Consider the following 57,671-nt stretch of genomic DNA (forward strand, 5'->3'; position numbering starts at 1 on the left):
GCATCTCCTTGCGCGCCCACATTCCACTCCGCCTTAAATCAAGTATAAATACACAGTCTTTCAAGACAGCTATTCAACATTGGTGGTCACCGCTATGGACAATGTGAACCACCTAAACGAACTCTCAATACAGTCCCAGCTTAGCACCCTTGAAAAACTGGTCGCGGACGCGGAACAATCTACCGACGCAAGACGCGATTTCGAAGCTCAGCCTCGTGCCGTATTCCAGAAATATGGAATTACAGACCTCCAAATCAAAGCGGGAAATCGAAAAGTCTCTGTACGAACTGGTGGAGTCAACCGAAAAGGAGGCGCGTGTCCCCGTTGCACGCGCAGTATATCGTCGTATCCAGCTCCCACCGTCCAAGGCACTTGGACGGTGGGAGCTCCGCATCCCGGGAAAGGAAAAGCGCGGCCCATCCGGCCCGCGCCCGCGCCCTCCTCCCATTTCACCCCGCGACGTAAACCGTCCGGCCCGTCTCGCAGTCGATGGTCTCGGCGTCCCCGAAACCGACCCGGACGGCCGCCCATCCGCCGGCGACCGCCAACGCGTCGGCCTCGGACCTCGCGGCGGCGATGAGGCGCCCGAGCTCGGCCGAGCGCGCCGGCGCGGTCCCAACCTCGAACGCGCCGCCGTCGCCGCCCGACTCGTACTCGACGACGACCGTCGAGCCGAGAGCCTCCTCGAGGGTCTCGCTCAGGCCGCCCATGCCGTCGAGGGCGTGCCCGGCGACCGTGGCCAGCGGGTAGCGGGCCATCCCGGACGCCGCCGAGCGGACGGCCATGCGGAGCAAGCCGGCGGCCTCGAGCGCCTCGATGAGCGCCGCGGGGACCGCGGCGTCGATGGCGATGTTGCCGTGCCCGCGGCACCACTCGGCCGCCGACGGCACGTTCGCCGTGAGCACGCCCCACCCGGCCATGTAGCCCTCGGAACGCGGGTCCGTGGCGTCGAGGAGGAGGACGGCCAGGCCGCCGCCCACGTACTCATCGGCCACGAGGGCGAGGCGGACCGCCTCGCCCATGGAGTCGAACTCGACCGTGACCATGTGTCTACCTCCTCCTGACGGCGCTGAGCGGCTTCGGGGAGAAGTGCTCGTCGCGCTCGACGGCGGCGAACCCCATCTGGCGGTTCAGCTCGGCCATCTCCTTGATGCTGAAGTAGCCGAGCTCGTCGTCGTAGCCCTCGACGAGGCCGAATGCCTCGTCCGTGCCGTCGAACTCAAGCAGCCACCAATCCCATCCGTTCACGCACGAGAAGTAGTGGGCGTAGACCGTGGGGTCCTCAGCTCCATCCTGTTCATAGAGCCTCGGCACCGTCTTGGCGATTTCCTCGGTCATCAGCTGCTGCATGTCTTCCTCCGTTCCGGGCACCCTGCCCTCAACATCTCGCCCCTGCGGGCAAAGCCGAATGGCGACGCCGCGCGTCGTCGTCGGCTTTGCTCCCTGCAAAGCCGCACCGGAGCGAAGGCGGGTCAAGGGAGGTCCATGACGACCTCCACCAACCGGAGCGGAGCGGAGGTTTGTGCGGGGTCTCATGGGCCCCCTTGAAGCGGCGTAGCGGAGGTGCCACCCGGCCGCGAAGCCGTGGCCGATTCACGGCGGACGCCGGCAGCCCACGCCCAGCATCGATACCATCTGAACCGCTATTCACTTTTCGAGAGGAGCCATATGGAACTCGAGGATATCGTCTACGAGCTCGCCTGCCTTCATGAGTCGATGCTCTTTTGCTGCGAGGACCGGTCCGGCAAGGAGGACCCGGTCTTCGCGCATTACTGCATGGCGCTGGGGAGGATTGTCAGGGACCTCGAAGAGGCCGAGCGGCGCATCCGGACCGAAACGGCCGGCGCCGAATCCCGTCAATAGAAAACGCCCCGGCATTACTGCCGGGGCGTTTTCTAGAGCTCGATCTCCGCAATTATTTTTTTCATCTCGAGGGCCCAACCGAGCTGTTCCTCGATGTACCCCGGCCATGCGTCCTGGTGGCCCTTGATGGGGTGGCCCGCCTTGTAGAAGCGCAGCCCCGATGCCTTTTTCGCATCGAAGGTCACCGCCGTCAGCCCGAGGTGATCCTCGAAGACCCCGCTGTTGGCGATGGCGCGGTGTCCGATCTCCTTGTCGTCGTCCACGTACAGCTCGATGCCCGTGCGGCCCTTGTGCGTATCAATGAGCAGGGCGAGATGGTATGCCGAGACCCCCAGTCGCAGCGTCGACCAATGGTCCTTGCTGGGCTTCTGCGGGCTGAACTCCTTGAGGAACTCCGGATGGCCGTCCGCCACCTCGCGGTAGGCCGTCCAGTACGCCAGCTTGACCTTTTCGGTCTCGCTGAGCCCCTCGGAGAGTTTCACGGTCTTGGTCCACTCGTTCGGCTGCTCGACCACGCCGAAGCGCGGGGCGGGCAGGGAGTCCCCGATCTTCCAGAGCTCGACCTCGACCAGGAAGAACCCGAAGTCGCTGTCGGTGTGCTGGTTGAGCCACTCGATGGCCTGGCGGTGCTCGTCGCGGGCGTGCGCCACGACCCAGATGACGACCTCGGCGCCCTTGCCGGCGGCATACGTGATCACCTTGCCGAGATGGTCGTGGTTGGTGTCCTCGAGCTGGTTCTCGATGATCACCTTGCGGCCCGTACCGGACTCCTGCGCATAGATGTCCACGTTGAACGAACCGACCGAGGACTCCGTCTCTATGAGCTCGAGCTCGATTCCGACCGCCATCCCGAGGGTTGCGAGGTTCTGCTCCTCGGCCAGCCACTTGGTGAAGTCGTGGGCCTCATGCGGCCACACCTCGCGCAAGGGGACCTTCTTGATGGTGTCCAGGTTATAGGTCTTCATCCGTCACCCTTCCAGTCGTTAAGTCGACACCGCTGCAGGGTTTCTATATGCGCCGAACATCATGGCACCCAACCCCTAGACGCGTCAATGCGTGGACATATCAACGAGAACGTGCCATCCGGTCAAATCTTTACGACCGGATGGCACGTTTGATTCCTCCAATTACGATGTTAATCTGCAAATGTGCAAGTTGAAGGCGAAAAATTCAGGTCGACCTCTCCGACCGGCCCGTTGCGGTGCTTGGCCACGATCACCCTTCGCTTGCCCCAATCGGGACGTTCCGGGCGGCTTGCCTCTCCCTCTGTGGCAGACGCATCAAGCAGGAGGACTACATCAGCGTCCTGCTCGATAGATCCGGAATCCCTAAGATCCGACATCATCGGGCGCCTATCCGGGCGCTGCTCGGACTGTCGTGAAAGCTGGGCAAGCGCTATCACGGGCACGTGCAGTTCACGAGCCATCAATTTGAGCGCGCGCGATAGCTCCGATACCTCTTCGTATCTGCCTGCCCCTTTCACCGACGATTGAAGAAGCTGGAGATAGTCAACAATGATGACCTCAGGCGCCTTCCCGTCAATCACCTTTCGTCGACATTGGGCCTGCATCCTGGAGACAGTCATTCCAGGCTCATCGTTCAATATAATGGGAAAACCAACCAAGCGATCACGCGCTTCCGCTATCAATTGTTCTTGGAGGCCGGCATACGATCCGGAGGAAAGCGTACTTGAAGAGATACTCGACTCCAGGGAAAACAGCCGGTACGTTATCTCCTCGCTTGACATTTCCTCTGAATAAATTGCAACGCGTCTGCCCTGTTTTGCAAATTCTGCTCCGCAAAACACCGCAAACGCCGTTTTACCCACAGAAGGTCTTGCGCCGACCACGACCAGCTGCCCAGGCTTGATTCCATCGGGAAAAAGCCCATCAAGCGCCCCGATCCCGAAATATATGCAATCTGGGTCCTTCGTGCCGGCATGCTTGGCGCCCATATCCATATAGACCTGCTCGGTGACTTCCGCGAGACTGTGGGAACCGTTAGGAATAGCCCTCGTTGTCACTTCCCCCAATATCGCCTCCGCCCGATCCGCCAGCTCCTCTTCGCTGGAGCCCTCGCTAACGGCAAGGTCCCTGATTCGCTGCGCAGCAGCAGTCAAGCTCCGCCTCAACGAATGCCGTTTGAGGATTTTGACGTAATGCGGGTAGTTCACATAGCTAAGATAATCTCCAGAGACCTGAAGCACATAGGAGTCCCCGCCCGCTTTTGCTAGATTTCCGGTCGACCCAAGTCTGTCAATCACTGCAACAAGGTCGGTCGGCATGCCGGCATCGGCGAGTTGCTTGATAGCGGTAAACATGATTTGGTTGCGCGAAATATAGAAGTCGCCCGCCTCGAGAACGGCACCCAGCTCCGCCGCCACCTCAGTGCTGCCCATCATGGCGGACAAAATCGAACTCTCGGCGGCCTTGTCGTAAATCTCGTTGTCTTTCATCCTAATTCCTCCTATGGTGCAATTGTTCATAGATATCCAGCGCCTCCGCTTCAGTCATCGACGGAGGCCCCAACGGCTCCTCAAAACCGGCAGCGGAGACGTGACACCAGCTTCCGCAACTATTACGGTAGACCCCGGCTCGGCTAATAACGGGCCCCGGGGCGTGAACGAGCCACCGCGAGATTTCTTTACTTGTCAGGAAGGCATGTGGGTACAGATATGGATTCCGTCCCCTTGAGACGTTATCGTCCACTTGGCGCTTCACCGCATCAGCAATTTCGGCGGCATCCCATCCCTGAATCCGAAGGCTGTCGTATTCCCGGCGAGTTTCCTTTTCTTTGGCTCCCGGGCCTTTTTCGAACAGCTTCAGAAAAGAAAGGTAGTGAGCATCCTCGGTCTCGCTGCTATTAGTTTTATTAGTTGAATTAGAGGGTGTAGTAATTGCCCGCGTTTCCACACCAGTTGAGGCGCCTTCTCCACTAGCTAACTCGTTTTCTACACCAGTTCGGCAATAATCAACCGGTGTAGAAACCCCTTGTTTTCCTCCACCAGTCCGACCTGTCACGAGATCCAATTCGCCAGACCGAGGCCAAATATACTCATAGCAGGAAGCCTGTTGTTTGCTTTTTCCAATTTGCAGTTTGCGTAACAATGGTTCGACGCCTTCCTTCTTCAGGCTCAGATACTCACCGGTCAAAGTCAAATAGTTGAGGTATTTGATGGCGGTCTTTCGGGTGATGCCGAGCGCTTTTTCGAGCTGTGAAATTGAGAGCGACGCATATTGCGCGCCATTGTCCAGCCTACTGCCCACCACAGCGCCTTTAGCTAGGGCGATTACCGCCTTGTGCAACCCCTCCATCGTTCGCCGGTTTTTGCAATTTGCCTGAATCCAGCAAATCGCATACATCATCCAGCCGACCAGGTCATCGGTCATCAAAGGGGTATGGCACGAGCGAGAGTAGAGGATCTCGGTTTCGTCTATTTCCACGAACCGACCGGTAGGCATGAGTACAGCTATTCGTCGATGGGGACGCCGGCGAGCTTGGCGACAGCCTCCTGGCTGAACAACCAGACATGACCGACCTTCTTGCCTTGCAGGATGCCCTTGCGCGCGAGCTCAAGCACGCTACGTTCCGACAGGCCGAGCCAAGCAGCAGCCTCGCGCGTATGGAAAGGCCGCGCGTAGACAGCGGGACGATTCAAAGCGTTCATCTGTACCTCCGTAAAAAAACTCTGACTACGCTGTCTAGTTTACGACGTTAGCTTTATTTGCTTGTTTATTCCGTTTTCCATCATAAGAGACACATAATTGCTTATTATTTCCCGACTGCGCTGTTATACTAATTTCGTTAGCTTTATCAGGAGGACTATATGGGCAGCCATCATATCTTTATCGCAAAGGACAAGAAGCTGGGGATGCATGTCCTTATCAGGATTCAGGCGGTCGATGAGCTGGGAAGTGCCTATCCCCCGATTAACCCCGACACTTTCAATGAGCTCCTGATGGCAAGGGATGCGAAATCATTAGTCCTGGCAGCCCGCAATCTCGGGCCCATGTACATTTCGGAAGATGATCTCGCCAATCGCACCTATCTGCCCAGTCGACTTCAGCAAGGCATCGAACGTGGAATAGATCTCGTTCCGTCCAATTTAGACGGCCTGCTCTCGGAGTGCTTTTTCGATCCATATGCCAATCCCGCCGAAGTTGACGGCATGGGCTATAAAGAGGTCGGCCGAACAGCGAAGAAGGCCGCTCGCGAGCTTATCGATGAGTTCGATTTCGTCAATGCTGGGAACCTCTCCTATCTGGATTCTCAGTTCCGTGCCGTCATCGAACCGCTGCATGACTGGATTTTTGCCAGAAACCTGCTTTCGATAGTCCTTCGCATCGGCGGGTTATATAGAACTGGAGCGGACCCCAAAACAATTCTGGAGACCGCTAGGTTCCGCAAGGTTGAGCCGGCAAGCCTGAAAGAGCGTTTTAACATGGGCTCTGCCACCTGCTATGCGATACCCATAGCGTTCAATCCGTTTTACCGAACCGGAAACCTGCTGGTTAACGATGTGACCTTTGATGCTCAAAAAATCTGGCCCCTCTACAACAGCCTCACTGACATCAAGAAGTCATTTACACAGGCGGTCATTGATCACCATCTAAAAGGCGACGGGAATGAGTTCGTCAAGTTTCTCACGTCGGTCGAGGCAGCACAGGCCGACGGTAGATTCGACAACAGAAAGAACCATCCGGAGGAAAACAAGTGGTGGTATCTGGTTGTCAGCTCAAACATAGACGGCAAATCCATAGATGATCAGATGCAGATAGCGAACCGGATGCTTCAGGCGGTAGACGGAAGGCTCTTCCAGCCCCGCATCGCATATTCGGGCGTGAAGATGGCCGAAATCGCCCCGGAGCAGAAACCACGTAACATGTTGGAAGCCATGTGGTTACTCGTCAGGAACCATCCCGACCATTACCTCTTGACGTGCAAACGCTGCATGCGAACTGTGCTGTCTGGAACCCAAGGGGGCGAGCGCTCATTCTGCAGCAATTCTTGTCGCGCGACCTGGAGCAAAGAACACCCGTCCAGATAGGAGGGCTGTTCACAGAAAAAAGCCGGAACCTGGCTGGACCAGGCTCCGGCTTTCTGTTTATTCCCATCAAAGACCATGCAGGTAAGAATAAGGCCTATTCCGTTCCCTGGATCACGGTCAGCAAATCCTCGTAGCTGTGCACCACGTCATAACGCACGTCCTCGTCCGAGAACTCGTTGAAGAGCTTGCGGGCGCAGGCAATCTTGCCGCGCTCGATGTCGCGCAGTGTGAGGCTGTCCATGCTGCCCTTGGTCTCCGCGACGAAGAACACGTGGCGCACGCTCCCCTTCTCAAACGCGATGGCCCAGTCGGGCGCATAGTTGCCCACCGGCGTCGGGATCTTAAAGGACCTCGGCAGCTTGGCGTAGACCGCGACCTTGCCCTCAGCGGAGTCGAGGTCTCGTGCGAAGTCGCGCTCGCCCTCGGAATCCCAGAACACGTAGTCCTGGATGCAGCGGCTCGTCTCCAGCGCCCGGCCGACGTTCTCAGGCATGCGCTCGGCAAAGATGGTTGAATCGTACCGCTCGTCGAGCTTATGGTACGTGATGTGGTCCACCACCATCGTCGCCTTCTCTGCCAGAATGCAACGGGAGACCTTGGCGATGAACTCCTCGGGGTTATCGCGGAACATGCGGAACTTGACGGGGGCTATGCTCTTGAGGGTCGACGCCGCGCTCCTGCGCGTGATGCGTGCCGCGGTAGCGACTTCGCCCAGCAGGTCGCACGTCACGCCCGAGGCGTCCTCGCCCACCTCGTAGTCGCGCCTCGTGGCATCACCGAATGACTCGCCGCGCTCAAGGTTCTCCCGCGTCTGGGTCGAGCGCTGCGCGGCGGTCGTCATGACATAAGATGCCTTGGTCACAAACAGTTCGCGGTTAATTCGGTCGATTGCCTTAGCCCGCAGCTCAACGTCGTCAAAATCAACGGTGTAGGAGTGCTTAGAGTTGGTCCTGTTCCAAAGTTCTTGGAACTCGGCGCGCGCGAAGTTGGCGTTGAGCGGGTTTTCGCGAACCTTGGGCTCGTTGCCGTTGCGAATGTAGTCGTCGAGCGCATGCTCGTCGTAGACGCTCTTCACCAGCGCTTCGATATCCTTGCGATAGGCATAGAGATGCTCGGGCAGGTCGTCGTCGGTAACGGACGTGAGGCCCGATTCCTTGAACTTCTGTGCAGGCACGCCCTCGCGATCGATGAGACTGTGCTGCACGAGCGCGAAATAGACATCGTGTGCATCTTCCTGCCTGAGCGCATAGGTCTTTTCCTCGTCCGCCTGGACGACAAAGCCCTTGAGGAACTCCTCCGTGACCGCCTTGGGACGCTCGCGAAGTGCGCTCTTCGTGTCCTCCTGCAGCGCCTTCGTGAAATCGCTGTAGCTCTCGCTGGCGATGACGGTGAGCGTGTTGACGCGCTGCACCTCCTGCTCGCCCAGTGCCTCCAGGTCCTGGCGCTCGCCGTCCCGGTTCACGCACAGGCGCAGGCCGCGGCCCACCTCCTGGCGCTTGCCGGTCTCAGAATCGGAGTGCTTGAGAGTGCAGATCTGGAACACGTTGGGGTTATCCCAGCCCTCGCGCAGGGCAGAGTGGCTAAAGATGAAGCGAGTGGGCTCGTCGAACGACAGCAGGCGCTCCTTGTCCTTGAGGATGAGGTCGTAGGCACCCTCGTCATCGGACTCATCGCTGCCGCGCTTGAGCTTAGAGTTAACCGAATGCCCTTTCTTGTCGATGGAGAAGTATCCCTTGTGCGTTGCATGGACGTCGATGCCGCGCAACCACTCAAGATAGCGGCGACGCACCTCACCGAGACCCGCATCGAGCGAGGCGTCGAGGTTCTGCTGCCCACGGCTGTACTCGTCGATGGCGCGTGCGTACTCCTCCTCAAAGATTCGGCCGTACTCGCCCAGGTCTTCCCCGCCGTCGTCATCATAGATGCGGTACTTGGCGACCTCGTCGATAAAGAAGAGCGACAGACACTTGATGCCGCGCGCGAACAGCGCCTCCTCCTTCTCCAGATGGCTTTTGATGGTCTCGCGCTCCCGCCCTACCTGTTCCACGCACGATAGCTTTCAAGAAGCTAAGCGACATCGCCAAACTCCTTTGAAATTAGATAGTCGATTAAATCCTGTTTATCCAGTCGCCAAATGCCGTCATAGTTAACGCCACCGGCGGCGTGAATTATCGCCATTGCCTTCGTCTTACCGACAAATAAAAGGCTCTCGACGTCTTTACGGTTGAGATATACCTTCGGTTCGGCTTCAAGCTTTTTGTACCATGCCTTCCTTTTGATCCACTTCTTTTGACCTTCAGTTAAATCGTCCATTAGCGCCTCTTTCGGCCGTAATTGTTTTATCAAGTTCATTGTAGCATCTTCGATGTTATTCTAACTACGTCGTTTAGCTTAACCCATTAGCTACATATTACTTGAAAGGACTATTAATGCTCGACCCACTTATTCCCACGCCCGCGAGTCCCGTTCAGCCTCTTAGCCGATGGACGCTCCCAAGAGTCAAGAAAGCCACCGTAGAAATCGACGGAATCGAATGCGACGCCTTCATCTGCAAAGCAAACGGATATGCCTACGGCCTTCCTGACGGTTTTTCCACCGGAGCAATGATGAATCTAAATCTCTCAGATAATCGGGCAATCGCCGATTTTGTTGAACGCTACGGACTGCCCGTTTCGCCCTATGCCAACCAGGCTAGCCATGTCGAACAGCGTTTTAAGCAAAACGATTCCTATTCGACGGATCCAGTGGGAGATGGCCTCAACCTTTGGCGAGACGGGTTTTACGATTCGAAGCGAAGCCAACAGATCTCCGAAGAACTTGGGCCTTCGCCTTTCAATCATTTCAAAGACAAACGCTGCTCCGCAGGTACTGAAATCGCAAATCTCATCAAAGGAATCCGTCCGAGCAATTCGCAAATCATTCTTGTAAATGACATCCGGACTACATTGGCCTTCATGCAACTCTCCGCGCTTCTTCTATGTTCTAAGTCGGCATTTGGAAGCGCCGCATATGATGTGGTACTGAGTTACTTAGGCTCTTGTCCATCAAGAACAATCATCACCAACGTTTTCAAAACGCTTTTGTACGCGACGCAACTACAGATCAAGCCCCAAGACGGTCGCAGCTCCGAGATTGTCGCGGAAGCAAATCGAATCTGGATTGGAAATCAACTTGAGGACCTTGAGAAAACCCTCGCCCTTTTCATTGACCTTGCGATCAACCCAAATGAAGAACCCAAAAGGTTGATCAGTAGTCCAATACTCCGCAGGCTCCTAGTCGAAAGACCCAATGAGGCCGAGGCAATCCCCGGCAGTCTAACGCGCGCCTTTGCACTCCAGCTTGAGAAGGAACTCGAAAGCAATCAAGGTTGGTTCAAGTGCAGCGTCTGTGGACGACCGTACAAAAACAAGCAACAACTCATGCATGCCATCATAAATCAGGAAGCTGCAGAGAAAGAGCGCTGCAAGGCCAGAAGGACAACCCGCAAGCCAAACTCATTCTGCTGTAGGGCCCACGAAGAGTCCATGAGGCGTAAAAGAATCCCTAATCGGACGACAAACTCCGAGATGGGCCCAAACTCAAGCGAATCGATTTAACGCAAACTCGAATCGCGTGAAGGCATTGTGAACTTTATTTTTAATTAGAGATGCCAAGACAGCTTTTATTGCACATGTCGTTGCGCAGCCCGTTGCACACGGCGGCAATAAAAAAGAAAGCAGGCCAGAGAAAAATAGACTCTGACCTGCTTTTTCTTTCATGGAGCCAGTGACAGGAATCGAACCCGCAACCCACTGATTACAAATCAGTTGCGCTACCGTTGCGCCACACTGGCACACTTGGCGCTTTCGCGCGAAGCCAGTTAAGAATAAAGGAATTGCGGACGAGGCGCAACAGACCCTTCGCCCGACCACATCTCAAAACTATTCGCCAGAACGAATAGTTTTATCCGTTCGCCAAAACCAAAAACTATTCGTTTTGGCGACGGCAACCCACAGTCCATTGATTACAAATCAACGGGCTGACCAATTGGGAAACGGGTCTCTATGGATAATCCCCTACCGACCACGCAGGGCCTTGAGCTTGGCCAGGGCATCGGGGCTCAGGCGACTGCCCAGAGTCATCTTGATCTGCGGAGCTTCCTCTGCCTCGTGAACGTCGTTATCGATCTGTTTGATCTCGTCCACCAGCATACGGCTCGAGATGCGCGTTACGCCCTTGCCCATGACGACGGCCTGGATCGTGCCGTCGCTCGATACCACGGAGCACGCGCGGCCTTCCTCGCGTGCCTCGATGCAGAGCTTTTGCACCACAGTATCGGCAGAGACGCCCGTCGGCGAGAACTCGATGCGCACGCCGCGGGCCGGCAGGTTGGGGCGCTCGTTGGAGATATTGCCCGCGCCGTCGAACACGATCACGGCCTCGTAGCGGCCCTGGGCAAAGGCGGCGACGTCGTTGATGAGAGCGGTGCGCGCCATATCGTGAACGTCGCTGGAATACGGATCGTCGGAATGGTCGTACACGAGCTTTTCGTAGCGCGGCGTGCAGTGGATCACGTTGTAACCGTCAACCACCAGCAGCTCGGGCTTGTTGGAGTGCACCGTCGAGACTGGATCGGCGATAGCCTGTGCAAACGCATTGCCGCCCACGCCATAGGTCGCGGCCGAAACAATCGGCTTGGCCGAGCCTTCGCCAAAGCGCTTGGCCTTGGACTTGGCGCGGTTCTTCTTGGACATGCGCTACTCCTCCCCCATGAGCTCGCCGGCGTTGCGGCGCAGCCACTCAAAGCACAGCGCGGTGGTCGCCTGGGCCACATTGAGACTCTCGGTCATGCCGCGCTGGGGAAGCTTGGTCAAAAAGTCGCATTTCTCGAGCACCAGACGCGAGATGCCGTCGCCCTCGGAACCCATGACGAGCGCAACGCGGCCCTCGAAAGGGGCGTCCCAGCAACTGCCTTCGGCATGCTCGGAAGCGCCGCCCACCCAAAAGCCGGCGGCCTTGAGGTCATCGAGCGCTCGGGCAATGTTGGGAACCTGCGCGATGGGCAGGTGCATGACGGCACCAGCAGAGGTTTTGTAGCTGCCCACGGTCACACCGGCGGCGCGCTTGTTTGCAATGATGACGCCCGCCGCGCCCACGACCTCGGCGGAGCGCACGATCGCACCAAAGTTGCCATCGTCGGTCACATGGTCGAGCACGACGACGAGCGCCGGTCCGTCACCCGCGCGATCGAGGATATCGGCGACATCAGCATAGGGGAAATTACCCACCTCGAGCGCAATGCCCTGGTGAGCGCCATGGCTCGACAGCGCATCGAGCTGCGCGCGCGGCACATACTTAATGCGGACACCCGCGGCGTTGAGGTCATCGACCAGGCGCGACAAGGCGGCATCGCGCTCCCCGCCCTCGGCGATGAGCGCGCACTTGATGGGAAAACCAGTGCGCAGCGCCTCGGCGGCAGCACGACGACCTTCGATAAACTCGCCCTTGGGGACCTGAATGTTGTCGCGGTTGCGATCTCGCTGCGAACGCGCAGCCTGGGCTTGGGAGCGCTCGCGCTGGCCCTTGGGAGCGGCAGCGCGGTCGTTGCGACGAATCGGACGCGAACCAGAAACGGCCTGCTTGCCTCCGCGCGATGCACGCTTGCGATTGTCGGCCATAAAACGGCCTCCTTAAAACGATTATCAATAGAACAAACGAAACGACCGCCCGAGGTGCGGCAGATTGCCTTGAAAGAGGAGGGCATAGACCTTGAGGTCATGCCCGACGATTGAAAGGCAAGGTGCCGTGGCTCGGGCGGTCGGGTGCTTGGGAAACCCGCGGGGATTAGAGAGATTTGATACGGGTGCCGGCGGCGGTATCCTCGATCGTCAGCCCGAGGTCCTTGAGCTGGTCGCGGATGGCGTCGGCCAGATCCCAGTTCTTGGCAGCGCGGGCCTCGGCGCGGGCCTCGAGAATCTTGGCAGCGGCCTCGTCCACGTCGTCGCCCGTGTAGGCAACCAGGCCGGCGGCTACGCCCAGCAGGCCCAGCGGCAACTCGACCTTTGGCTCGGGGAGCTCAACGCCAAACGTATCGAGCAGCTCGACCAGCGTATCGGCGGCGGCAAGCGCGGCGGCCTTGTCGGCAGCGTCGCCCGCCTGCTCCAGGTACTGGTTGCACTCGGTCACAAAGCCAAAGACGGCACCCATGGCACCGGCGGTGTTAAAGTCGTCGTCCATGCACTCCTTAAAGGTGGCACGGGTCTCGGCGGCCTTGGCGGCAAACGCCTCGGATGCTGCCTCATCGGCATCGGCCGTCGCATGGTTCGCGGCCCAGCGCAGGTTCTCGACCGTACCGGCGATACGCGTGAGCGAGTTCTCGGCACCCTCCAAGCGCTCCCAAGAAAAGTCGAGCGGCGAGCGATAGCTCGTCTGCAGCATCAGCAGGCGCAGGGCGGCAGCGGAATGCTGCTCGAGCACCTCGGCCAGCGTAAAGAAGTTGCCGAGCGACTTGGACATTTTCTCGCCGTCTACCAGCAGCATGCCCGTGTGCATCCAGGTGTTGGAGAAGCCCTGGTGCCAGGCGCAGGTGGCCTGGGCGCACTCGTTCTCGTGATGCGGGAAGGCAAGGTCGGAGCCGCCGCCGTGGATGTCGATCGGGGTGCCCAGGTAGCGATGCACCATGGCGGCGCACTCGGTGTGCCAACCGGGACGGCCCTCGCCCCAGGGGCTCGGCCAGCTGGGCTCGCCGGGCTTGGCAGCCTTCCACAGGGCAAAGTCGAGCGGGTCGTTCTTGTCCTCGTTCTCCTCGATGCGCGCGCCAACCATAAGGTCGTCGATGTTGCGGCCCGAGACCTGACCATAGTTGGAATCGCTGCGCACGGCAAAGTACACGTCGCCGTTATCGGCGGCGTAGGCGTGGCCCTGCTCGATGAGTGTCTTGATCATGGCGATCATGGGGCCGATCTCTTTGGTGGCGCGGGGGCGCACATCGGGATCGAGCACGTTGGCGGCACGCATGACGCCGATGAACTTGTCGGAGAACTCCGTCGCGACCTCGGCAGCCGTACGGCCCTGCTCGTTGGCGCGCTTGATGATCTTGTCGTCGACATCGGTGAGGTTCTGGGCGAACGTGACCTCGTAGCCGCTTGCGATGAGCCAGCGACGAATCACGTCAAAGCTGATGAACGTGCGGGCATTGCCGATGTGGATGTTGTCGTAGACCGTGGGGCCGCACACGTACATGCGGACCTTGCCGGACTCGATGGGCTGGAACTCTTCCTTTTTATGGGTAGCGCTGTTGTAGATACGCATTCGTTACTCCTTAACGGTTTTCTGTAGCAGGCAGACGGCCCAGGCACCGATTCCCTCGCCCTGGCCTTCCCAACCGAGCTTTTCGGTCGTAGTGGCGGCGACGCCCACGTTTTCGACGTCAACGCCCAGGGCATGGGCAAGGTTGGCGCGCATGGCATCGCGGTGCGGAGTGATCTTGGGTTGCTGACAGGCAATGGTGCAATCGGCATCGACAAACTCAAAGCCCAGCTCGCGCGCATAGTCCATCACGCGAGCGAGCAGCACCATCGAATCGGCACCCTCGTAGGCGGGATCGGTGTCGGGAAATAGCCTGCCGATGTCTCCCCCGCGGCAGGCGCCCAGAATGGCGTCGGCCAAGGCATGCGCGAGCACATCGGCATCCGAGTGGCCCAGCAGGCCGCGCTCGTAGGGAATGTCGACCCCGCCGATGATACATCGACGCCCCTCCACCAAACGGTGGACGTCGTAGCCGTGGCCAATGCGCAGGTTACTGAACATGGGGAAGGTCCTCTCCCTCGGCCATGCGGCCAAGCAGAATCGCGGTTACGGGACGCAGGTCCTCGGGCACCGTCACCTTAAGGTTATCGCGCGGGCTCTGGACACAGCGGACGCGGGCGCCCATGCGCTCGACCAGCGAAGAATCGTCGGTCCCGATAAAGCCCTCGGTGATAGCTGCGGTGTGGGCGCGCTTCATGGCGTCGACGCTAAAGATCTGCGGCGTCTGCGCGGCCCAGTAGAGCTCGCGCGGCGGCGTCTCGACGATATTGTCGCCGTCGACGATCTTGAGCGTGTCGATCGCGGGCTGGCCGCACACGACGCCGTCGAGCGAGCGGTCGCCCACAAGCACGTCGATCGCATGATCGATGGCCTCGGTCGTGATGAGCGGACGGGCGCCGTCGTGGATGGCGACATATTCGAAACCCGCCGGTACCGCATGCACGCCGGCACGGGTGGAGTCCTGGCGGGTATCGCCGGCATCGGCAAAACTGATGGGCGTGTCATAGTCAAACGGGTCGATGGCCAGGCGGCGCATCTCGGCACGGCGCTCGGCAGGGCACACCACCACGATGTGGCCGACCTTGTCGCTACGATCGAACGCGCGGATGGACCAGCTCATGAGCGGACGACCCGCCACGTTAACGAGCTGCTTGCCGCCGGGATTTCCAAAGCGCTGGCCGCTGCCGCCGGCAACGACCACGGCGCATACGGGCGCCATTATGCGTTCCCCTGTTTGGTGCCCTTCATGCGGTACAGCGAGTCCGCAAGAATGGCAGGGTTGTTGACGCCAAAGTCGCCCAGGCGCTCCGGATCCTCGCTGATGTCGTCCATGAGCTCCTGCAGCGAGCCATACTCGTCGACGATCTTCTCGGCCACGCCGTCACGCACGACGGACACGCGCGAAAGCGTGCGCAGGCCCAGCGGCGTCATGACGGAGTCCTCGTCCAGGTCGTCGTAACCCAGAACCGCCGCCACATGCTGTGGGTCGGACAGGTCCTTAGGCGTCATGCGAGCGAGCTCGGCGCGAATCTTCTCGGCATTAGCCTCGGAAGAATCACTTGCGTAGTCGCGAATCATCAGGTCATACTCGGTATCCATGCTGGAGCCGGCGAGCTGCTCGAGCTGCATCTGCACGAGCTTGCCCTGGTTGCCCAGCTTGACGATGCAATCCTTAAGCTCGGTCTTTGCCTGCTGCATGATCTCGAAGCTCGAGAAAATACCGGTAATGTCGGCGAGCGTAACGTAGTCGTCGAGCTCGAGGGCCGTCAGACGCAGCAGGGAGCGGTCGAGCGACTGACGGGTAGTCTGGAGCGTGGCGACGAGCTGATTGACCGAGCTCATGATGGTGGTGACGGGCTGGATCTCGTAGCTCTTGCCGTGAACGTACACGTTGACGACGGCACGACGGGCCGAAACCGAGATCACGATGGCGTCGGTGAGCACCGACATGCGAGCGGCAGTACGGTGACGCATGCCCGTCTCGCTCGTGGCAAGCGAGGGATCGGGATTGAGGTGGAAGTTGGCGCGCAGGATCTGGGTGAGGTCGCCGTCGATAACGATGGCGCCGTCCATCTTGGAGAGCTCGAACAGACGGTTCGAGGTGAACGAAATGTTGAGCGGGAAGCCGTCGTTACCGGCAGCGAGCACGTTTTCGGTGTCGCCGACGCAGATAAGGGCGCCCAGGTGACCGGCGATGATCATGTCGAGGGCGGTACGGATCGGCTGACCAGGTGCCGTCAGGCGGATGGCCTGTTCCATACGCTTTTGCAGCTCGTTCTTATCCAAGGCATCGCTCCCATCGTATACGCTCCATAAACGCTAAATAGTTTCTCACGGTTTGTCCCCGCAGCAGCCACGAAATCCGATGCTTACAGAATGAGCGAACACCGCTTAGGTAGCTCATTTGGGACGGGGCTCCTTTGACTGCTCATGTGGTAGCATCGGGTCTCATATAAATGAGGGAGTAGTCGCGTAATCGGGCTCGCCCGCAGAGAGGGAGCCAGACTATGGGACTCGCAGAGCTCGTGTTGCTCGCCGTTGGCCTTTCGATGGACGCTTTTGCTGTTTCCATCTGCAAGGGTCTCGGCATGAAGAAGATCAACCTTAAAGTCGCCGTGGTGCTCGGTCTGTTCTTTGGCGGCTTTCAGGCCGGCATGCCCGTAATCGGATGGGCGCTCGGCAGTCAATTCATGGACATCATCGGACCCATCGACCATTGGATCGCCTTTATCCTATTGGCCTTTATCGGCGGCAAAATGCTGTGGGAAGCCTTTACCGAAGACGAGGATGAGGGCGACGGCAAGGATGCTGAAAAAATTGACCTGGCAGAATATCTGATTCTTGCCATTGCCACCTCGATTGACGCCCTAGCCGTAGGTATCTCGTTTGCGGCGCTCTCGGTTGACATCGTTCCCGCTGTATCGCTTATCGGCGTCACAACGTTTATCTTCTCCGTCGCCGGCGTAGCGATCGGCCATACCTTTGGCGCGCGTTACGAAAAACCCGCCACCATCGTGGGTGGCGTCGTACTCGTCCTCATCGGGCTTAAGATCTTACTTGAGCATCTGGGGATCCTCACGATATAAAAAACGCCTCTCATAAGCCAACGTCAATGTAGGGGTCTCATGCAGAGTTTTGCATAATGCCTATTCGTGCAGACTTTTGCATGTCATACTAATATGCAAAAGTCTGCACGTTAGGAGATCGCCGTGGATACCCTTCCCATCACCACACCGCGCCAAGCTGGCATCTACGTGCGCCAGGCACGCGAGGCACAGGGAATCACCCGTGCGGCGCTCGCTAAAAAAGCCGGTGTTTCGGAGCGCCTGCTCGCATCGCTCGAGCTAGGAGATGCCACCGGCATTCGACTCGACAAGCTATTGGCAATCTTCAATGCTCTCGGACTGGCGCTCGCCGCTCAAGGGGATATAGGCGAAACGAAAAATGAGCAATCAGCCAACGTTCCGCGTGCCGATTTGCAACCTCACAGTACCCCCAGACGCCATCGCGCTCAACGTCCCTCTCATAGCTACCGTTGCTGCGCCGCCATTCCGGTTCTTGCAGACGCCCCCTTTACGTCTGAACTCTACGACAAAGCCTTCGCAGATTTCGCCATGTCCAATCTCGGAGTCTCGATTGCCGCAAACGCATCTGTCCAACCAAAGCCTGACGGGAAATAGCCAATGGCCAGAACATCACTTCGGACCATTATTTGCGGCGTACCTGCGGGAACGCTCACGCAAGATGAGAACGGTCTTATCAGCTTTACCTACGATCATGACTATGACGGGCCAGCCCTATCGACCAACATACCCGTATCGAATCGCACATACGGACAACAGGTCATGAATCCGTACCTGTTTGGCCTTCTACCCGACAGCGAGGATCAGCGAAAAGCGATTGCTGCCGAATTCGACGTTAGACCCAACAATGCCGTTGCGCTACTCAGCCATATCGGACTTGACTGTCCGGGTGGAGTGCAGTTTTGTGCCGAAGAAGACGTCAACGCCGTCCTGCATCGCACCAGCGAATACCGCCCTATAGGCGATCACGAGATTGCGCTGCGTCTCAAGTCGATCAGAGATGACCGCGATGCATCGTGGATGGGTCTAGATGAAAGTTGGTCACTTGGAGGCAACCAGGGCAAGTTCGCACTCGCACTCATAGACGGTCGCTGGTGCGAATGTGTGGGCTCCTCGCCCACGACGCATATTTTCAAAAATGGCGTTATCGGATTTAAACTCGAGGCTCTCAATGAGTTTGTCTGCATGAAAAGCGCCCAGCGCGCCGGTATCGCAACGGCAAACGTCGAATATCGTATGTTTGAGGACGAACCTGCCCTCATTGTTGAGCGCTATGACCGCATGAAAGTCGAAGACGGAACGATCAGGCGTCTACATCAAGAAGACCTCTGCCAGGCACTTGGGGTGATGCCCGCCCAAAAGTACACGGCAGACGGCGGCCCGACCACCCGCGACATTCAAGAGCTCCTCATAAATACGAGCCACCATCAACTTAACCTGTATCTGTTTACGCAAATACTGTTCTTCAACGCCATTATCGGCGCACCGGATGCGCATGCGAAAAACTATTCCCTGCTCCTTGGAAACGACGGCGCAGCCATGATGGCTCGAATGTACGATGTCGCATCGGGTTTGGCATATGAGCGCATGCGCCGCCGAGCGCGCCTTGCCATGAGCGTTGGCGGCGAAAACCGTGTGGGACGCATCGGTCCAGGCGCTATCCGCCGATACCACGGTATGGGCGACCCCGCGCTGGAGGCGGCGCTTACCGATGCCGGGCTATCCGAGAAGTTTTGCTTTGCGGCCATGATGGACCTCGCCTACGAGGTACCCATTTGCATGGAAGAGGTCATGGACGAATATGCCGACCTGCCCGGCATGGCGGACCTGCGCGAGCATATGCTCGGCCCCGTCCGCGAAAACTGCCAGCGCACCATCGACCTCATCAAGGCGGATATGGGCTAGACGCCAATCAATTTCCCATTTCTTAAAAGAAGAGAGGGGGCACCCGTCGCAAAAGCTCAGATGCCCCCTCTCATAATGTCATTTGCAATCCGCTAGCACGTGGCTCGGACTGCTGCTAGCGCAACCTTTACGCAGCGAGGCGCTTGAGGACGTCGATGAGCAGCTCGTAGAAGCGCTCGGCAGAAGCGAGCTCCATGCTCTCGTCCGGGGTGTGGACATCGGAGAGCGTCGGGCCCACGGCGATGGCGTCCAGGCCGTGCAGGGCCTCGGCAAACAGGCCGCACTCAAGGCCGGCGTGAATGGACTCGATGCGCAGCTCGGAGCCAAAGAGCTCGCGATAGCTCTCGACAAAGATGTCGCGGACCGGCGAATGCTCGGCATAGCTCCAGCCGGGATACTCGAACTCGAACTTGGCGTCGAAGCCCAGGACATCGGCCAGCGTCTGCAGGCGGTCCTTGAACTCGTTCTGCAGCGAGGTAATCGAGGAGCGCGGGGACAGCATGATCTTGACCTCGTCGTCAGAAGTGGCAACCACACCGATGTTGGAGGAAACCTCGACGGAGCCGTCGGTGGCGACGTTGCGGCGAATCACGCCGTTAGGGGCAAGACGCAGGGCGCGGATGAGGGCAAGCGCAGACTTCTGGTCCATGGCCTCGACCTCGGTGTCGTCGGCAATCTCGACGGTGCAGGTAAAGCCGGGGTCAAAGACCTCGAGCTCGGCAGTGACGTCGGCAATGATGCCCTTTGCGATCTGGGCCGCGGCCTCGGCGGCAGCGTGATCAGTGTAGACCAGCTCGGCCTTGCACTCACGGTTGATGGCGTTGTCCTTAGTGCCGCCGTTAAAGCTGACGATGGCGGGCTCGCCGGCGACCATCAGGCGGTCGATGATGCGGGCCATGATGAGGTTGCCGTTGCCGCGCTCCAGGTGGATGTCGGCGCCGGAGTGACCACCCAGCAGGCCGGAGATCTCGAGCGTAAGGGTGCTGCCGGTCTTGTGCTCGCGCACGATCGGGCAGGTGTAGGTAACGACGACACCGCCGGCGCAGCTGACGGTGGCCACGCCCTCCTCCTCGGAATCGAGGTTGATCATGGTGCGGGCGCTAATCTGGGACTTGTCGAGCGTCTCGGCGCCAACCAGGCCAGTCTCCTCGTCGGTGGTGAACACGCACTCGAGGGCCGGATGAGCAATCGAATCGTCGTTGAGCACGGTGAGCATCAGAGCGACAGCAATGCCGTTGTCGGCGCCCAGGGTGGTGCCGTTAGCGGTGAGGACGCCGTCCTTGACGACCAGGTCGATACCATCGGTCGTAAAGTCGTGCTCAACGGAGCCAAGCTTGTCGCACACCATGTCGATGTGGCCCTGCAGCATCACGGTCGGGGCATTCTCGGCGCCGGCAGATGCGGGCTTACGAATGATGACGTTGTAGACCTCGTCCTGATACACGTCGAGGCCGCGCTCCTTGGCAAACGCAACCAAGAAATCGCTGATGCCCTTCTCGTTGCCAGACCCACGGGGGATTGCGCTGATCTCCTCAAAGAAATGGAACAGCTGGGCGGGCTCGTAGCCAGTAATCTTGTAGTCCATGGTGCCTCCTTGGCGCAACTGGTTAGACAATAAGACATGCGCCTTGTATATTCCCAGACTTCGTTTGCATAAACCACTCGAAAACGCCGAGCGCCCTCGCATCATCGGCTAACGGTGGACCGCATAGCGTAACGGTCACAACTTCACAGCTCTACAAATCGAGGCGCCCTTGCCGGAACGCCTCGATTGCACAGATCAAATTGTCGCCACACCCTACAGCGCGCCGGAACCGGCTTGCATCATGCCGCCGGGGCCCGAGGTCACGCCGCCGCTCACGGGCGCGGCGTTGCCGGTGTGCGGTGCCGCCGGGGCGGTATCGCCACCGAGCGTGCCCGCCGGACGCGGTGCCGGGATCTCGCCCGTGCCGTGGCTAAAGACAAACTTGCCATCGGCCACGTCGCACAGGACGGTATCGCCCTCGCCCCACTCGCCGGCCAGAAGCTCCTCGGACAGCGGGTCCTCGATGAGCTTTTGGATGGCACGGCGCAGCGGACGCGCACCGTTGGTGAGGTCGGTGCCCTCGGCCACGATCTTGTCATAGGCCGCATCGGTGAGCTTGATGTTCATGCCGTTGGCAATCAAACGCTGACGCAGGTCGTCCACCAGCAGGTGCGCGATCTTGGTGAGATTCTCGCCCGAGAGCTTCTGGAACACCACGATGTCATCGATACGGTTGAGCAGCTCGGGGCGGAACAGGCGCTTGAGCTCGCCCATCGCGCGACCACGGATCTCACTCGACGTGAGACCCTGCTCGCCGGTGGTGCCAAAGCCCACGCTCGCATCCTGCGCAATCTCGCGGGCGCCCACGTTGGACGTCATGATGATCACGGTGTTGCGGAAGTCTACCGTCTTGCCCTGGCTATCGGTCAGGCGGCCCTCCTCCAGCACCTGCAGCAAGATGTTGAAGATATCGGGGTGCGCCTTCTCGATCTCGTCGAACAGCACGACCGAGTACGGGTGACGACGAACGGCCTTGGTGAGCTGGCCGCCCTCGTCGTGACCGACGTAACCCGGAGGGCTACCGATGAGCTTGGAGACCTCGAACTCGCTACCGAACTCGGACATGTCGAAGCTGATGAGCGCATCCTTGCTGCCAAAGAGGTACTCGGCGAGCGTCTTGGCGAGCTCGGTCTTGCCCGTGCCGGTGGGACCCAGGAAGATAAAGCTGCCGCCGGGGCGACGCGGATCCTTGAGCGGCGAGCGGCTGCGGCGTACGGCCTTGGCAACTGCCTCGACAGCCTCGTCCTGACCGATGATGCGCGTCTTGAGCACGCTTTCGGCCTGCAGCAGGCGACGGCTCTCGCTCTCGGTAAGCGAGGACACCGGTACGCCCGAAGTCACGGACACGATATCGGCGATCTGACTCACATCGATGGTGAGCGGGCTGGCGTCGAGCTCGGCGGTCCAGGCGGCCTTGGCCTCGGCGAGCTCAATCTCGGCGGCCTTCTGCCGCTCGGTAATCTCGGCGGCCTTGTTCATGTCGTCGCTCTCGGTGGCCTCCTGCGCGGCGGCCTTGAGCTCCTCTATGCGATGCTCGGCCTCGCGCACCGGCTCGGGCGCGCGATTCGCGGCGATGCGAGCGCGGGCACCGGCCTCGTCAATGAGGTCGATGGCCTTATCGGGCAGGAAGCGATCCTGGATGTAGCGGTTGGAAAGGTTCGCGGCGGCCTCGATAGCACCCTGCGTATAGCGCACATGGTGGTGCTCCTCGTAGCGCGGCTTGAGCGCGGTCAGGATCTTGACCGTGTCCTCGACGCTCGGCTCCTCGACATCGATGGTCTGGAAGCGACGCTCGAAGGCCGGGTCCTTGGTGAGGTACTTGCGGAATTCCTCGGCCGTGGTGGCGCCGATAATCTGGAAGGCACCGCGCGCGAGCACGGGCTTGAGCATAGAGCTCGCGTCGATGGAGCCCTCAGCAGAACCGGCACCGATGATGGTGTGCATCTCGTCGATAAACAGGATGACGTCGTCGGCTTCGGTGGCCTCCTGGATCACGTTCTTGAGGCGCTCCTCAAACTCGCCGCGATACTTGGCACCCGCCACGAGGCCCGGCAGGTCGAGCGTCCAGATATTCTGGTTCATGAGGTTCTCGGGCACGTTGCCGGCTGCAATCTGCTGAGCCAGGCCCTCGACGATGGCCGTCTTGCCCACGCCGGGGTCGCCCAGAATGAGCGGGTTGTTCTTGGTGCGGCGCGAAAGAATTTCCATCATACGCTGGACTTCCTTTTCGCGACCAATTACAGGGTCGAGCTCGCCGTCGCGCGCCTTCTGCGTGAGGTTGGTCGCGAACTGCTTAAGCGTATCGGTGCCACTCCCCTTTTGCTGAGAGGCATCCGAGCCGCTAAAGAACGGCAGGCCCGCACCGGGACGCCCGGCACCGGCGCCGGCGAGCGGACGCTTCTTGTCCTGGTCCTTGGCAGTGAGTTTCTCGATAGCCTTTTTGATAGAGGCGGACGACACACCCAGGCGCATGAGGATGTCCATGGCCATGCCGTTGCCCTCTTCGACGATGCCGATCAGCAAGTGCTCGGTCGACACGTAGGTCTGGTTATTCTCACGCGCCACGCGGAATGAACGCTCCATAACGCTAATGACGAGCGGCGTAAAGGCGAGCTTAGCCGCCTCGGTCTCCTCACTGGGCTCGGGAACCGTGGTCTGGACCTCCTTGAGGGTGTCCATGATGTCGTCGTAGGAGATATCAAGCGAGCGCAGTGCCTCGGCGGCAATGCCCTCGTCCTCCTTGGCAAGCGCGAGCAGCAGGTGCTCGGTGCCCACCTTATTTGAATGAAGATCGAGCGCCTCCTGTTTGGCCATCGACATGACCTTGCGCGCTCGATCGGTAAATCTATCTAACATGCTCGTTTCCTTACATGAGTTCATCGAAATCAAAACGCCCGCCCGTCGGCGGCGCTTTTGTCTCTTTACCCACAGGTTGTCTATGTTAACAGCTGGAGGAATATCTATAAACCCGGCTCACATGAATGCAGGTTATGACCGCATCGCGGGACTCACCGCGCGATGCGCGACAGGCGCCCCGCAAGAGAAACCCTAGGCGTCTTTCACCACGTCGGGACTCGTCGCACGCGATGCGCGATAGGCATCGGCCTCCTTGGAGACGCGTTCGAGCAGCTCGGATGTATCGACGCCCTCGACTTGCGCGACCGTTTCCACCGTCTGCATGGCGACCGCCCTCAGGTACGCGCACGCGCTGTCCCCCAGCTGCTCGAGGTCTATCTCCTCGCCGCCCTCCCGGGCAAAGCCGACCGCCATCACAAAGTCCATGATGCCCGAGACCAGAAAGCCCACCGCAAAGCTCGAATCCGCCTTGAGCTCTTCTCCGTCGGGGTGGACGATCTCTCTCACGCGGTCGATGATGATCGTATGGATGCCCTGCACGACCTGCTCGGCGGCACCCGCCCTCATGGTGATGACGATGCGCCGCAGCAGGCAGCGGACGTCGCGCCGGTCGAACGCCGAAAGGTCGCCCTCGCTCGAAAAATGCCAGAGGGCATCGGTGATGAGCTCGTTATCCTGCAGCAGTTGGGCTATGGCGATGGCGACGAGTTCATCGAAATCGTGAAAATAGTAGTAAAACGTTCCGCGATTGCACCGGGCGGCGCGGGTCACCTCGCCAACCGACAGCTCGAAGATGCTGTTGTTCTCGATGAGCTCCCAAAACGCCTCGATGATACGGGTGCGTGCATCGGGCGCATCGGCGTCCTTACGCGGTCTCGCCATGCGCCTCACCGCACCCCTGCGCCTTGGCGTTCATGATGAGCATCTGAAGACGGTTCTCCACGTTGGCGAAGCTCACGTCGGGATCGTAGTCGAGCGGCAGGAACTGCGCCGTGGGATACTGCTCCTTGAGCGCATGGATGAGCCCGCGCCCCACGACATGGTTGGGCAGACACCCGAACGGCTGCAGGATCACGAAGTTGCGGCAGCCGCGCTTGGCGTGCTCGAGGATCTCCGCCGGAATCAGCACGCCCTCGCCCGCATCGAACGTATGGTGCAGGATCTTATCGCTCGCGCGCACGAGCTCGGGCATGCGCGTCGGCGGCTCGTAGAGCGGGCTCGCCGCGCCCAGGCGGTCGCAACGGTCGTGCGCGAGCTCGAACAGGTTGTCCGCCGTGGCGTACCAGGCCTTTTCGGGCAGCGACAGGTCGACGTGGAACTCGCGCGACTGCGCATGCTTGTAGAAATAGGTCTTGCGGATCACGTCGGTCATGCGCGCCTCGATGACCTCGAGCCCGTTGTCCTCGAGGTAGCGCTCGATCTCGTGGTTGGCGCCGAGATGGAAATTGAGCAGGTACTCGCCCACGATGAGAACGGTCGGATGCGGGTTCGAGCGGTCGTACGGAACGGCGTCCATGATCGCAAGCGCGCGTTTGAAGCCCGTCGCCTGGCCTCTCAGCCCGGAGCGCTCCATGCCCTCGATAACCTCATCGAGCGCGCGGTCGAACGCAGCGTCCGCCGCGCCCTTCTCGAGCTCGTAGGGACGGATGCGCCTAAGCATGGCCTCGAGGGTATCGATCATGGGAAGACCGTAGGCGATCTGGATGCTCGGGCCAAGGCCGAGCTTGAAGCCCGGATGCGCATTGTGGGCATCGACGTCGTCGTTGGTGAGCACCGGGACATAGTCGTATCCCGCGTCGTCGAGCGCGCGGCGCAGCAGGGGCATGTAGTGCGTCAGGCGGCAGTCGCCGATATACTTGCCAGTCACCACGGCGACGTCGTGCGGGTCGTACTTACCGCTCTCGAGTGCCGCGAGCGCCTCGCCGATCACGATTTGCGCGGGGAAGCAGATGTCGTTGTGCACATAGCGTTTGCCCAGGCGGATGGCATCCTCGCGCCCGATATCAAGGGCCTCGGCGCGCACGCCCTGATTGCGCATCGCCGCGGTCATGAGCCTGCAGAACGCATGGGAGGTGTTGGGGACCAGCGCGATCTTGTCGTGCCGGTCGCGCTTGGTGTACTTGACCTTATACGGGTCGTCGAGCGGATGGACCGCGTGCACCCGGGCGCCCTCGGCACGCTCCTCCGCGCGACGACGGTTGACCGACTCGATAAACGAACGCACGCGAATGCCCATGGGACCGGCGACGTCGCTCTCATCGAGCTTGATCATCATCGGAACCTTGGAGCCCATCTCGCCCATCATGCGCGCGATCTCATCGGTGAGATACGCATCGTGGCCGCAGCCGAAGCTGCCCATCTGCACGAGCTCGAGCTCGGGCGTCGATGCGACGATGACCGCGCACGACAGCATGCGCGCATGGTAGTTGTTCACGATGTCGATGCGGCTGTTGGAAAGATCGACGTTGCAGACCCCCGGCACCGCATCGGGCGTCAGGACGGGGATGCCGCGCTCAGAGAAGAGCTTGGGCAGCCCGTGGTTGACCAGCGGGTCGTTGTGGTACGGGCGCGAAGCGATCACCACCGCGTAGCCGCCGTCCTCGCGCACGTTCTCGAGCACCTGCCTGCCGCGCAGCTGCAGCTGGTTCTCAAACGTCTGCTGCGCGCGGTCCGCCTGCTCGGTCGCCTTGGCAACCAGGTCGGCATCGATATCGAAGGTCTCCTTGCACCACGCCTTGAGCTGGCGGTTTCGGTCGCCCTCGTCGTACCAGTGGAACAGCGGCGTATCGAACGGAACGCCGAAACGCTCCTCCGGGTTATCGGAATTGCGCATCACGTAGGGGTATCCCTTTACGACGGCGCACATCCACTCGCTGGTAGAGGCGGTGTTTTCGGTGGGCACCGTCGTGATGATGGGCATGAAGATACGGTCGACGCCGGCGTCGACGAGATTGCGGATGTGCCCGTGGACGAGCTTGGCCGGGAAGCACACGGTGTCGGATGTGACGTGCGCCAGACCGCGCTCGTACATCGCCTTGGTGCTGCGTCCCGAGACGCGCACCTTAAAGCCGAGCGTGCTGAAGAACGTCGACCAGAACGGCATGGTGTCCCAGAACTCGAGCACACGGGGAATGCCGATCGTGACATCGCGCCCCCCGCAGACGGGAACCGTGGGGCACGACTCGAACAGCAGCTTCTCGCGGTCGACAAAGAGATTGGGGGCAGCCGCGGTCCGGTCGCGCCCCGTGCCGGGTGCCTGTGCCTCGCAAGCACCCTGCGGACGCAGCTCCTCCGCCGCGGGAACCTCGCGCACGAGCTCATCCCATGAGATGGCGCCGCCGCGCGGGCAGCGATTGCCCGTGACGTAAAGCGAGCCGTCGCCAAATGCCACGACCGCGCGCTGGCAGCGGTTGTTGCACCGACGGCAGGTAACGCCGCCGAACTCGCGATGCTCGAAGCGCTCCACGGCATCGAGCCCGATAAACGACGTGCCGGCGTCGCCCTTGCGGCATTCCTCGCGCGCGAGCAGGGCGATACCGATAGCGCCCATCAGCCCCGGGTGGGGCGCACGCGTGACGGGTTTGCCCAGATACTGCTCGAATGCGCGCAGCACCGCGTCGTTTCGGAACGTGCCGCCCTGAACGACGACTTTGTCGCCCAGACGGTTGAGATTTGAAACGCGAATGACCTTGGTGAACACGTTCTCGATAATCGAACGGCAGAGACCGGCCATGATGTCGCCCGGACCCTTACCGCGCCGCTGCTCGGAAACGACGCTGCTGTTCATGAACACCGTGCAGCGGCTGCCGAGAACGGCGGGGGCTTTGGACGAAAATGCCTCGGTCGCGATATCCTCAACGGCTATTCCGAGGTTTTTGGCAAAACCCTCGAGGAACGAGCCGCAGCCCGCAGAGCACGCCTCGTTGACGACGATATCGGTCAGCACGCCGTGGTTGAGCCAGATGGCCTTCATATCCTGTCCGCCGATGTCGAGCACGAAGGTCGCATCGGGAACGCATGCGCACGCGGCGCGGGCGTGCGCGACCGTCTCGACCGTATGGTAGTCGGCGTGGAACGCGCGCGCGAAAAGCTCCTCGCCGTATCCCGTGGTGCCCACGGCATCGATCGCAAGCGTGACTCCCGCTGTCTCCCAGCGGTTCTTCAAGCTGACAAGACCCTGTTGGGCGACGTCGAGCGGTCTGCCGTTATTAGACGCGTAGAACGAATCGACAAGCTCACCCGCCTCATCGACCAGGGCGAACTTGGTCGTCGTGCTCCCCGAATCGATACCGAGCGCCACACGCACCGTCTCTCCGGGCGCATACGTATCCGGACCCTTTGCCGGCGTCTCTTTGCCATGGCGTGCCGTAAAATCCGCCTGCTCGGCAGGTGTGGCAAAAAAGGGCTGGGCAAGACGTCCCTCCCCGCTTGCGGGCGCGACCGTCTCGAGCTTATCCAGCCGGACAAAAGCGTCGGGAAGGTCGATCGGTTGGGACGATGCGAACATGTCGGTCAGCGACAGGGCGGCACCGCGCGCGACCATGATCTGCGGATCGCGCGGGACGATAACCTGATCGTCCGATAGATTCAGTTGCTCCCGGAACACGCGGACCAGCGTGGGGTTGTAGGCGAGCGTACCGCCCTCGAAGATTACCGGCGGCTCGATGTCGATACCCTGGGCCAGACCGCCGATCGTTTGGCGGGCGACCGCGTGAAGCGCCGAAAGCGCCAGGTCGGTGGTAGGAATGCCCTCGTTGAGCAGCGGCTGGATATCGGTCTTTGCGTACACGCCGCAGCGGCCCGAGACCTCGTGGACGGTCGTTCCCCGGCTTGCGAGCTGCTCGAACTCGCCCGATTCGGTGCCGACCCCCATGAGCTTTGCCATCTCGTCGATAAATGCACCGGTACCGCCTGCGCACGAACCGTTCATGCGCATGTCGGCAACCTCGATGTCTCCCTTATCGTTGGTGCGGAAGAAGATCATCTTGGCGTCTTGGCCGCCCAGCTCGATGGCGCAGCGCGTCTGCGGATAGAACCTGCTGATCGCGAGCGCGTTGGCGACCACCTCCTGAACGTACGAGGCGCCCAGCGCGGTCGCGATATCGCGCGCACCCGAGCCGGTCACCGCAACGCGCAGCGACTCATGGGGAAAGCGCTCGGCGAGCTCGCCGAGCATGGCGCGCACGCTCGCTGTCTGACACGCCCCGTGGCGGCGATATCCCCACCACGCCTCGGTCATATCCTCGTGCATCGCGTAAACTTTGGTCGTCGTCGACCCTACGTCCAGTCCTACTAGCAACGCCATAATGCTCCGTCTCTCGCATTTTTCCTGCTAGAGATATACCACTCTACGTAATACAACAGACTGTTGTATTTAAACTCCGTATAAAAAGCGGCTGCCGAAACGCTTCAGCAGCCGCCGAATGCACCAACAGATTCTTCTGCGCGCTAGCACGTCGGGCAACGGAGCAGCACGGGCCCTCCGGTCATGCGCACCGCTCACGCCCGCGATGTCGCCGAGAGAGCTATCCACGCTTAGGGCTCCAACCAAGCAAGTCGCCCGCGCTCAGCAGATCCCTAAGCGAGCTACTCGCACTCAGGAGCCATAGCCTGCTCCAAGAGCTCGGCATGCTCCTCCTCGAAAACCGTCCCCACAGGGAAGGCGCGACGGAAGACGAAGTGGGAAATCGGACCGGCTACCAAAAGGTTCCACGGCAGCGCCATCACAAAATTATGCGGGATGTTGATCATCCAGATCGCAGGCACGGAATACAGGTTCGCAAGGATGCCGCCGGGCATGTGCGTCAGACCCTCGCAGGCACCGTACAGCGACATGATGATGACCATGGGAACGACCATGCAGGAGCTGACGGCGAGCGTCATGGCAAGTGGCGAGCTCTTGCCCGGCGTGACCAAGTACTTAAAGGCGAAACCCTTGGCGAGCGGGCTGGCGACGAACCAGTCGCAGCACATGGCAAAAATGTAGGCAACGGGGAAGCCGAGCCACGCAGCGGCAACGACCTCGCCGTTGATGGCCCCGTGCTGCAGGGCAACGTTGTAGATGCTCATCCAGAGCACCATGCAAAAGCACATGATAAAGGTGAACAGCAGGCTCTCTCGTTTGTTGATAGGCATAAAGGGCAGATTCCTCTCTGTGTTGTACCGCGGCGCCACGCAACAAAAACGGGCGGGCAAGATGGAGCTGTTGGAACTTCATCTCGCCCGCCCGTGGTACGCGCGTCTGCGACTACTTATGTGGTGGAACCAGCCTAGCACGAAACGCATGCGCTTCGTAAGCGTTGAGTTTATGAAGATGCAGGGCACCGATAATCCCCCGACCCCATAAGTTGCGGTGGAATACGGACTGTTTTGACCCTTTAAGCAGCAATTCAGTCCCTATTTCACCGCAACTCTTTTGGTGCAAAGTAACCTGTCCCCCTTGTACCAATTAGCTGGTGTGGCGCCAGCGAGGGTCGGTGAGAGTTCTCGCCACACCCAGCCCAACGGGCAGAAACGCTACGATGAGCACTGCGCGCACAAACCAGCCGAGCATATTGACTGTGTCGAAGGTGCACATGTAATACATAGAGCGATAGAGATACAGACCGGGCACCATAATGACAATCGAAGGCACCGTGAGGGCGATGCGCGGGTAGGTGAGCTTGACTTCAGCCAAGCTTGCGAGCAGCCCCGATACCAGCGCGCCGATAAACGCTGCTGCCTCGGGAGGCATTCCCGTGCTGAGGCCCAGGAAGGGAATCATCGTCGGCGCATCGACAAGGGTCAGACGCAGGGTATTGGACACGGCACCGATCAACCCAGCTGCCGCGGCCATCTTTACCGGGCTGTTGAACATCACCGAGAAGCCGAATACGCCAACGAAGCTCATCACCACGCGCAGGAGCGTAAGGGCAAGCGGCGAAAGGCCCAGTGGGGCAAAGTCGTCCGGCGCTAGGCCAACACACTCGGCAACCATCCAACCTACGAGGGTCGCCATCACAATAATCGATACGGCATATGAAAGGCGCTCGATACCGCTTCGCATGTCGAGCTTAGCGATGTCGAGGCCTGCCGTAATGAGCGGAAAGCCGGGAATCACAAAGAGCATGGCGCCGATATAGCCTTCTTGGTGCGACATTGCCCCCGGTATGACCTGGCCAAGGCCGAGCAATGCCAGCAGATACGAAACGCAAGCGAGCGCAACGCCGGTCGTCAGCGCGCTGAACTGACCAAGGCCCTGCTTGAGAATATGGGAGCGAGCAAAATTGCCGACACCAGCGCCTACGAACGCGCAGGCCATCTCGATAGGGCCGCCGCCGAGCAAAAAGACGAAGGCGCCACAAGCACAGGCCGCCGCAAGGCCCTGTTGCCAGGGAGCGTAATCGGGCTTTGAGCTCTCAACGGTCTTGAGCATCTCGTGGTATTCGTGCACGGTAAACCGGCGCCCGTAAATCTCGATTTCCTTTAAGAAGCTCTCCATCATCCAGATGCGATGGGTATTGACTCCCGTTGTGGGCAGGCTGACAACCTCGTTAAAGCAGTGGCCATCTTCGATGCAGGTGCACTCAAACGACAGGAGACTCAGGTCGACGTGAATCGTGACGCCGAGCACGTCAGCAACACGATTCATGGTATCGCGCACGCGCCAGGCACCCGTTCCGCTCGCGAGCATAAGCATACCGGTGCGGCAGATGATGGATGATTTATCGGTGAGCGGCGCATCGACGGCAAGTTCATCGCCTGCCGTCACGATCTGGTGCCAGTCAGTTTTCATATGGAGCGCGCCGGCACGGACACCGTGGTGCATGGGGGCTCTCGAAAGCAGCGAGTCAAGGCGCGAAGACTGTGGGGGCTCCGCCGATTCGCCCTCGTCCTCGTCGGGCTCTTCATCGATCAGATCAAAGGAATCAAGCGGCGCTGGCTCGCGACGGTCGATCAGCTCCTCGTCCTCATCATCAAAGTAATTGAACTGATCGAGCATGTCCTCTTCGATAGCACGCTCGCTCGCATCGTCCATCCCGGTGCTCCCTTCCTATCGACTAACCCCCATCCTAGACAGCGACGGCTAAAGGAAACATAAAAGAGACGGCTGTCATGCGAGCCATGTGTGCAATAGCCGTTGGGTAGTCGTTTGAGAACGCCCCCAATGACTATTGACGGCCAAGGCAACGCCGATGCTATGGCACCGACAGCGAAAACCCGCCAGAGCGAGCAAGGTGCCTTGAAACAAGGCGGCATTGATCTTTTGATCATGCCGCCGAAGTTGAAAGGCAGATTGCCGCTCTGGCGGGCTTGCAGCGTCAACTGGTTACGCGGGTTGGTAAACCCGCGTAACCCCCTAGTACATCTTTGCGCCGGCGGGGATGGAAGCGTCGAGCTGGATCAGGTTGAGGCGCTCCTCGCCCTCCTCCTCGTGGATGGCGCTGATCAGCATACCGCAGCTGGGAATACCCATCATCTTGCGCGGAGGCAGGTTGGTGATGGCGAGCAAGGTCTTGCCGACCAGGTCCTCGGGCTCGTAATAAGCGTGAATACCGGAGAGGATGGTGCGGTCGGTACCGGTACCGTCGTCGAGCGTAAAGTTCAGCAGCTTCTTGGACTTCTTGACGGCCTCGCATGCCTTGACCTTCACAGCGCGGAAATCGCTCTTGGAGAAGGTATCGAAGTCGACGAACTCCTCGAACAGCGGCTCAACGGCGATCTTGGAGTAATCGAGCGTGGGCTTAAGCGACTTAACGAACGGGCTTGCGGCGTTGCCGGCCTCGGCAGCCTTGGCAGCGGCGGCACCGGACTGGAAACCCTTCTCGGGCTTCATGTGCGGGAACAGCAGGACGTCGCGAATGGAAGCCTGGTTGGTGAGCAGCATGACCACGCGATCGATACCGATGCCGATGCCGCCCGCGGGAGGCATACCGTACTCGAGGGCGCGTACGTAGTCCTCGTCGTACTCCATAGCCTCGTCGTCGCCGCCGGCCTTCTCGGCCATCTGGGCGGCAAAGCGCTCGGCCTGGTCGACCGGGTCGTTGAGCTCGGAGAATGCGTTGGCGTACTCGTGGCCGGCGATGACCAGCTCAAAGCGGTGCGTCAGGCGCGGATCGTCCTCAAAACGCTTGGCAAGCGGGCTGACCTCGATGGGGTAATCGCATACGAAGGTCGGGTTGACGATGGTGTCCTCGCCCAGCTCATCGTAAATCTCGGCGATGATCTTGCCAGCAGTCCACTCGGGCTTAATCTCCAGACCCTTCTCGCGTGCGGCGGCGGCAAGCTCCTCGACCGGCGTGTCGATGGTGACCTGCTTGCCGAGCACGTTCGAGACGATGTCGGTCATGGGACGGCTTGCCCACTCACCGGAAAGATCGATGGTCTGACCCTGGTACTCAATGACCTCGGGGTTGCCGATGGCCTTGTTGGCAGCCTTGATGACACCCTGGGCGAGCGCCTTCATGCCCTCGAGGTCGGAGAAGGCACGGTAGGCCTCCATCGTGGTGAACTCGGGGTTGTGGGTGAGGTCCATACCCTCGTTGCGGAAGATGCGGCCGATCTCGAAGACGCGCTCAAAGCCACCGACGATGCAGCGCTTGAGGTGCAGCTCGGTAGCAATGCGCAGGTAGCACTCCTGATCGAGCGCGTTGAAGTGCGTGATGAACGGCTTGGCCGTAGCGCCGCCCTGAATGGTCTGCAGGATGGGGGTCTCGACCTCCATGTAGCCGTCAGATTCCATGAAGCGGCGGAAGGTGGAGAGAATCTGCGAGCGCTTGCGGAAGGTCTCGCGAACATCGTCGTTGGCAATCAGGTCGACATAGCGCTGACGATAGCGGGTCTCCTTGTCGGAGAGGCCGTGGAACTTCTCGGGCAGCGGGCGAACGGCCTTGGAGAGCAGCGTCGCGCTCTTGGGGGCAACGGAGAGCTGGCCGCGCTTGGTGCGAACAACCACGCCGGTCACGCCCAGGATATCGCCAAGGTCGAGAGCCTTGAGCGTATTCCAAGCTGCCTCGTCCATGTCGTTGATGCGGCAGAACAGCTGAATCTCGGCGGTAGCGTCGCGCACGACGATAAACATGATCTTGCCCTGACCGCGCTTGGCGACCACGCGGCCGCCGATCTTCACGACGTCCTCAGTATCCTCGCCATCGGCAAGATCGGCATATTTGGCCTCAATGTCGACGACATAGTCCTCGATCTCGGAGTGCTCGGGATAGGGGTTCTGGCCCGCCTCGAACAGGGCGGCGCGCTTTGCCAGACGCGTGGCGCGCTCGTCGTTGAGCGTCGAGGCCTGATCGGCGACGTTCTGGTTCTCTGCCATAAGTTAGCTCCTCAAACTAAAACGCTCCCCAGGATTCGGTCCCAGGGAGCGAAAACATACCTTTACGCGGGACCGTGGTCTAGCGTGCGATCTTTGCGATGGTGTAGACGCGGGTCTTGCCCGAAGGCGTAACGACCTCGACGGAGTCGCCCTCGCCGTGACCGATAATGGCGTGGCCGACCGGAGACTCGTTGGAGATCTTGTGCTCGAGCGAGTTGGTCTCGGTGGTACCGACGAGCGTGACTTCCATGACCTCACCGTTGGGATCGATCAGAGAAACGGTGGAACCGATGGAGACGGTCAGATCGCCCGTGGTGGCAGCAACCTGAGCGTTGGCGAGGATGGCCTGAATCTCGGCAATGCGAGCAGCATTCTGGGCCTGCTTGTCCTTGGCGGCATCGTACTCGGAGTTCTCCGAAAGGTCGCCGAACGCGCGGGCTTCCTTGATGTCCTCGACGATCTCCTTGGCGTAATCGCCCTCACGCCAAGCAAGCTCCTCGACGAGCTTCTGGCGGCCCTCAGCGGTCAGTACGATCTGGCTTGCGTCCATACGGATATCTCCCCAACTATGATGTAACGATCAACTGTCAACAAAACGAAAAAGACCGGCTAGCCTGCGGGCAAGCCGGTCAGGTGCTCACCCCAAAGGGATGGGACTACTCTGCGTCCGCGTCGCTGTCCTCTGCCTGCTTTTTCTTGGCAGCAGCGAGCTTGGCCTCGAGCTCTGCGATCTCCTTGTCCTCCTTGGACTCCTCGACCACAACGTCCTCGGCCTGCTTGGTTTCGCCCTTATCGTCGCCCTCCATACCCTCGCGGATATTCTTGACGGTAGAGCCGAGAGACTTGCCGAGCTTCGGCAGGTTCTTAGGCCCGAAGATGATCAAGACAACGACGAGAATAATGATGAGCTCAGGAGCCCTCAGTCCAAACATGTAGACCTCCACAATACAGCGAGACAAGCTCGAATGAGTATACCGCGGGTGCCGCGGTATCACAACAATAGCTAAAAAAAGGGACCGCAAGAAGCGGTCCCTTCTCATGCTCTGGTCGGGTTGACTGGATTTGAACCAGCGACCCCTGCGTCCCGAACGCAGTGCTCTACCAAACTGAGCCACAACCCGTTAGCTCGACTATAGTAACAAAGATTTTCGTCGCGTGCTAGAGAAATTTTTATTTCTTTGGCGCGTCGATTTGAACCGTGTTGGGAATAAGCTCAGTCGCGCAGGCCCACCAGCCATTTTGCTGGGCAGCTCCCGCAAGATGGGCTGCTGCAGCGACGGTATCGCAAATGGCAAACGAGCAAGCACCCGAACCGCACACGTCCACGGCAACGGTTCCCTCCTGTGCGCGCAGCCAGTCGAGAACTGCCTGGATCCGCGGCTCCATCTGCGCGGATATGACGCCCAGATTGTTATGAACGAGCGCATATGCCGCCTCGGCATCGCCGGCGCGTAAGACAGAAGCAATCGCATCGGGTTTTTCCGCGGGCACCGGGCTCTCATCAAATCGTCGATACGCTTCAACCGTTGAAACGCTCGTCTCGTGCGGTTTGACCAATACGACAGGTGTCGCCGGAAGCACAGGATACTCAGTGGCCAGCACATCTCCCCCGCCGACGTAGAATGCGGGACTCGTGTGCAAAAAGAACGGCACGTCGGCGCCGATACCGCGAGCGATGTCATCGAGCGCGGGGTCGGCGCGGTCGATACCCCACAGCTCGGCCAAGGCAACGATGACCGCAGCGGCATCCGTCGAGGGGCCTCCCAGGCCGGCGCACAGCGGGATACGCTTTTCGATCGTCACGCACACGTTGGCATCGCGACCGTAACGCTCGGCCATAGCGATTGCCGCCCGATAGGCCGTATTTTTTTGCATGGGAAAATCGGATGCCGGAACCGTCTGGACGGTCAACGCCTGCGCCGGCGTGACCGTCACGGTATCGGCTAGACCGACGGCTGCCATCAGGGAATCGACCCTGTGATAGCCGCGGGCGTCGCGCTCGGTATGAACCCCCAGATAGAGGTTAATCTTTGCCGGCGCGGTAAGGATGAGGGACCGATCGGTCACCGTTAGTGCTCCTCGAGCTGGTTGCCGAGCGGGGTAAAGATATGTTCGCCGCTCTCGGGGTCGAACAGTTCGACCTGGCCGGTAAGGACATCGATGTACTGGTAGGACTGACGCGATTTGCGGCCGCGACGCTCGTCAACCTCAACGATAAAGACAGCGGGGTGGACGCTCTTGATGGTGCCCATGCGCTCGATGACGCGGGTACGGCCCATGTTGGCCTTAACCTTGACGCGATCGCCCACCATATCGGTCAGCTTCTCGTGGATGTCGTCGACGTGATTGACTTCCATCTCTTCCATGAATAGGGCCTCCAGAGGGTGCAATTCAAAAAGGGGATAATACCCCTAAGATAGACAAAACTCTAATACTATAGCACCCTGTTGCAGCCATACGCAAGCAGCTAAAAAAGCCCGGTCCCAAATACGTACCAGACGATAACCTCACATGACCAGTTCACGTCAGCGAACGACCACCATTCGAGCCAAGGTGTCGCGAAAGAGGAGCGACGCGTACTTTGGTACGCGAGCGACGGTTTGAGCGACAGATTGGCCGAATGGTGGCCGTGCAGCGTCGAGTAGTTACGCGGTTTGGTAAAACCGCGTAACCTAAAGATTGTCTGTGTCCAGGACGATGGTGAACGGACCGTCGTTGACCAGGTCGACCTTCATATCGGCGCCAAAGATACCGTGCGCCACATGCTCAACGTCCTGAGCGACGAGTGTCAAAAGGTACTCGTAAAGTTCGTTAGCGACATCGGGCGCGCCGGCGTCCGTAAACGACGGACGGCGGCCGTGGCGGCAGTCGGCAAACAGCGTGAACTGCGACACCACGAGCACCTCGCCGTCGACATCCGCCAGCGCCAAGTTGGTCTTGCCGTTCTCGTCCTCGTTGATACGCAGCCCGCGGAGCTTGCCCCACAGCTTGTCGGCTTCGGCGCGTGTGTCGCCGTGGCCCACGCCCAGCAGCACCAAGTAGCCGCGTCCAATACGGCCCACGCACTCGCCGTCGACTGTCACGCTGGCGTTGAGCACGCGCTGCACCACCGCACGCACGGTCTACTCCTCGCCCGTCAGCTTGGCGGACAGATGCTCGAGCGCATGGAAACGATGGCTGATGGCGTTCTTCTCGTCCGCCGTGAGCTCGGCCATGGTCTTGCCCGGCGTATCGACCGGCAGGAACAGCGGGTCGTAGCCAAAACCGTGTTCGCCGCGGCCCTCGTGCGCGATAACGCCTTCGCAGGCGCCCTCGCCATAGGTGACCAGGCCGTCCGTATCGATAAGCGCGACGACGCTCATAAAGCGCGCGGTACGGTCCTCGTCTGCCACGCCTTCCAGGTTAACGAGAAGCTTGGCGTTGTTGGCGGCATCGTCGCCATGCACGCCCGCATAGCGCGCGCTATACACGCCCGGCTCACCGTCCAACGCATCGACGACCAAGCCGGAGTCGTCGGCGATGGCCATAAGGCCCGTCTCCTCGACCGCAGCCTGCGCCTTGATGATGGCGTTCTCCAAAAACGTCGTGCCGTTTTCCTCGGGGTCCTCAAAATCGCCCAGCTGGCCGAGCGCCACAAAGCGCACCTCGGGCATGACCTTGCCCAAAATGGCCTCGATCTCGGTGAGCTTATGGGCGTTGCCGGTTGCCACGACGATGGTCGCCGCCGGGTCGAGGGTGTCGATGTCAATCTTCTCAAGTGCCATAGCTGGTCTCCTTTGTCTCTATAGCAATGACGAGTTGAGGACGACGAGGACTTCGGCCTCTCTCCCGTCTCAATCAACGGCAGTCTTATACTTCGACGTTTTCCCAGATAAAACCTGCCAAAATAAACCTGTCCCTTTTTGGCAGGTTAGGCGAGGGCTTGGCGCTGAAGCTCGATGAGCTCGGCGATACCCTTGTCACCCAGGTCGAGCAGAGCGTTGAGACGCTTGCGGTCGAAGGGCGCCTGCTCGCCGGTACCCTGGAGTTCGATCATCTCACCAGAATCGGTGGCGACGAGGTTCATGTCGACCTCGGCGTGGCTGTCCTCGGAATAATCCAAGTCGAGCAGGGTGTTGCCGTCGACGACGCCCATGGAAATGGCGGCAACCTGGCCCGTGAGCGGGATGCGCTCGAGTTTGCCCGCCTCGACCCACATGGCAAGGGCGTCGTGCAGCGCCACCCAGGCGCCGGTAATGCTCGCCGTACGCGTGCCGCCATCGGCCTGGATCACATCGCAGTCGACGGTAACGGTGTACTCGCCGAGCGCCTTCATATTGACGACGGTACGCAGGCTGCGGCCGATAAGCCGCTCGATCTCCATGGAGCGGCCCTTGCGGTTGGCATGCTCGCGCTTGCAGCGTTTACCGGTCGAGGCCGGTAGCATCGCATATTCCGCCGTTACCCAGCCGGCCTTGGCGCCCTTGCGCCAACCAGGCACACCCTCCTCGATGGTGGCGGCGCACAGTACGTGCGTGTCGCCGAACTCAGCCAGGCACGAGCCGTGGGCGTGCTTCATGACGCCGCGGGTGAGCTTAACGGGGCGCAGCTCGTTGACAGCGCGGCCGTTGGCGCGGTTGACCTGCATGTATTCCATGGAACTATCCTTTCGGCAAAAGATGTGGCGAAGCCTCCGGCGACATTGCGAGCCTAACCGAGTTCGTCGATATCGACATGCTCGATGCTTTTAAGCGGCTGGCCAAAGATAAAGCTACCCGCCACCGCAAACTCGGCAATGTTGTCAGACGTGGTGGCAAAGCGATGCTGTGGCTCGGCGGCATCGCCCGCCAGCTGCTCACGGCGCGTGAGGATATCGGTCAGCTCGCGGGTGGTCTCCTCGGCGGAGCTCACCACGCGCACCCCGGGTCCTAGCGCATGGCGGATGGGACCCACCAGCAGCGGGAAATGCGTGCAGCCGAGTACCACGGTATCGATGCCACGATCGTGCAGCGGCTCGACTGTGGTGCCGACCAGCGCGCGAACGGCTGGCGTATCAAAAATATCCTCGTTCTCGAGCCACTGCTCCTGCAGATGCGCGCCCGAGGCGAGCTCGTGCTCGACGACCTCGACAAAGCTCGAAGCCGGGCAGCCATACACATCGACACCAGCATCCAAATCCTGGATGGCGCGCGTGTAGGCGCCCGAGCGAATGGTGAGGTTGGTGGCGAGCACGCCCACGCGACGCGTACGCGTGCTGTTGATGGCGGCGCGTGCGCCCGGGGCGATCACGCCGATCACAGGAACGTCGAGCACTTGCTGAGCCAGACGCAAGGCCGCGGCGGTCGCCGTGTTACAGGCGATGACCATGATCTTAACGTCGTGCCTCGATAGCCAGCGGCCCGCCTGCAGCGCAAACGAGCGAACCTCGTCCTCGGTGCGGGTGCCATAAGGGCAGCGTTTAGTGTCACCGAAATAGTAGACGGACTCGCGCGGAAGCGCCGTTGCGATCGCGCGCGCGACCGTTAAGCCGCCCAGGCCCGAGTCGAACACGCCGATCGGACGCGTGTCCCCGGCCAGATTATCGATATCGGACATTACCTCACCAGATTCTCTCTCGAAAAATGCGACCATGCGTGATGCGTCGCGCTACGAACGGGCCGCGACCAACAGCTCGGCCGTTGCCACCCAACCGTCGACAATCTTGCCGCGCGTAATATAGGCATTGTCGCAGGCATCCAAGAACTCCGGGGCACCGGCGCTCGTCAGACCGTTCTCGACCAGGCAGAACATGCCAACATGGTCGGCCATGTAGAAGTCGGACTCGGAGTCACCGAGCGCAAGCGTCTCCTCGCGCTCGATCCCCAGGTGCTCGCAGAAGCGCGCAATGGCAACGCCTTTGTTGAGACCCGCCGGATTGATGTTGAAGGCGCGGCCGTCCTCGACGCGATTAAGCTCGAGCGTCGTCGGCTTGGACAGGTGAGTCAGATGGCCGTTGCAAGCCCAGACCAGACCGCAGCCGGCCTCGTCCAGGATGGCCTGGACCTCATCGTCGGGCACATCGCCGCGCATGCCGACGGTGACCTCACGGTACTTGTAGCCGGTCGACATGTCGTTGTGGTATTCGATCTTGTGCGGCCAGCGGGCAAGGATCTTCTCGCACACGCCGGTCTGCTCGATCACCTGGTGCGGCGTGAGACCGCAGGCGGGGTCGTAGGGCATGTCGCCCGTCAGGTACTCCCAGTCGTTGGCCTTGAGGTCGTACATGACCAGGCCGCCCATCTCGCCGATGTAGGAGTTGAGGCCGAGCACGCGGGCGTCCTCATGGATCATGGTGCGATTGCGACCCGAGGTGGGAACCACCTGGATGCCGGCACGGGCGAGCGCGACAACCGCCTCGACGAGCTTGGTCGAGGGATTGCCGTCGTTATCGCGCAGCACGCACGAGCCGGGGGCGAGCATCGTGGCGTCCAGATCGGTAAAGACATACTTGACCTTGGCAAGGCGCTCGCGCATCTCGCCCGAAAGCTCGGCAACGGTCGGCAGGATGTTGTGGGACATGGTCACTCCGTTTACATAGAAGGGGCTGGTCTAGGCGTCGTACGCCGCAAGGGTGCGCTTGAGAATCAAACCGTCGCGCTCACAAGGCTCGGGTCCGTTCTTGCGCAGCATACACTCTTCCTCGCCCTTACCGGTCACGATGACCACGGCAGGACGGACAGTTTCGCGCACGGCAGTCTCGATAGCGGCAACGCGATCAGTCACGATTTGCCAGTTATCATTTCCCTGCGCTTGAACGTTGCGCGCGATCTCGGCGCAGATGTCCTCGACATCCTCGGGGCCGGGGTCATCCTCGGTAATCACGATTCGGTCGGCATACTTGCCAGCGGCGATGCCCATCGTGGTGCGTCGATCGACACCCTTACCGCCCGTAGCGCCAAATACAACCGCCAGCTCGCGCTCGGGATAGTTCTCGCGCAAGTCGCGCAGGAGTGTCTCGAGGCTCATGCCGTTATGTGCAAAATCGACGATGCCCAGGATTTTGCCCGATACGGACGGATAGAGCTCCATACGACCGGGAACGAAGACGCCCTCAAAGCCATGGACGATACCCTCTTCGGAAATGCCCAGGGCCTCGGCGCAGGCAATAGCGGCAAGCGCGTTGGACACATTGAACTTAACCGGCGTGGGAATCACAATGTCACGCGTAAAACGGGGCGTGCGCACCGTTGCCACCACGCCGCAGTCGCCATTGCGAATCGCCAGCGCAAGCACGTCGGCACGCTCGTCGGTCAGGGAGAACGTCACCGTACGTTCGCAACGAGATGCCGCCTCGAGCACGCGATCGACCTTATCCATATCGAGATTGACCACGGCAAAACGGCTCTGCAAGAAGATTTTGAGCTTGCTGGCAAAGTAATCCTCGAGCGTCGGATGCTCAATCGGCGAAATGTGATCCTCGCCGATATTGGTAAAGGCGCCGACTTCAAAGTCAATCTTGCCCGTACGCTCGTATTTGAGGCCCTGACTCGATGCCTCCATAACCAGCCACGGGGCACCCGCCTCCGCAGCATGCGCGATGCGAGACTGCAGCAGGAAGGATTCGGGGGTCGTCAGCTTGGAAGGGCCCGTCTCGATGCCGTCGTCGAACTCAATGCCCGTATTAAGAGCGGGTCGATGACAGCCCGTAAGCTTGGCCTCGTTGGCGAGGATGCCGCGCAGATAAAAGCTGCAGGTCGACTTGCCCTTGGTGCCTGTAAAGGCGCAGACCTTCACCTTACCCGACGGGTGCCCATAAAAGGCATCTGCCACCACGGCGAGCGTGCGACGAATATCGCTCACAATCACCGCGGGAAGATCAACATCGTAATCGACCTCGGAAACGTAGGCCACGGCGCCATCGGCGATTGCCGAAAGCAGGTACTCGCGCTTAAACGCACGGCCCTTGCAGACAAACAACGTGCCCGGACGCACCTGGCGCGAGTCATCAGTCGCAAACTCAATGCGCTGGTCGCACGAAGCGCTCGGTCTGGAAACAACAAGGTCATCTTCCTCGAGCAACTCTATATAGCGCATCAGAGTTAGCTTCTCTTGTGTCGGACTCGACATACAAAGACCTCTCTCGCTAAATTCAGCCTTAAAGGGCAGAAGACGTCCCGCGGCAGAAACGATGAAACATTCTGTATTATCAACCATCCTAATATGCCACCTGACCTTACGCGCATCACAGCCTTCTAAAAAATTGCATGGACTGTGCCGTGGTCTAATAAATGGCAACGGTGTTCACCCCGTGTAAAAACAAGGAAATCTGGGTGCTGTTCTTTAACATAGCGTTCGCAACCACGGCCCGCCGCTTCGTCTGAAGATCGGGACGTGGTTTTTTCGGTTCGCTCGGCGCTTATGCCCTATCACGAAACAAAAGATTGGCATGATAGTAAAGATTATTTGACATCAGCTGCCACAATCCTTGCGGCAGTACACCTGAGCCGTCAGCAGAAAGGATCTTGCATGTGCGGTTTTGTCGGTTTTACCGGTACAGATGAACAGAGTGAGCTGGTTCTCACGGCCATGATGAATCGCATCATCCACCGTGGTCCCGATATGGGCGGCCAGCATATCGTCGACAACGTTGCCCTTGGCTTCCGTCGTCTTTCGATTCTCGATCTTTCCGAAGCTGGAGCCCAGCCCATGTCGAGCGACGACGGCAAGGTCACGATTGTCTTCAACGGAGAGATCTACAACTTCCAGGAGCTTCGCGCCGAGCTGGAGGCGGCCGGCTACGCCTTCCACTGCAACGCTGATACCGAAGTCCTGGTACACGGTTACGAGGAGTGGGGCGAGGACCTGGTCAACCGTCTGCGCGGCATGTACGCGTTCGTGATTCACGACCAGAACAAGAACAAACTCTTTGGTGCTCGTGACATCTTTGGTATCAAGCCGTTCTATTACTACCAGGCATCCGATGGCTCGCTGCTGTTTGGCTCCGAGATCAAGAGCTTCCTGGACCATCCCAAGTTTGAGAAGGCTGTCAACCACGACGCGCTGCGCCCCTACCTGACGCTGCAATTCCCCGCCACGGAGGAGACCTTCTTTAAGGGCGTGTTCAAGCTTGCCCCGGCGCATTGCTTTACGTATGACCTGACGACCAACACCATGGACATCAAGCGTTACTGGAGCTGTGACTTCACCGACGACAACTCCAAGACCTTCGAGGAGTACGTGGACGAGTGCGACAAGGTCGTGCACGAAAGCGTCGCTGCGCACCGAATCGCCGATGTTAAGGTGGGCTCGTTCCTTTCTGGCGGTGTGGACTCCAGCTACATTGCCGCCTGTCTCATGCCCGACACCACGTATTCTGTCGGCTTCGATTACAAGAACTTCAACGAGACCAACTACGCCGCCGAGCTTTCCGACAAGCTGGGCATCAAGAACGTGCGCAAGATGATTACCGCCGACGAGTTCTTTGATGCACTGCCCGATATCCAGTACCACATGGACGAGCCGCAATCGAACCTGTCCAGCGTGCCGCTGTACTATCTGGCGCAGATGGCTTCCAAGGAGGTCACCGTCGTCCTTTCGGGCGAGGGTGCCGACGAGCTGTTTGCCGGCTATGAGTGGTACGAGGACACCCCCGAGATGCGTACCTTTAAGAAACGCGTGCCGCTCGGCGTACGTCACGCCCTGGGCTCACTCGTTCAGCATCTCCCCTACTTTAAGGGACACAACTTCCTGACGAAATGCGCCGAGGTTCCCGAGCGCTGGTATGTGGGTCAGGCAAAGGTGTTCGATCCCTCCGAAGTCGACGAGGTGCTCAAGCCCGCTTATAACACCGGCAAGAACGCCGCCGAGATGTGCGCCGAGTACTACAAGCAGGTTCCCGACTGCTGCGAGCTTTCCAAGAAACAGTATCTGGATATGAACATGTGGCTGCCGGGTGACATTCTGCTCAAGGCCGACAAGATGTGCATGGCGCATTCTCTGGAGCTCCGCGTTCCGTTCCTGGACAAGAAGGTCATGGAGTTTGCCGAGCACATTCCCGCCAACTACCGTGTTAACGAAGAAGGCTGCAAGCTCGTTCTGCGTCACGCTGCCAACCGCACGCTGCCCGACGAGTGGGCAACGCGCAAGAAGGTGGGCTTCCCCGTACCGGTCAAGTTCTGGCTGCGCGAGCAAAAGTATTACGACTACGTAAAGGAATACTTCACCGCGCCGTGGGCTGCTGATTTCTTTGACACCGATGCGCTCATGAAACTGCTCGACGATCACTTTAAGGGTCGCGCGCTCAACCAGCGCAAGATCTATACCACGCTGACGTTCCTCATTTGGTACAAGCGCTTCTTTATCGACGAGGACAAGGGCGCTAAAGTCGCCGCTTAGTTTTCGTTATGAATTAGCGGTGAACCACGCAGGGTTTCCGCTATACTCAATCTCTGCGGGCGATTGGCGCAACGGTTAGCGCAGGTGCTTTACACGCACAAGGCTGGGGGTTCGAATCCCTCATCGCCCACCACTGATTTGTTAGGCTCCCAGCTATGGGGGCCTTTCTTTTTTGGGCCCATCGCAGAGGGATTCGAACCCGACAGGGTGCGGAGCTGAGGAAACGCGAAGCGTTTTCCAGCGCAGCACGCGAGGAGCGGAGCGACGAAGCGGGGCGCGGACGGCGCCAGCCGCACGCGGACATCCCTCATCGCCCGCCATTGAATTGATAGGCCCCCAGCGATGGAGGCCTTTCTTTTTTGGGCCGGTGCATGGGATTCGAACCCGCAAGAGTGCGGAGCTGAGGAAACGCGAAGCGTTTTCCAGCGCAGCACGCGAGGAGCGGAGCGACGAAGCGGGGCTCGGGCGGCGAAATGGACCCTTGGCGAATACCCGTGTGCAAAAAATGCCAAATATGAGTACTGCTACCTTTTTAGTAGCAGCGTTTTCGAAGTCATAAAAGGCAAATCCGGCATTAGAACGACGATCGATAGTCCAGTTAAGCCAATTTGCCAACTACAAAACTGGACATATGTGGCCCAACTCATCTAAAAGTGCCTAATTTATATGTTACGAAGTTAGTGCCCGTACTCATATTTGCCACTTTTTGCACACGGCCTATCCCAGCCATGGTAAATCGATAGCAAAACGGGCTCCAGACCGCTGAATCGTGCCGCATATGGCACGTCCGCAGTCCGGAACCCGGTCCAAATTAAGTTATTGCGCCGTGTTAGGCCAAAACACCCGCCAGGATCTCGATCAGGTTGTCCACGTCGGCCTCTTCGCACACGAGCGGCGGAAGGAAGCGCAGCGTATGTGCGCCTGTAGCGTTGATCACGGCACCAGCCCCCAATGCACGGGCCACGACGTCGTGTGCATCACCCGCGGCAGCATCCAAATCGCAGCCGAGCATCAGGCCGCGACCACGCACCTCTACCACATGCGGAAGCTTAGCCAGCGCCTGCTCCATATAGGCGCCAACCTTGGCAGCATGCTCGGCATAATCGCCGTGCACAAGCGCGGAGAGCGTCGCGGCACACGCCGCGATGGCCAAGCAGCTGCCACCGAAGGTCGAACCATGATCGCCGGGCTTAAAGACGTCGGCGATTTCCTTCTTTGCCACCACGGCACCCATAGGCACACCGTCGGCAATGCCCTTGGCAAGGCTCATGATGTCGGGCTCCACGCCATAGGTCTGGAACGCAAACGGCTTACCCGTACGAAAGATTCCGCACTGGACCTCGTCGGCAATAAGCACGGCACCCACCTCGTGCGCCAAGTCGCGCGCCGTAGCCATAAACTCCTCGGTCATGGGGTGCACACCGCTCTCGCCCTGAATCGGCTCGAGCATCACGGCGCAAATTTCACTGCCCAACTGCTTAAAAATTGCACGCAGTTCATCTACATCGTTGGGTGTGCAGGCCACAAAGCCACCCGGCAGCGGACGGAAACTGTCCTGTAGCCAATCCTGCATGGTGGCGGCAATGGTCTCGAGCGTACGGCCGTGGAAGCCGCCACGCATGCATACGATGGTGTTGCCGCCGTTACCAGCACGCTTGGCGTACAGACGCGCAAGCTTCATCGAGCCCTCGTTGGCTTCGGCACCAGAATTGGCAAAGAACGTCTCCCACACCTGCTCGTCCGCAGCCGGGGCACCGAGCGCAGCGGCCGTGGTCTCATCGCCGGCGACAATGGCATCGGCCAGCACGCACGCACCATCTACGTCGTCGTTGGCAAGCTTGGACAGCAGCGCCGCGACCTGTCCACGCCGCTCGATGTAGAAGTAGTTAGACACATGCAGAAGCTTTTTGGTCTGAGCCTCGAGCGCCGACAGCACTGCCGGGTTGCCGTGGCCCAGGCTGCACACGCCGATGCCGGCAAGAAAATCGAGGTATTCGCGGCCATCGTCGCCGGTGAGCTTCATGCCGCGGCCTTCGACAAACTCGACCGGAGAGCGACCGAAGGTGTGCATGACGTAGTAGGATTCGAGCGATTGTTGTGCTGCAAGTGACATGAGATACCTTTCGTTAAGCGCCAAGTAGCGCGGAGTTTGGGCGTAATGGCGTAGCAATTTTGAGCCGGCTAAACCGTTTGAAGCTTCTCGACCTCGTCGAGATTCTCGGTCAGGCGCGCCGCAAAGGTCGAAAGCGGGTGCGGGTGCGTATCGAACTCGTAGGCCGTCTCGGTAGAATGGATCACGGTGCCGACGCCGGCATCGGTCAACAGCTCAAGCAGCAGCGAATGCGGCGTGGTACCGTTAATGATATGGGCGCGGAACACGCCACCGGCAAGCGCGTCGACGGCCGCACGTAGCTTGGGAATCATGCCCTTATCGACCTCGCCACCGTAGAGCATCTCGTTAACCTCGTCGAGCGTTAGGTTAGAGATAAGCGAATCCTTATCGCTAAAGTCCTTGTACAGGCCATCGACGTCGGTCAAAAAGATCGCCTTATGCGCGTGAAGCGCTGCCGCGACGGCACCGGCGGCGGTATCGGCATTGATGTTGAAGAAACCGCCGTCCTCCCCCGCCGCGACGGTAGCGATGACGGGGATGTACTCGCTATCGAGCAAACGCTCGATATAGTCCGTGTTGACGTTCGTCACTTTGCCCACGCGACCGAGCTCGGGGTCGAGCGGCTCGGCGATGAGCGTGCCGGCATCGCTGCCCGACACGCCCACGGCCAGGTTGCCGTGGTGGTTGATAGCAGCAACCAGCTCCTGGTTAACCTTGCCGCCCAGCACCTCGCGCACGATATCCATAGTCGCCGGCGTAGTCACGCGCTGGCCGTTCTTAAACTCGACGGGAATATCGTAATGGCTCAACGCCTCGTTGATGGCCTTGCCGCCGCCATGCACGATGACGGGGCGCATGCCGATAATCTTGAGCAAAACGATGTCGCTCATCACGTCGCGGCGCAGTTGCTCATCGACCATGGCGGCTCCGCCATATTTGATAACGACCGTCTTGCCGGTCAGGTTTTTAATCCACGGCAGCGCTTCGAACAGCAGCTGCGCGGTTGCTTCGTTGGATTCGCTCGAACGACAGTCGCGTGCGAATTTCATAATCTGCCTCATCTTTCGTATCGTTATCACGCCGTGCTTCGCTGTCCGCAATGCGGCAAGATGCGCAGCGTGCCTGGAATCTAGGAACGGTAGTCGCCGTTGATGGAGATGTACTCGTGCGTGAGGTCGCAGGTCCACACGGTCGTTGCCGCGTCGCCTGCACCCAGGTCGGCCGAGATCACGATCTCGGACGCCTCAAAACGTCGCAGAGCCTCGTCCTCGTCAAAGGGAACAGTCAGACCGTCGCGGCAGACCGGCATGCCCATCATGTCGATGGAAACGTCTTCCTGATGAAACTTCACGCCGCACTTGCCGAGCGCCATGGCGACGCGGCCCCAGTTGCAGTCGTGACCGGCGATGCAGGTCTTGACGAGCGGCGAGTTGGCGACGGCACGGGCGGCGATATCGGCTTCCTCGTCGGTGGCGGCGCCGGTAACGTTAACCGTCACGAGCTTTGACGCGCCCTCGCCATCGGCCGCGATGTTGCGCGCCAGGCTCTCGCACACCTCGTGCACGGCAAAGGACAGTTCGTCAAAGGCATCAGTGCCCTCGACGATAGCCTCGGTATCAGCGGCAGCAGCGCCAGAAGCAAGCACGATGCAGGTGTCGTTGGTCGAGGTATCGGAATCGACCGTCACCTTATTAAAGGTCTGCTTAGCGATCGAGAGCAGTAGGGTGTGGAGCGCCTCCGGCTCGACGGGGGCATCGGTAGTAATGACCGCGATCATGGTAGCCATATTGGGCATGATCATGCCCGAGCCCTTGCACATGCCGCCCACCGTATAAGCGTTGCCCGCATGGCCCGCAGCCTCGCTGCGATAGCGAACGGCATACTCCTTGGAATGCGTATCGGTCGTCATGATGGCACGGGCCGCATCGGCACCGCCATGGGCAGAGAGCGCCTCGTAGGCGGACGGGACGGCTGCCTCAAACGTGTCGATCGGCAAAATCTGTCCGATCACACCCGTCGAGGCAACCAGGATCTGCTGGGGCTCGCAGCCAATAACCTGCGAGGCGATGTTGCACGTCTCGCGCGCGCAGGCTAGGCCGGTCTCGCCCGTGGCAGCGTTCGCGTTGCCGGAGTTGATTGAAACGCCGGCGATGATGCCATAGCCCTTGTCCGCACCGCCCAGGTTGGCACGGCTCACCTGCACGGGCGCCGCGCAAAAGCGGTTGGTCGTAAACACGCCGGCGCCTGGACAGGGCTTATCGGGCACGACGAGCGCATAGTCCAAGCGCTCGGGATTCTTCCGGAATCCTGCATGGATGCCTGCGGCCTTAAAGCCGGCCGCTGCCGTAACGCCACCCTCGACGGCGCGTATCTTGATATCAATCAGGTCGGTATTCATCGTCCCTACGACTCCTTATATCAGACAAAAAAGCGGGCATCGGCTGGCACGCCATACCGGTCACAACTACTAGACCAGCTTGAAAGCGGCGCCCAACTCGATACCCGACCACCAAATCGTTAACAATCGAATGTGCTACACCGGGCACGCCACTGTGGGCAAGCCTCGTCGCTCGTCAAAGCCAAAAACGATGTTGGCGCACTGGACCGCCTGGCCTGCTGCACCCTTGCACAAATTGTCGATAGCACCCGTCGCCACCAGCACGCCCGCACGCTTGTTGAGCGCAAGGCCAATCTGGGCAGCGTTGGTGCCGACGACCGAAGCCGTCTTGGGCTGCTGGCCGACATCGAGCACGCGCACAAAGGTGCGACCGGCGTAGAACTTCTTGTAATGGTCGACGACGTCCTCAAGGGCCAACGTGTCGAGAGTCTGCGGCGCGAGCGGCATCGTCACCGTGGAAAGCAGGCCGCGCTTGAGCGGTGCCAAGTGCGGAGTAAAGACGACGCGATCGGTCAGGTCCAGGATCTGCTCAATCTCGGGCGTATGGCGATGTTTGCCTACGCCATAGGCCTCCAGGTTCTCGTCCGCGCTACAAAAATGGGTGCGAGCGTTGCAGGACTTACCGGCGCCCGTCACGCCACTAATGGCATCGACGATTACGGGGCCGTTCTCTGCCACCCAGCCCGCACGCACGGCAGGAGCGGCAGCGAGGCTCGTTGCGGTGGGATAGCAGCCGGCGCAAGCGACCAAAACGGGCTTTCCGGCGGCATGGCTGGAAGCAGCGGTCTCTAAGTCCTGGCAGAACAGCTCGGGCAGGCCAAAAGCGCGGGTCTTGAGCAGCTCGGGGCTCGTGTGCTCGGCGGCATACCATGCCTCAAAGACGGACGGGTCGCTCAGACGGTAATCGGCCGAAAGATCGAAGCAGGAAACGCCCGCGGCAAGGAGCGCGGGCACCTGCGCCATGGCAGCCGTGTGCGGCACGGCAAGAAAAACCGCATCGCAGCTTTTGAGCTCGGGGGCGTCATGCGTGGTGAAAACCAGATTGCTTACGCCAGCAAAGCTCGGATACACTGCGGACAGCGGCTGGCCGGCATCGGCGTTGGACGTAATGGCAACAAGTTCAAACTCGGGATGGCCGAGTACGAGGCGAATGAGCTCGGCTCCGGCATATCCAGCCGCGCCGACGATTCCAACCTTCAAAGACATATCAGACTCCTTGTCTGCGATTTATGCACCGATGCGCATTTCGCAGCGGTCATTATGAGGTGGGTTGAAACTTTAGCACCAAAAGATGCATGAATACGTAAATAGCTTGCATGTTCATGCATTGAAACATTCCCGACACATTCGCTTGAAGGAATTGACAAATAGAGCGGGCCCCGTATTGACCGGCACTCCTTACGGTGCCGGGCAACACGGGGTCCGCCCATGCGAAAACTAAGTTGTTAGGATGAGCCAGCTGGCTAGAGCTCAACCGGCACCCATTCGTCATGATTGCAGATAAATGCCTCAGGATCCTCGACGCTAAAGAAGACGAGCGCGGGGTCGTTAGGCCCCTCATAGTGCTCGCTCAAGCGCTCAAGATGCTTCCATCCGGCCTCGCGCATTTCGCTCGAAGCCCGGTCTTCCAGCCCCGCACGCCCGCGCAGGATCAACCAACCATGGCCCGGCCACCAACTCGTGACCTCAAAGCGCTGGTTTTGCAGCAGCTCCTGCCACACATCTTTGGTGCGCGCTGTCACAAACCACAGCTTGCCGTCCTGAATCTGCGCAAACGAGAACGGACGCACATGCGGCTGCCCGCCCACGCTCGTCGCCAGATACCACGCCGGCACCGACGTCAGATACTCCAGCACCGTATTCAATCCGTCCACGTTTCCTCCTGTCGCCTGACCAGTCTTTTTGGAATGGGTAGTCAATTTGGGAAATTAGAGCTCGAGGCGCTCTTCGCTGCCGTCGATATCGCAGAACCGTGCGGCGATGTTGCGGACCGAGAAGAATGCAAGGCGACCATCGTTGGCGCTATCGTGTTGCTCGCCAATGCCCACCATGTGCTTAAAGCCCGCTTGGCGCACCTTGTCGCTCACGAATGCATCGTCCTCGAGCGCGGCCTCGCCAGTTAACACGATCCAGCACTCCCCCGGCTTCCAGCCCGATACCTCAAACTTGGGATTCGCGCTCAACTCCGCCCACACGTCCTTGTCGCGCGACGTGCAAAACCACAGCTTGCCATCATCGACCATGGCAAACGAAAACGGCCTCACGCGGGGCTGATGCCCGTCGCTCGCATCGGTCGTGGCAAGATACCACGCCGGAATGCGCCTGAGATACGAGCAGGCGCGCTCGAGCTGAGCCGTGCGATCGGTGTCGGTCATAGAGACCCCTTTCTTGCGCTCGAATCGAGCTTAGACGAGTTGAAGATTGATAACGACAACGCATGTCACCAGCAGCGCCATCGCCAGCGCTGCCAGTACATCCCCCCGGCCAAACGCAAGCGCATGCAGACGCGTGCGTCCCTGCTCGCCGTGATAACAGCGCGCATCCATGGCGGCCGAAAGCGTCTCGGCATGACGGAACACGCCGGTGAACAGCGGAATCGCCACACTGCCGAGCATGCGCACACCGCCGAGCGGACCGCCCGTCACGCGCGCGCCGCGACTTGCCTGTGCATCGGCCGTCTGTTTCATCTCGGTGGCAAATTGCGGCATAAACCGCAGCGCGATACCCATAATCATGCCGAGCTCGTGCGCCGGAAGCCCCACGCGCGCAAATGGTGCGAGCAGACGTTCAAAGCCCGCGGTGAGGTCGAGCGTCGGCGTGGTGAGTGTAACGGCGCTCATGCCGGCCATCATCAACGTCAGGCGGCACGCCACAAACGCCGCAGAACGCAGCGAGCCCTCGCTCACCTGCAAAAAGCCAAGCTGCCACAGGATGCGGCCACTCTGGTCGGAAAACAGGTTGAGCACCGCGACCACCACGACAATCGCCAGCAATGGTGCCATCGATGATAGGACCCGGCGCAACGGCACCCGGGCTGCGAGATAGACCAGCACGACAAAAAATGCGACCGGAACCAGCCCGCAAAAGCTTCCGACGGTGAGCACGGTGACCAGAAATGCAAAACCTAGGAGCAACTTAGTACGCGGATCCAGGCGATGCACCGCGCTATCCCCGGGATAGTAGCTGCCAAATGAGAACGCCTCCATTAGCAGCCCTCCTCTCGCGTGGGCGCCTTGGAACCAGCCTGACACGGAACCCTCAAAGGCACGTCCGCGCAGCCCAGCAGCAAGCCGGCCAACTCGTCGGCTAGCGCCTCAACCGTATAAAGCTTGTCGCAGCGGAGCGGCACACCGGCTTGTGCAAGCGCCAGCGCCATGCGCTGGGCGGCAGGAACGCCCAGGCCGATCGATTTGAGCTCGTCCGCGTGCGCAAACACCTGCGCGGGCGTTCCCTCGGCAAACACGGCGCCCTCGTTCATCACAACGATACGGTCACAACAATTTGCCAGGTCATCCATGCTATGCGAAACCATGACAACAGTCAGGCCCTCGCGATGGAGTCGATCGATGAGCCCCAGGAAATCCCCGCGCGCAGCCGGATCGAGCCCCGCCATGGGCTCGTCGAGCACCAGCACCTCGGGCTCCATGGCGAGCACGCCGGCAAACGCCACGCGGCGCTGCTGGCCGCCCGAAAGCTCAAAGGGGTTCTTGTCGCCTATCGCGGCAAGGTCGAGGCCCACGCGCGCAAGCGATGATGCGACACGGCGTGCAACCTCGTCTTCTGGCAGGCCAAGGTTGCGCGGGCCAAACGCCACGTCCTGCGCCACGGTCTCGGCAAATAGCTGGCGCTCGGGATACTGAAACACCACGCCGACCTTGGCCTTAACCGCAGCGGCGTCTTTCTTGCTTGATAGGTCGAGCCCCAGCGCGCAAACGCTTCCCTCCTGCGGACGAATCAACCCGTTGAGATGCTGAACCAGCGTCGATTTACCCGAGCCGGTATGACCCGCCAATCCCAGAAACTCGCCGCGGCGCACCGTCAGCGAAACATCACGTAGCGCCCAGGGGCTGTTTGGATCGTTGCCCCAAAGAGCCTGTTTGCTCGATGCGTCCGCAGTGGTCGAGCGCTTGCGCCATCGACGGCGCTCGCGGGCGCTCAGCGAGTAACTATGCGAGAGGTGCGAAATCTCGATAACGGGCTCCGATGCGGCCGCCTCGTTAGTCGCGAAGGATGCATTGTCGAGCATACGAGAATCGGATGCAGAAGGCTGCACTGCGACGTCCGCCCCGCCCCGCTCGGCGTAAACCCGCGCAATCTCGGCGACCATATCTGCCTCGCGCACCTGCGCGCAAACGGGCACGCCCTTCTCACGAAGTGCCCTACCTAGGCAGCACGACGCCGGCATATCCAGGTTGAGCTGCGCAAGTTCGTCCGCCCGCGTCAAGATTTCCTCGGGCGTACCGATCATGGCAACGCGGCCCGCTTGGAAGACAGCAACGCGATCGGCCTCGGCGGCCTCTTCCATAAAGTGCGTAATCATCACGATGGTCATGCCGCGATCATGCAACGCACGGCAAGCCTTCATGAGGCCCTTGCGTCCACGCGGATCGAGCATCGAGGAAGCCTCGTCCAATATGAGCACGCGCGGTTCCATGGCGAGCACGCCGGCAAGCGCCACGCGCTGCTTTTGGCCGCCCGAAAGCGCGTGGGTCTCGTGGCGCTCAAAGCCCACCAGGCCCACGCCCTTCAGTGCCTCGCGTACGCGCTGCGCAATTTGCGCCGATGGCACGCCAAGGTTTTCAGGACCAAACGCAACGTCATCCTCGACAAGCGTTGCTACCAGCTGATCATCGGGATTCTGGAATACCATGCCCGCGGTCGAACGAATGTCGTAGACCAGCTCGGGGTCGGACGCATCCATGCCGTTGACGCGTACCGTGCCCGCATCGGGCTGCAACAGTGCATTCAGATGCTTGGTAAACGTCGACTTGCCCGACCCATTGCCACCGAGGATGCAGAAAAACTCGCCATCCTCGATGTTCAGATCGACGCCGTCGAGTGCCGGTGCGGCACCGTCATAGCTAAAGGAAACGCCCCGACACTCAATCATGCGCGGCCTTTGACCTGGTCCTTTTTAGGCGTGATGAGGTTGGAGACCGCTTTGTACACTGCAAGCGTCAACACCGAGTTAAGCACGGTCTTGATAAGGTTGAACGGCAGCACGGCAGGAATCATGAGCGGGGCGATCACATCGACCGAGCCATACCAGAACCATACGCCAATGGTAAGGTTTGCGACCATAGACAACGCCGTAGCAGCAATAACGCCGAGCACCAGGCCAATCACGGCACCCTTATAGGTATGCATCTTCTGGTAGACGATAGCCGCGGGCAGAATGTAGCCCAGCGTGGCAACCAGGTTCATAAGCGCGCCGACCCAGTCACCCGTGGTGAGTGCATGGATAACGATCGCCATGGCGGCAACGGCGGTACCGGCACCGGGGCCATATGCAAACCCACACACCATCGCCGGCACCAGCGACGGATCATAGGTCAAAAACGGCGCCGAAGGAAGAATGGGCAGCTGCACATACATAAACAGGGCGCCCAAGGCGCACATCAACGCCATGGTAACGAGCTGTTTGGTACTCCACCTATTCGTGTTCTCAAAATGGATATGCTGCGACTGTTCAGACATAAGATCACCTGCCTCTTTCATCCGGACTCTAACCGTTGGTACTGGGGTCTCACCAGTTCAGCCGGCATGCGAACCAACACACGCACGGGTCGCGGACTCATCGGCTCGGTCGCAGACGCCTCGTCTGCGCCACGGCACCCCTTTGGCACCGCCCGATTTACCGCCAGTGGGGAATTCCACCCCGCCCTGAAACAGCAATTGCAAGTGTAGCACCAGCAGGCTTTTGCGCAAGTATGCCAAGGGTAATTTATGGCGGGGACCAGTTGCCGCAACTACCACGTTCCCCATCCATCCCAAAGTAGCGCGCCTTTCGCGGCAAAGCCGCGAAACAGCGACCGGGACACGTATCCCCATCAGCCACGATCTCCGCCCACGCCGACCTCAAGGCCGTAAACGCAGGGAATCCGGGGGCGTGACGGGGCTTCTCTCCGGAATATTCCGCAGGACGCAAAGAGGCTCCGCAGCGCGAAGCGCGATGCGGAGCCTCTTTGCATGTCCGAGGACGTTCCGGAGAGAAGCCCCGTCACGCCCCCGGATTCCCGGTGGGAGTTCTAGACCTTGTCGGCCTTAGTACATACCGCCACCCTGCTGACCAGCGGTAGCAGCAGCGATAGCGTCCTCAAGCTGAGTGTTCTTGGGCACATCGGAGACGGTGGCCTCGGTGATGAGGATCAGGCTGGCGACAGAAGCAGCGTTCTGCAGGGTGACGCGGCTTACCTTGACGGGGTCGAGGACGCCCATCTCGATCATGTCGCCCCACTCGCCGTTGGCAGAGTTGAGACCCTGGCCGGCGGGCAGCTCGGCAACCTTGTCGACCACGACAGCGCCCTCAAAGCCAGCGTTCTTGGCGATGGTAGCGACCGGAGCGGTCAGAGCCTTCTTGACGATGTCGACGCCGATCTTCTCCTCGGGGTCGTCGATCTCGACAGCATCGAGCGCAGGAACAGCGTCCATGAAGGCGACGCCGCCGCCAGCGACAATGCCCTCCTCGACAGCAGCGCGGGTAGCCTGCAGGGCGTCCTCGACGCGATGCTTGATCTCCTTGAGCTCGGACTCGGTAGCAGCGCCGACCTTGATGACGGCAACGCCACCGGAGAGCTTGGCCAGGCGCTCCTGGAGCTTCTCGCGGTCGAAGTCAGAGGTGGTGTTCTCCATCTCGCCCTTGATCTGAGCGATGCGGGCGTCGATGGCCTCCTTGGAACCAGCGCCGCCAACGACGACGGTGTTGTCCTTGGAGATGGTGACGGACTTAGCGGTACCGAGCATATCGGCGGTGATGTCAGCGACCTTCACGCCCAGCTCGTCCAGAGCGGCCTGGCCACCGGTAAGGACGGCGATGTCCTCGAGGATGCGCTTGCGGCGATCGCCGTAGCCCGGAGCCTTGACGGCGCAGACGTTGAGAGCGCCACGGATCTTGTTGAGGACGAGGGTGGGCAGGGCCTCGCCGTCGATGTCCTCAGCGATGATGAGCAGGCCACGGCCGGCGCGCTGGACAGCCTCGAGAACAGGCATGATGTCCTGAACGCTGGAGATCTTCTGGTCGGTGATGAGGATGTACGGATCCTTCATCACGGCCTCCATGCGGTCGTTATCCGTGACGAAGTAAGCGGAGACATAGCCCTTGTCGAACTGCATGCCCTCGACGGTGTCGATGGTGATGTCGAACGTCTGGGAATCCTCGACGGTGATGACGCCGTCCTTGCCCACGACCTCCATGGCCTCGGCGATCTTCTCGCCGACCTCGGGGTCACCGGCGGAGATGGTACCGACGGAAGCAATCTGCTCCTTGGTCTCGACCGGCTTGGCCTGCTTCTTCATCTCGGCGACGGCGGCGTTGACGGCCTTGTCGATGCCGCGACGGATGGCCAGCGGGTTGGCGCCAGCGGCGACGTTGCGCAGACCGTCGTTGACGATGGCCTGAGCGAGCAGGGTTGCGGTGGTGGTGCCGTCACCCACGGTGTCGTTGGTCTTGGTGGCGACCTCCTTCACCAGCTGGGCGCCCATGTTCTCGATGTTGTCCTCGAGCTCGATCTCCTTAGCGACGGAAACGCCGTCGTTGGTGATGGTCGGGGCACCGAACGTGCGCTGCAGCGCAACGTAGCGGCCCTTGGGGCCCATGGTGACGGTAACGGCGTCGGCCAGGGTGTTGACGCCCTTGGCGAGCTTAGCGCGGGCATCGGTGTTGAACGTAATGTTCTTTGCCATAGTGGGTAATCCTCCAAAAGAAATGTGACTCGCGTCGCCGCTTCCGAGTCCTATGCGACGAGCGCGTTCAAAGACGAATCAGAGATTCTGACGAGACTAGGCCTCGACGACAGCGTAGATGTCATCGGCGCGCATGAGCAGATACTTCTCGCCGTCGACCTTAACCTCGTTGCCACCGAACTTACCGTAGATGACAACGTCACCGACCTTGACGTCCATGGGAATGCGCTCACCCTTGTCGTTGACCTTGCCGGCACCAACGGCAACAATGGTGCCGCGCTGCGGCTTCTCCTGAGCGTTGCTGGCGATATACAGACCAGAAGCGGTCTTCTGCTCGGCCTCGTCGGGCTTGACCAGAACACGATCTGCAAGCGGCTTCAAAGACGACATGCTTGTCTCCTCCTTTTTGGGCCGCGCGGTTATACCACGCGAATTAACCCTTTTTGTTTGCGTACGCGTTGAATGGTACCCACGAATGGCGGGTTATACAACACGGAGTCAAAAAATCTTATTTTTTGGCACTTAGATTTTCTGAATGCCGGGGGATAACTTAGCGGTGGCTCCCGGGGCGGACCGGAGGGCATGAAGTTTACTGCTCTACAGTCCTGCGCAAGACGGAAAGCACATTAAGTGCTTTCCTTTGCGTGCGGAACTCGCGACAAACTTCATGCCCTCCGGTCCGCCCTGGGAGCCAGGTTGACTAACTAGGGCCCGGCATTCAGAAAAGTCAGTGCAGCAAAATGGCGATGCGGATGGTGCGAATAAGAAAGGGGCACGTTGCTGAAACGTGCCCCCTATGAGTGAGGTATGAGGCTAGCGCTCGTAGATTACGTTACCTGCCAGGTAGGTGACCTGGACCTTGGTGGCTTGGAGCTCTTGGGGGTCGATGGCGAGCGGGTTTTGGTCCAGGACTACCAGGTCGGCGTATTTGCCGGGCTCTAGGCTGCCGAGGTTTTGCTCGTCGCCCGCTGCGTAC

Annotated in this window: 50 protein-coding genes, 3 tRNA genes and 1 riboswitch (1 of these 54 running past the window's edge); of the genes, 8 read left to right on the forward strand and 45 right to left on the reverse strand. The window is 60.0% G+C overall.

The window, feature by feature from the left end:
* Window positions 1-449: 449 nt before the first annotated feature.
* Complete coding sequence (locus tag DW823_RS05725; RefSeq protein ID WP_118080993.1) at window positions 450-1,046, reverse strand: hypothetical protein; 597 nt, start codon at window positions 1,044-1,046, stop codon at window positions 450-452.
* A 4-nt stretch (window positions 1,047-1,050) separates the two neighbouring features.
* Entirely contained in the window at window positions 1,051-1,350 is a 300-nt protein-coding gene (locus DW823_RS09795) for a DUF2958 domain-containing protein (RefSeq protein ID WP_158567277.1), read from the reverse strand.
* Between the two features lie 318 nt (window positions 1,351-1,668).
* On the opposite strand from DW823_RS09795, the gene DW823_RS05735 reads away from it, so the two are divergent.
* Window positions 1,669-1,863 (forward strand): hypothetical protein, encoded by a 195-nt coding sequence (locus tag DW823_RS05735; protein WP_118080997.1) that lies wholly within the window; start codon window positions 1,669-1,671, stop codon window positions 1,861-1,863.
* 32 nt (window positions 1,864-1,895) lie between these two features.
* Here DW823_RS05735 and DW823_RS05740 read toward each other — a convergent pair whose 3' ends face one another.
* From DW823_RS05740 to DW823_RS05755, 4 genes are all read right to left on the reverse strand, one after another.
* Window positions 1,896-2,828, reverse strand: a complete 933-nt coding sequence (locus tag DW823_RS05740) for a DUF4268 domain-containing protein (protein ID WP_118080999.1) — start codon at window positions 2,826-2,828, stop codon at window positions 1,896-1,898.
* Between the two features lie 170 nt (window positions 2,829-2,998).
* Window positions 2,999-4,318, reverse strand: coding sequence for a DnaB-like helicase C-terminal domain-containing protein (locus DW823_RS05745; protein ID WP_158567278.1), 1,320 nt, complete (start codon window positions 4,316-4,318; stop codon window positions 2,999-3,001).
* 1 nt (window position 4,319) lies between these two features.
* Window positions 4,320-5,324, reverse strand: coding sequence for a hypothetical protein (locus tag DW823_RS05750; RefSeq protein ID WP_118081003.1), 1,005 nt, complete (start codon window positions 5,322-5,324; stop codon window positions 4,320-4,322).
* An 8-nt stretch (window positions 5,325-5,332) separates the two neighbouring features.
* Window positions 5,333-5,530 carry a helix-turn-helix domain-containing protein gene (locus DW823_RS05755; protein WP_118081005.1) on the reverse strand — a complete coding sequence of 66 codons (198 nt, stop codon included), beginning with the start codon at window positions 5,528-5,530 and terminating at the stop codon, window positions 5,333-5,335.
* 159 nt (window positions 5,531-5,689) lie between these two features.
* On the opposite strand from DW823_RS05755, the gene DW823_RS05760 reads away from it, so the two are divergent.
* Entirely contained in the window at window positions 5,690-6,910 is a 1,221-nt protein-coding gene (locus DW823_RS05760) for a hypothetical protein (RefSeq protein WP_118081007.1), read from the forward strand.
* 94 nt (window positions 6,911-7,004) lie between these two features.
* Here DW823_RS05760 and DW823_RS05765 read toward each other — a convergent pair whose 3' ends face one another.
* Window positions 7,005-8,957, reverse strand: a complete 1,953-nt coding sequence (locus tag DW823_RS05765; RefSeq protein WP_118081009.1) for a hypothetical protein — start codon at window positions 8,955-8,957, stop codon at window positions 7,005-7,007.
* Between the two features lie 20 nt (window positions 8,958-8,977).
* The gene (locus DW823_RS05770) at window positions 8,978-9,223 is read right to left on the reverse strand and encodes a hypothetical protein (RefSeq protein ID WP_118081011.1); all 246 of its coding nucleotides are present in this window, start codon (window positions 9,221-9,223) and stop codon (window positions 8,978-8,980) included.
* A 116-nt stretch (window positions 9,224-9,339) separates the two neighbouring features.
* Here DW823_RS05770 and DW823_RS05775 point away from each other — a divergent pair, with 116 nt between their 5' ends.
* Window positions 9,340-10,506, forward strand: coding sequence for a hypothetical protein (locus DW823_RS05775; protein ID WP_118081013.1), 1,167 nt, complete (start codon window positions 9,340-9,342; stop codon window positions 10,504-10,506).
* A 161-nt stretch (window positions 10,507-10,667) separates the two neighbouring features.
* Here DW823_RS05775 and DW823_RS05780 read toward each other — a convergent pair.
* The 7 genes from DW823_RS05780 to disA form a co-directional block, all read right to left on the reverse strand.
* A tRNA-Thr gene (locus tag DW823_RS05780) sits at window positions 10,668-10,742 on the reverse strand.
* A 223-nt stretch (window positions 10,743-10,965) separates the two neighbouring features.
* Complete coding sequence (locus DW823_RS05785) at window positions 10,966-11,643, reverse strand: NYN domain-containing protein (protein WP_055309418.1); 678 nt, start codon at window positions 11,641-11,643, stop codon at window positions 10,966-10,968.
* Window positions 11,644-11,646: 3 nt separating this feature from the next.
* The gene (gene rlmB, locus DW823_RS05790; protein WP_118081015.1) at window positions 11,647-12,567 is read right to left on the reverse strand and encodes a 23S rRNA (guanosine(2251)-2'-O)-methyltransferase RlmB; all 921 of its coding nucleotides are present in this window, start codon (window positions 12,565-12,567) and stop codon (window positions 11,647-11,649) included.
* A gap of 166 nt (window positions 12,568-12,733) precedes the next feature.
* Window positions 12,734-14,200: a cysteine--tRNA ligase gene (gene cysS, locus DW823_RS05795; protein WP_117799684.1), complete on the reverse strand. Its 1,467-nt coding sequence runs from the start codon at window positions 14,198-14,200 to the stop codon at window positions 12,734-12,736.
* Between the two features lie 3 nt (window positions 14,201-14,203).
* Window positions 14,204-14,698: a 2-C-methyl-D-erythritol 2,4-cyclodiphosphate synthase gene (gene ispF / locus DW823_RS05800; protein ID WP_117773482.1), complete on the reverse strand. Its 495-nt coding sequence runs from the start codon at window positions 14,696-14,698 to the stop codon at window positions 14,204-14,206.
* On the reverse strand, window positions 14,688-15,416 hold the full coding sequence (gene ispD / locus DW823_RS05805) for a 2-C-methyl-D-erythritol 4-phosphate cytidylyltransferase (RefSeq protein WP_117773483.1): 729 nt from the start codon (window positions 15,414-15,416) through the stop codon (window positions 14,688-14,690). The genes ispF and ispD overlap by 11 nt, the downstream gene beginning before the upstream one ends.
* Entirely contained in the window at window positions 15,416-16,456 is a 1,041-nt protein-coding gene (disA, locus tag DW823_RS05810) for a DNA integrity scanning diadenylate cyclase DisA (protein ID WP_006234973.1), read from the reverse strand. The genes ispD and disA overlap by 1 nt, the downstream gene beginning before the upstream one ends.
* 248 nt (window positions 16,457-16,704) lie before the next feature.
* Here disA and DW823_RS05815 point away from each other — a divergent pair, with 248 nt between their 5' ends.
* The 3 genes from DW823_RS05815 to DW823_RS05825 all read left to right on the forward strand — a co-directional run bounded on the left by DW823_RS05815 (window position 16,705) and on the right by DW823_RS05825 (window position 19,185).
* Window positions 16,705-17,283: a manganese efflux pump MntP family protein gene (locus DW823_RS05815; RefSeq protein WP_118081017.1), complete on the forward strand. Its 579-nt coding sequence runs from the start codon at window positions 16,705-16,707 to the stop codon at window positions 17,281-17,283.
* A gap of 123 nt (window positions 17,284-17,406) precedes the next feature.
* Window positions 17,407-17,877, forward strand: a complete 471-nt coding sequence (locus DW823_RS05820; RefSeq protein WP_199574364.1) for a helix-turn-helix transcriptional regulator — start codon at window positions 17,407-17,409, stop codon at window positions 17,875-17,877.
* A gap of 3 nt (window positions 17,878-17,880) precedes the next feature.
* Window positions 17,881-19,185 carry a type II toxin-antitoxin system HipA family toxin gene (locus tag DW823_RS05825; protein WP_118081019.1) on the forward strand — a complete coding sequence of 435 codons (1,305 nt, stop codon included), beginning with the start codon at window positions 17,881-17,883 and terminating at the stop codon, window positions 19,183-19,185.
* Between the two features lie 127 nt (window positions 19,186-19,312).
* Here DW823_RS05825 and DW823_RS05830 read toward each other — a convergent pair whose 3' ends face one another.
* The 18 genes from DW823_RS05830 to DW823_RS05920 all read right to left on the reverse strand — a co-directional run bounded on the left by DW823_RS05830 (window position 19,313) and on the right by DW823_RS05920 (window position 42,014).
* A complete protein-coding gene (locus tag DW823_RS05830) occupies window positions 19,313-20,770 on the reverse strand; it encodes an aminoacyl-histidine dipeptidase (RefSeq protein ID WP_118081021.1) in 1,458 nt (485 codons plus the stop codon).
* Between the two features lie 213 nt (window positions 20,771-20,983).
* The gene (locus tag DW823_RS05835) at window positions 20,984-23,626 is read right to left on the reverse strand and encodes an ATP-dependent Clp protease ATP-binding subunit (RefSeq protein ID WP_118081023.1); all 2,643 of its coding nucleotides are present in this window, start codon (window positions 23,624-23,626) and stop codon (window positions 20,984-20,986) included.
* 192 nt (window positions 23,627-23,818) lie between these two features.
* Complete coding sequence (locus tag DW823_RS05840) at window positions 23,819-24,508, reverse strand: TetR/AcrR family transcriptional regulator (RefSeq protein WP_055285228.1); 690 nt, start codon at window positions 24,506-24,508, stop codon at window positions 23,819-23,821.
* Window positions 24,492-28,931, reverse strand: coding sequence for an acyl-CoA dehydratase activase (locus DW823_RS05845; RefSeq protein WP_118081025.1), 4,440 nt, complete (start codon window positions 28,929-28,931; stop codon window positions 24,492-24,494). Before DW823_RS05845 ends, DW823_RS05840 begins: the two co-directional genes overlap by 17 nt.
* Window positions 28,932-29,212: 281 nt before the next feature.
* Complete coding sequence (locus DW823_RS05850; RefSeq protein ID WP_055285230.1) at window positions 29,213-29,761, reverse strand: hypothetical protein; 549 nt, start codon at window positions 29,759-29,761, stop codon at window positions 29,213-29,215.
* Window positions 29,762-30,074: 313 nt separating this feature from the next.
* Window positions 30,075-31,643 carry a threonine/serine exporter ThrE family protein gene (locus tag DW823_RS05860; protein ID WP_199574366.1) on the reverse strand — a complete coding sequence of 523 codons (1,569 nt, stop codon included), beginning with the start codon at window positions 31,641-31,643 and terminating at the stop codon, window positions 30,075-30,077.
* Between the two features lie 321 nt (window positions 31,644-31,964).
* Entirely contained in the window at window positions 31,965-33,929 is a 1,965-nt protein-coding gene (lysS, locus tag DW823_RS05865; RefSeq protein ID WP_118081027.1) for a lysine--tRNA ligase, read from the reverse strand.
* Window positions 33,930-34,008: 79 nt separating this feature from the next.
* Window positions 34,009-34,479 (reverse strand): transcription elongation factor GreA, encoded by a 471-nt coding sequence (greA, locus tag DW823_RS05870; RefSeq protein WP_006234960.1) that lies wholly within the window; start codon window positions 34,477-34,479, stop codon window positions 34,009-34,011.
* Window positions 34,480-34,585: 106 nt separating this feature from the next.
* On the reverse strand, window positions 34,586-34,861 hold the full coding sequence (gene tatA / locus DW823_RS05875; protein WP_158554565.1) for a twin-arginine translocase TatA/TatE family subunit: 276 nt from the start codon (window positions 34,859-34,861) through the stop codon (window positions 34,586-34,588).
* A 112-nt stretch (window positions 34,862-34,973) separates the two neighbouring features.
* Window positions 34,974-35,050, reverse strand: a tRNA-Pro gene (locus DW823_RS05880).
* 49 nt (window positions 35,051-35,099) lie between these two features.
* Complete coding sequence (gene ispE, locus DW823_RS05885; RefSeq protein ID WP_233543014.1) at window positions 35,100-35,996, reverse strand: 4-(cytidine 5'-diphospho)-2-C-methyl-D-erythritol kinase; 897 nt, start codon at window positions 35,994-35,996, stop codon at window positions 35,100-35,102.
* Between the two features lie 2 nt (window positions 35,997-35,998).
* Complete coding sequence (locus DW823_RS05890; protein ID WP_117799674.1) at window positions 35,999-36,295, reverse strand: Veg family protein; 297 nt, start codon at window positions 36,293-36,295, stop codon at window positions 35,999-36,001.
* A gap of 306 nt (window positions 36,296-36,601) precedes the next feature.
* A complete protein-coding gene (gene dtd / locus DW823_RS05895; protein WP_118081029.1) occupies window positions 36,602-37,048 on the reverse strand; it encodes a D-aminoacyl-tRNA deacylase in 447 nt (148 codons plus the stop codon).
* A gap of 3 nt (window positions 37,049-37,051) precedes the next feature.
* Window positions 37,052-37,693 (reverse strand): RdgB/HAM1 family non-canonical purine NTP pyrophosphatase, encoded by a 642-nt coding sequence (gene rdgB, locus DW823_RS05900; RefSeq protein ID WP_118081031.1) that lies wholly within the window; start codon window positions 37,691-37,693, stop codon window positions 37,052-37,054.
* A gap of 146 nt (window positions 37,694-37,839) precedes the next feature.
* Window positions 37,840-38,565, reverse strand: a complete 726-nt coding sequence (gene rph / locus DW823_RS05905) for a ribonuclease PH (protein ID WP_118081033.1) — start codon at window positions 38,563-38,565, stop codon at window positions 37,840-37,842.
* 53 nt (window positions 38,566-38,618) lie between these two features.
* Window positions 38,619-39,503, reverse strand: coding sequence for a glutamate racemase (murI, locus tag DW823_RS05910; protein ID WP_118081035.1), 885 nt, complete (start codon window positions 39,501-39,503; stop codon window positions 38,619-38,621).
* 51 nt (window positions 39,504-39,554) lie between these two features.
* Window positions 39,555-40,466: an HAD family hydrolase gene (locus DW823_RS05915; protein WP_118081037.1), complete on the reverse strand. Its 912-nt coding sequence runs from the start codon at window positions 40,464-40,466 to the stop codon at window positions 39,555-39,557.
* Between the two features lie 30 nt (window positions 40,467-40,496).
* Entirely contained in the window at window positions 40,497-42,014 is a 1,518-nt protein-coding gene (locus DW823_RS05920) for a Mur ligase family protein (RefSeq protein WP_118081039.1), read from the reverse strand.
* 399 nt (window positions 42,015-42,413) lie between these two features.
* Between DW823_RS05920 and asnB the strand changes: the two genes are divergently transcribed.
* Both asnB and DW823_RS05930 read left to right on the forward strand, forming a co-directional pair.
* Entirely contained in the window at window positions 42,414-44,282 is a 1,869-nt protein-coding gene (asnB, locus tag DW823_RS05925; protein WP_118081041.1) for an asparagine synthase (glutamine-hydrolyzing), read from the forward strand.
* 57 nt (window positions 44,283-44,339) lie between these two features.
* A tRNA-Val gene (locus DW823_RS05930) sits at window positions 44,340-44,415 on the forward strand.
* A gap of 696 nt (window positions 44,416-45,111) precedes the next feature.
* Here the strand turns inward: DW823_RS05930 and DW823_RS05935 are convergent.
* The 12 genes from DW823_RS05935 to DW823_RS05990 form a co-directional block, all read right to left on the reverse strand.
* Complete coding sequence (locus DW823_RS05935; RefSeq protein WP_118081043.1) at window positions 45,112-46,395, reverse strand: aspartate aminotransferase family protein; 1,284 nt, start codon at window positions 46,393-46,395, stop codon at window positions 45,112-45,114.
* A gap of 68 nt (window positions 46,396-46,463) precedes the next feature.
* The gene (gene argB, locus DW823_RS05940) at window positions 46,464-47,444 is read right to left on the reverse strand and encodes an acetylglutamate kinase (protein ID WP_118081045.1); all 981 of its coding nucleotides are present in this window, start codon (window positions 47,442-47,444) and stop codon (window positions 46,464-46,466) included.
* Window positions 47,445-47,524: 80 nt separating this feature from the next.
* Window positions 47,525-48,793 carry a bifunctional glutamate N-acetyltransferase/amino-acid acetyltransferase ArgJ gene (argJ, locus tag DW823_RS05945; protein ID WP_118081047.1) on the reverse strand — a complete coding sequence of 423 codons (1,269 nt, stop codon included), beginning with the start codon at window positions 48,791-48,793 and terminating at the stop codon, window positions 47,525-47,527.
* A gap of 135 nt (window positions 48,794-48,928) precedes the next feature.
* Complete coding sequence (gene argC / locus DW823_RS05950; protein ID WP_118081049.1) at window positions 48,929-49,999, reverse strand: N-acetyl-gamma-glutamyl-phosphate reductase; 1,071 nt, start codon at window positions 49,997-49,999, stop codon at window positions 48,929-48,931.
* A 257-nt stretch (window positions 50,000-50,256) separates the two neighbouring features.
* Entirely contained in the window at window positions 50,257-50,667 is a 411-nt protein-coding gene (locus tag DW823_RS05955; RefSeq protein ID WP_118081051.1) for a pyridoxamine 5'-phosphate oxidase family protein, read from the reverse strand.
* Window positions 50,668-50,721: 54 nt separating this feature from the next.
* Window positions 50,722-51,168: a pyridoxamine 5'-phosphate oxidase family protein gene (locus DW823_RS05960; protein WP_118081053.1), complete on the reverse strand. Its 447-nt coding sequence runs from the start codon at window positions 51,166-51,168 to the stop codon at window positions 50,722-50,724.
* Between the two features lie 30 nt (window positions 51,169-51,198).
* Entirely contained in the window at window positions 51,199-51,999 is an 801-nt protein-coding gene (locus tag DW823_RS05965) for an energy-coupling factor transporter transmembrane protein EcfT (protein ID WP_118081055.1), read from the reverse strand.
* Window positions 51,999-53,903 (reverse strand): energy-coupling factor transporter ATPase, encoded by a 1,905-nt coding sequence (locus tag DW823_RS05970; protein ID WP_118081057.1) that lies wholly within the window; start codon window positions 53,901-53,903, stop codon window positions 51,999-52,001. Before DW823_RS05970 ends, DW823_RS05965 begins: the two co-directional genes overlap by 1 nt.
* Window positions 53,900-54,490, reverse strand: coding sequence for an ECF transporter S component (locus tag DW823_RS05975; RefSeq protein WP_055252299.1), 591 nt, complete (start codon window positions 54,488-54,490; stop codon window positions 53,900-53,902). Before DW823_RS05975 ends, DW823_RS05970 begins: the two co-directional genes overlap by 4 nt.
* 5 nt (window positions 54,491-54,495) lie before the next feature.
* A riboswitch (FMN riboswitch) is annotated at window positions 54,496-54,688 on the reverse strand.
* A 369-nt stretch (window positions 54,689-55,057) separates the two neighbouring features.
* Complete coding sequence (gene groL / locus DW823_RS05980) at window positions 55,058-56,695, reverse strand: chaperonin GroEL (protein ID WP_118081059.1); 1,638 nt, start codon at window positions 56,693-56,695, stop codon at window positions 55,058-55,060.
* Window positions 56,696-56,791: 96 nt separating this feature from the next.
* Window positions 56,792-57,085 (reverse strand): co-chaperone GroES, encoded by a 294-nt coding sequence (gene groES, locus DW823_RS05985; protein ID WP_022094351.1) that lies wholly within the window; start codon window positions 57,083-57,085, stop codon window positions 56,792-56,794.
* Between the two features lie 423 nt (window positions 57,086-57,508).
* Window positions 57,509-57,671: the final stretch of an amidohydrolase gene (locus DW823_RS05990; protein WP_233543015.1), read on the reverse strand. 1,475 nt of this gene lie beyond the right edge of the window; 163 of the gene's 1,638 nt are visible here — the last part of the coding sequence; its start codon lies beyond the right edge, outside the window; its stop codon occupies window positions 57,509-57,511.

The organism is Collinsella sp. AM34-10, assembly GCF_003469185.1.
GTDB lineage: Bacteria > Actinomycetota > Coriobacteriia > Coriobacteriales > Coriobacteriaceae > Collinsella.

Coding starts and splice junctions, on each gene's coding strand:
- DW823_RS05725 (WP_118080993.1), bottom strand. CDS start 1,046: ATGGTCACGGTCGAGTTCGACTCCATGGGCGAGGCGGTCCGCCTCGCC.
- DW823_RS09795 (WP_158567277.1), bottom strand. CDS start 1,350: ATGCAGCAGCTGATGACCGAGGAAATCGCCAAGACGGTGCCGAGGCTC.
- DW823_RS05735 (WP_118080997.1), top strand. CDS start 1,669: ATGGAACTCGAGGATATCGTCTACGAGCTCGCCTGCCTTCATGAGTCG.
- DW823_RS05740 (WP_118080999.1), bottom strand. CDS start 2,828: ATGAAGACCTATAACCTGGACACCATCAAGAAGGTCCCCTTGCGCGAG.
- DW823_RS05745 (WP_158567278.1), bottom strand. CDS start 4,318: ATGAAAGACAACGAGATTTACGACAAGGCCGCCGAGAGTTCGATTTTG.
- DW823_RS05750 (WP_118081003.1), bottom strand. CDS start 5,324: ATGCCTACCGGTCGGTTCGTGGAAATAGACGAAACCGAGATCCTCTAC.
- DW823_RS05755 (WP_118081005.1), bottom strand. CDS start 5,530: ATGAACGCTTTGAATCGTCCCGCTGTCTACGCGCGGCCTTTCCATACG.
- DW823_RS05760 (WP_118081007.1), top strand. CDS start 5,690: ATGGGCAGCCATCATATCTTTATCGCAAAGGACAAGAAGCTGGGGATG.
- DW823_RS05770 (WP_118081011.1), bottom strand. CDS start 9,223: ATGGACGATTTAACTGAAGGTCAAAAGAAGTGGATCAAAAGGAAGGCA.
- DW823_RS05775 (WP_118081013.1), top strand. CDS start 9,340: ATGCTCGACCCACTTATTCCCACGCCCGCGAGTCCCGTTCAGCCTCTT.
- DW823_RS05785 (WP_055309418.1), bottom strand. CDS start 11,643: ATGTCCAAGAAGAACCGCGCCAAGTCCAAGGCCAAGCGCTTTGGCGAA.
- rlmB (WP_118081015.1), bottom strand. CDS start 12,567: ATGGCCGACAATCGCAAGCGTGCATCGCGCGGAGGCAAGCAGGCCGTT.
- cysS (WP_117799684.1), bottom strand. CDS start 14,200: ATGCGTATCTACAACAGCGCTACCCATAAAAAGGAAGAGTTCCAGCCC.
- ispF (WP_117773482.1), bottom strand. CDS start 14,698: ATGTTCAGTAACCTGCGCATTGGCCACGGCTACGACGTCCACCGTTTG.
- ispD (WP_117773483.1), bottom strand. CDS start 15,416: ATGGCGCCCGTATGCGCCGTGGTCGTTGCCGGCGGCAGCGGCCAGCGC.
- disA (WP_006234973.1), bottom strand. CDS start 16,456: ATGGAACAGGCCATCCGCCTGACGGCACCTGGTCAGCCGATCCGTACC.
- DW823_RS05815 (WP_118081017.1), top strand. CDS start 16,705: ATGGGACTCGCAGAGCTCGTGTTGCTCGCCGTTGGCCTTTCGATGGAC.
- DW823_RS05825 (WP_118081019.1), top strand. CDS start 17,881: ATGGCCAGAACATCACTTCGGACCATTATTTGCGGCGTACCTGCGGGA.
- DW823_RS05830 (WP_118081021.1), bottom strand. CDS start 20,770: ATGGACTACAAGATTACTGGCTACGAGCCCGCCCAGCTGTTCCATTTC.
- DW823_RS05835 (WP_118081023.1), bottom strand. CDS start 23,626: ATGTTAGATAGATTTACCGATCGAGCGCGCAAGGTCATGTCGATGGCC.
- DW823_RS05840 (WP_055285228.1), bottom strand. CDS start 24,508: ATGGCGAGACCGCGTAAGGACGCCGATGCGCCCGATGCACGCACCCGT.
- DW823_RS05845 (WP_118081025.1), bottom strand. CDS start 28,931: ATGGCGTTGCTAGTAGGACTGGACGTAGGGTCGACGACGACCAAAGTT.
- DW823_RS05850 (WP_055285230.1), bottom strand. CDS start 29,761: ATGCCTATCAACAAACGAGAGAGCCTGCTGTTCACCTTTATCATGTGC.
- DW823_RS05860 (WP_199574366.1), bottom strand. CDS start 31,643: ATGGACGATGCGAGCGAGCGTGCTATCGAAGAGGACATGCTCGATCAG.
- lysS (WP_118081027.1), bottom strand. CDS start 33,929: ATGGCAGAGAACCAGAACGTCGCCGATCAGGCCTCGACGCTCAACGAC.
- greA (WP_006234960.1), bottom strand. CDS start 34,479: ATGGACGCAAGCCAGATCGTACTGACCGCTGAGGGCCGCCAGAAGCTC.
- tatA (WP_158554565.1), bottom strand. CDS start 34,861: ATGTTTGGACTGAGGGCTCCTGAGCTCATCATTATTCTCGTCGTTGTC.
- DW823_RS05890 (WP_117799674.1), bottom strand. CDS start 36,295: ATGGAAGAGATGGAAGTCAATCACGTCGACGACATCCACGAGAAGCTG.
- rdgB (WP_118081031.1), bottom strand. CDS start 37,693: ATGGCACTTGAGAAGATTGACATCGACACCCTCGACCCGGCGGCGACC.
- rph (WP_118081033.1), bottom strand. CDS start 38,565: ATGGAATACATGCAGGTCAACCGCGCCAACGGCCGCGCTGTCAACGAG.
- murI (WP_118081035.1), bottom strand. CDS start 39,503: ATGTCCGATATCGATAATCTGGCCGGGGACACGCGTCCGATCGGCGTG.
- DW823_RS05915 (WP_118081037.1), bottom strand. CDS start 40,466: ATGTCCCACAACATCCTGCCGACCGTTGCCGAGCTTTCGGGCGAGATG.
- DW823_RS05920 (WP_118081039.1), bottom strand. CDS start 42,014: ATGTCGAGTCCGACACAAGAGAAGCTAACTCTGATGCGCTATATAGAG.
- asnB (WP_118081041.1), top strand. CDS start 42,414: ATGTGCGGTTTTGTCGGTTTTACCGGTACAGATGAACAGAGTGAGCTG.
- DW823_RS05935 (WP_118081043.1), bottom strand. CDS start 46,395: ATGTCACTTGCAGCACAACAATCGCTCGAATCCTACTACGTCATGCAC.
- argB (WP_118081045.1), bottom strand. CDS start 47,444: ATGAAATTCGCACGCGACTGTCGTTCGAGCGAATCCAACGAAGCAACC.
- argJ (WP_118081047.1), bottom strand. CDS start 48,793: ATGAATACCGACCTGATTGATATCAAGATACGCGCCGTCGAGGGTGGC.
- argC (WP_118081049.1), bottom strand. CDS start 49,999: ATGTCTTTGAAGGTTGGAATCGTCGGCGCGGCTGGATATGCCGGAGCC.
- DW823_RS05960 (WP_118081053.1), bottom strand. CDS start 51,168: ATGACCGACACCGATCGCACGGCTCAGCTCGAGCGCGCCTGCTCGTAT.
- DW823_RS05965 (WP_118081055.1), bottom strand. CDS start 51,999: ATGGAGGCGTTCTCATTTGGCAGCTACTATCCCGGGGATAGCGCGGTG.
- DW823_RS05970 (WP_118081057.1), bottom strand. CDS start 53,903: ATGATTGAGTGTCGGGGCGTTTCCTTTAGCTATGACGGTGCCGCACCG.
- DW823_RS05975 (WP_055252299.1), bottom strand. CDS start 54,490: ATGTCTGAACAGTCGCAGCATATCCATTTTGAGAACACGAATAGGTGG.
- groL (WP_118081059.1), bottom strand. CDS start 56,695: ATGGCAAAGAACATTACGTTCAACACCGATGCCCGCGCTAAGCTCGCC.
- groES (WP_022094351.1), bottom strand. CDS start 57,085: ATGTCGTCTTTGAAGCCGCTTGCAGATCGTGTTCTGGTCAAGCCCGAC.